Raw genomic sequence first — 56,337 nt, forward strand, 5'->3', positions numbered from 1 at the left:
TGCTGTCCGCGCCGCTGGGCTCCGCCGTGTCGGCTGCTGTCCGCGCCGCTGGGCTCCGCCGTGTCGGCTGCTGTCCGCGCCGCTGGGCTCCGCCGTGTCGGCTGCTGTCCGCGCCGCTGGGCTCCGCCGTGCCGGTAGTTCGCTTCCTATGCCGTCCCAGAGCACGCGGCTACGTGCGTTCCTCTCATGCGCGCATGGCGGCTGACCAGCGCCGTTTCAAGATCATGTCACGAGAAGGTCACGGCAGAGGTGAACCCCCTTGTGGAGTGTCCTACTTGGATGTCTAATAGACATGTCAGCAGGACAGTTACCGAGGAGGCGACGAGGGCCAGGGCACGGCGTCCCTGCGAGTCGATCACCACGGTGTCTTTCCTGACGACAACAACCTTAAGTCCCGTATAGCGCGGGCAGCGGCTTGGGCCGTGCGGACAGCAGCGAATCCGTGCAGAGCAGCGTGAAGAACGACGCGTAGCCAAACGCGCATTTCTAGTCTGGAATGCGTAGTAACTGCGCTTGCAGCTTCGCGACGTAAAGCTCTTGCTATAGAGCGGAGTAGCGCGCATAAATGGCATGCCTGCCACAGGTGTGTCCCCAAGATAAGTCAATGGTGGTCTAGCACCGAAAAACGTCGCAATGTGTAGGCGTTCGGGGTTGTTTTAGGCGGTTGCCGACATTGGGTTTCTCTGGCTTGAGAGCGTCGCTCTCGCCTGCCCATAGCACGCCAAACCCTTACGGGCATGGTTCCTTGCGTTGCGCGCTAGACATAACGGCTTATCCCAACAGTTTCTAGAGATTCAGGGAATGTGCCATCGGAACGCGCAACCCTCGTCCGTGAGTAGTGCCGTATTGCCCGGATACAGGATGTGTCCCCTTTGCGGAGATCTCACAACGTCGAGGGTTGCGCGTTTCGGTGTCAGTTCACAACTGGCCTGAATCGCTGCCAGTCAACCACTTTCGCACACGAAATGGAGTACCGCCATGACTATGACTCTGATCGATTGGTCCGCCCGGATTAACGCCATGGCGGACGCTCTATCAGTTCCGGACGGCGGATTTTCCGTCAACCCGAGCGACGGTTCCGACGTCGGCACGGGCTATGCGGTTGCCGTACACCCGGAACACGAACGCGTTTTCGACGGTCCCGTGACCAGTAACGACCTACACGAGTACATCGCGCAAGCGAAAGACGCTCTTTCGCTGCCCGGTCGCGTTCTCGGCGGGTGGCGCGACCCTGCGACCGGTCGCGTCTACCTGGACGTTTCCGTCGTGACCGTGGACCTGTCTGAGGCAATGACCCTCGCGCGGGAAACCGCGCAGCTCGCAATTTTCGATTTTTCCGCCATGGAATCCATTCCGGTCACGGTTGCGGCGTGAGTCAAGGAGTGAAACCGATGAGTGCAGTCATCGCCATGATTAGCGACGGGCAAGCGCGACGTATCGCGTCCGATTGGCACGGTGGTATGTCGTCTGCTCTGTATTCCCTCGCATCATCGGGCGCTATTGACCTTGACCGTGTGCGGGATGAGATCTCCCGTGAACTGTGGCAATTGGACGTCGGAGAAGCGCGCCGCGAATTGCTCGCCCTGGACAAATACGTACGAACGGCCGACGCGCGTCCCGCGCAATCGGGATGGTCCCGCTTGTGGGACGACTCGCCGGTAAGCGTGAATCACACCTAAGAGGACTGAATTGTCATGCCTGCCCCCAGCGATCACCCTTGGTTCCGGGTGCACCCTGTGAGCCACGAAAACATCGTGTGGCACTGGGAGCAGGCCACACCCGACGAAATCGCGCAAGGAATGCGCTGGTATGCCGATGCTCACCACGTGGCAACCGCAATCGCGAACGGTGACGCCCATCTCGGCGCGGGAATGCTCGCGATCTACTCACCTCAACAAGGATGGATCGGCAACGTCCTTAATGCCGCTCGCGTACTGCGCGCGGGTAAGGGAATCGGCGGGCCCGGTTCCGGAATGTTCGCCACGACTGGCCAGAAACGCGCCGCTGACCGGTTGCTCGCCGGTGAGCGGTATGAGGACATCCTGAACGGTCCCAAGATCCGCGACTTTGCCCACCTGATCGAGTTCGGCGGAGATCAGGACCCGGGCAACCCGCGCGTGGTGATCGACCGGCACGCGCTGTCAGTGGCGCACGGTCGCGCGCTCACCTCCGAGGAGTACGACTCCGCGCCGGTCAACGGGTTCCGTCGCAAGGACGGAACGGTTTCCCGTCGGCAGTACGACCACGTGGTGAGCCTGTACCGCCGTGCCGCGGAGCTGATCTCCGCACGTACGGGAGAACGGGTCTCAGCGCACCAGGTGCAGGCCGTGACCTGGCTCGCCCGTCAACGGCTCAACCAGGAAGCCGAGCAACGGCGTGGCCCCAACCGGCTGGACAAGGGACGCAACCACGCTCGCGCGAATTCCGAACGCGCATGGAACGAATTCCGCACCGTCTACCTGCCTGACCTGGCCACGTGCCCCGGTACGGGCTACCAGCCAGCCGCCTAAAGCATCCCGAGTGAGGTCTCACGATGACTGACACGCAACACCGTTCGATTCCGACAACCGTGATTCGGATCGGTGATCTTATCTTCCTGGACAGTTTCTCCGGACTCGTACCGGCCGAGGTGACCGGGTACACCCCGCGCGGCGAAATCGCCGTATTGGTCACCGCCACGCGTGGCGCCTACCGACGTGGCGAACGCACCACATTCACCCCGAGCGGTTGTGTTCCGCGCGCACACGTCCGCGTGCGTTGTGGACAGTTCCGCATCTTCGGCGCGTGGACCTTTGACGGGCTCCGCGAGGGATTCCAGCCCCGCTGGGCCCGAAACCCGCGCACGTAACCGACCGGATCGGCCAATGCCAAGGGAGGCAACATGTCCACCGACACGGACACAGCCAACGTCGTTGAGCTCCACTTTCAGTACGCCCAGAACGGCGACGTCATGACGGACGACACGTACGGCGAACAGGACGCCGATAGCGCGGTCGCTTTCACTCGTGACGGGTGCGCGTTCGTCGCCTGCAAGCGCGCACCGCGCGGACGTTGGCGCATCGAGTCCACCGACGGGGCGCCCGTTCCGGTGCCGTTGTCCGCGTACCGCTACCGATTTTCGGACCTTGCCGATGCTGCGGAGTACGTCGCCGCAAAGTGCGGCGCCACAGTCCGCCGCGTCGATTCCTGGATCTAGCAACAACGGTCCGGCGCATCACCGGACATTTCATCGATAGTCAGCCGCGTGTCTCGGCGCCCGTTCATGACGGGCGCCGCGCAGCTCTCACCGCGCGCAATGGTTGCAACGGTTCGGTTTCCGTTGCGGATTGTTCGACTCATCCGCGCGCACGTCATCACCGTTTCTCGAATCAGTAAAGGAGTTCAACCATGTTCGTGTACGGCGTGTCCCTCACCGATATTCACTGCGTCGTACGCGACGTGTCCAACGCGCTCTACGACGGAAACATCACCGTGCGCACGGGCGAGGATCGCAGCAACCGCGCCGGCCCCCGCGCGACGTTCACCCTCCGCGCCACCGACACAGCCGGTTGTGGCGCCAAGGGGAGCGCGTCTGCGTTCGGCAAGGGCACCGGCCCGAACGGCAGGCGACGCACCATTTCCGCGTGCTGGCACGCCCATTTCGACGTGTTGGCCGAGTTGTTCGCCCGATTCCCGGCCGCCCGCGTGGTCACCGCGATCGCCACCTACACCGCGCCCACGTTCCGTGACCGCGCACTGGCTACCGCGTCCCGGAACGTCGGAAGCCAGTTGTCCCCGGTGACCGCGCCGGACTGCTGCGAGTGCGACCACACCGACTACGTCGACACCTTCGACCACGCCGACCGCGCCGGCTACGTCGACGACTTCGACTGGATGCCCTCCGGCGACGCGATGCGCCCGAACACCGACGTCGACTACTTCCTTGATCAGCTCGACCGCGTGCTCGCCGAACAGTGACCCCCTTTCCCAGCACCTCAGCACATTCACGCAATTCGACCGACGAAAGCGAGCACCACGATGACCGCTGACTACCCGACCACGCTGGACGCACTGCGCGCGGAACTCGACCGGGAACGCGCACGGGCCGAGTCTCTGGAGACGGTGAACCGCGTGCAGGCCGCGAGCCTCACCAGCCTGGCCAGGCTCGCGGAGGAACTCCGCTGCCAGGTTGCCGACCTGCACGACGACGCGCTGAGCTCGCGCCCAATGCCAGTGCAGGGCCTGTGCAACGTCACCGGCCGCATGGACGGCTTGGCGGACACCTTGAGCCGTGCGGCACGCGGCTACTCCGGCGCCCGGACCACGGACATGATCTACCCGACCGTGGACGACGATCTCCGCGCACACGGGTGGACACCCCGACCGGACCGGGGCCTGGACGGCGTGTTGCCGCCGATCCCGATCACCGAGCTGGGCGACCGGCGCGGCTATGCGCGCGGCTGGCACCGGGGCCCACAGTGGATCACGTTGTGGTTCACCGGGCCGTGCGCACTGGCCTACGCGGACAGCAGCGACCACGGCCGGCTCACCGACGTCGACGCCGTACGCGCTGTGATCACCTCCCGCCGGCCGTTGTCCGCGGGCGCACTGGCCGAGTGGGTCGTGGCTCGGCAGAAGGCGCACACGGTGCCGTTCGATGCCTCGTACGTCCGGGTGTTCGCGCACCTGCGGTCGTCCTGGGGTGGTGGCCTGGTCGTCGATGATCGGTGCGACGAACACGGCGCCCCCGCGCTCGACGGGCCCGGTAAGCGCTCCGTGTGGGCCTGCCCGACCGACCCCGATTTCCGGCTCTACGTCTGGGGCATCGGCGACCAACCGGCCCACGTCCGCTACTGGGCCGGGCCCGTGGTCGACATGGCCCATCTCGTCCAGATCACCGGCCACTGCCGCTGACCTCAGCACGCCACCGCCGGCCGGCCGGCCGTCCCCGTTGACGGTCGGCCGGCGCCTCGCCGTGCCGTCGAGCAACTCGCCGCAACCGTCGCCGCGCACTTGGGCGTGCAGCGCCAAGACCAGGACACCGACTTCCACTTCGGCACGGTCGATGCAGGCGTCCACGGACGCGTCTGCGGGCGGCCTGGCGCGTCCGACTCGGTGTTCACCGTCCGCGTTCCGCACGACCGGGTGGCCGAGTTCGCCCGGCTCCTGGCCACGTTCGGACACCTTCCTTGATCACCTCCGGCCGTTCGGTTCACCCCCAGTGGCCGAACGGCCGGCCTGCGCCCTTGCCGATTCCGCCACCTCCGCCCGAAGGGACCGATACCGCCATGACCACCTCCTCCACCGCCGCCCCCGTGGCGGACGTTCTCGACTGCGGCCACCCGCCCACTCCGGACCCCACCGGGATCGGCACCGGCCGCGCGATCGACCCGACAACCGGCGCCACGACCTGCTACCCGTGCTCGAACGAACGCGAACGCCACGCGATGACCCGCGCGAACACGTTCGTCGCCTACGTGTCCTCGGCCGGCGACGCGCTGACCACCTGGCCCGGCGGCCACCTCGCCACGATCGACCCCGCCGACGCCCACCAGGTCGGCCGGCGCACCTACACCCCGTCCGGCGGACGGTGGACCCGCTACGTCTGGCACGCCACCGACATCGACGGAGGCCGCTGGGCAGGCGTCAACGGCGGACCGGGCCTCGTCATCCGCGTCCACCGGCTGCGCGTGTGCACCTGGCAAACCGAGTTCGGCAACGGCCGCGCGCCGCGCTACTGCCACCGCCGCGCCACCCACGCCGGCCAGGGCGGCGCCTTCGACCTCTACGGCAGGACCACCACCGCCCTGCCACCCCGCGCGCTCGCCAAGACCGGCGCGTGAAACCGCGCCACCACAAGGAAAGGAGCCCCTCGTGTTCGTGAAGTTCTACGACCGCCTCGACGCCTCAACCGCGGGCACCGCGACCGCGGACCAGCCCGCGACAGCGGCGGCGAGGACGGCGAGGACGGTGTAGAGAGTGGTGAATCCGCCGAGGGTGACCAGTGCGCCCCCGATCAGCGGCCCGGCGGCGTAGCCGACGCTCTTGCAGGCGCCGTAGCCGCCGAATGCGCGGCCGTGGCGGTGGGGTGGGGCGGAGGCGGGCGAGGAGGGTCCCGGCGGCCGGGGAAAACGCCGCTGCGGCGGCGCCTTGGCCGAGACGGGCGATGCCGATCAGCGCCGGGTTGCCGGCGAGGACGAATCCGGCGGAGAAGGCCGCGAACGCCACCAGACCGCCCAGGAGGACCGGGCGCGGGCCAATCCGGTCGGCGAGTGCGCCGAACACGGGTTTGAGGACGACCTCGGCGCCGTCGTAGACCGCGAGCAGCACACCGAGGACGAGCAGGGAGGCGTGCTCGTCGCGGGTGTAGAGGCCGAGGTTGGCGGCGATGCTGTGGGCTCCGAAGGCGGTCACGAATCCCGCGGCGTAGAGCGGGGCCAGGCGCCGCCGCGACGCGGCCCCGGCAGTGCCGGGTGAGTTAGCGCTCACCTGGCCGTTTCCTTCCAGGTGCTCGCGCGTGGCTGATCGTTGTAGCGACAGAGGCCCGTGGGCCAGCGGACCTTGGTGACCCAGCCAAGGCACTCGAAGCACCAGATGGGGCCGGGCGGCGCGAGGGCGCCGAGGAAGCCCGGCGGGACGGGCGCCGCCGCCAGCGGCTCACCCCACCCGGTCGGGTTCGCGAGCGGGTGCGGTGACCAGCACCCGTAGCGGGGTCCCGGTGAGCCGCCGGGCGAGCGTGGTGGCGGCGCGGCGCAAGCCCAGGACGATGACTACGCCGATGGCCGCGCCCGCGAGCAGGCCGGCAGCGGTGTCTGCGGGGTAGTGCACGCCGACGTAGACCCGGCTGAACGCCAGCAGCACCGCGATCAGCAGCGCGGGCAGGCCGAGGCGCCAGGTGAGGATCAGCAACCCGGCCACGAACGCGCCGGCGATGATGGTGTGGTCGCTGGGCATGGAGTAGTCGCTGCTGCACGGAAGCAGCACCTGCACGTGCACCAGCGCACGGCACGGGCGTGGTCGGGCGATCAGCCGGGACAGGACGTTCTGGTTGACCAGTACCGCGATCACCGCCGCGACCCCGGTCAGCACCGCCGTCGCCACCGCGCGCGGCGCGTCGCCGTGGTGCCGGGCCGGCCACCACCAGCCGGCGACCAGCAGCAGCGCCAGCGCGGCGAGCCCGGCCCACAGGGCGTACGCGGTCAGCACAGCATGCAGCCATGGCGTGGAGGCCGCGAAAGTGTTGATCAGCTCGAACAGGTGCGTGTCGGTCACGGAAGCCCTTACCTCACAAGAAGGGAGACAGGAGTGTCTGTCACATTTGGTGCAGGGCGGCGAAGACCCGCTCGGTGTAGTCGACGAGCCGTTCGGTGCAGTGCTTGAGCCCCTGCTCGGCCCGGGCCGCGGACGGGGCGCCGAATACGTCGCGGGCCTTCAGATCCCGGTGCCAGCGGCGCAACCGCTCCAGGCTCTGCTCCTCTTCTTCCAACTCGGCCATGGTGAACTTGCCCTTGGCGATCTCTTTGTCGATCTCGGCGTCGAACTTGCCGCAATCGGCCACGAACTCCGCCCACTCGTCCTCGCGCTCCGCGGTGAACAGCGCCGTCAAGCGGGCCGCGTCGTGCTCGGCCCGGCCGGTCGCCTCCAGCACCACCACCTCGCCCTCGCCGCGTTCGGCCAGTTCGATCACCCGGGTGATCCCGTCGGCGAACCCCGCCACGTCCGGCACCGCCCACGTGCCCTGCCCCAGCGACAGGGCACCGATACGGCGCAGCTCCCGCCACACCGCGACCCGGTGCCGGGACGGCGAGGCCGGCACCCGCACCACCAACACCACCCACCGTGAAGCCATCTCCGTCACGTAGGCGAGAGTAACATGTGTTACAAATCTCCGTGAATGTGTGTTCCATGGGACTCGGCGGGTAACCGCTGTACGGGTGGTGATGAATCCCCTGATCAGATACCCCCGGGTGTATGTTCGGCAGCGGTCGGGCAACCAACGAACACGGAGAGGTGATGGGAATGGACTACGGCATCGCGGTCCGGAGTGCGGCGCCGATGGCGGAGACGGTCGAGCGGGTGCGGACAGCGCTCGCGGATCAGGGCTTCGGGGTGCTGACCGAGATCGATGTGCAGGCGACGTTGAAGGCGAAGCTCGGGGAGGACAGCGAGCCGTACCTGATCCTGGGGGCGTGCAATCCGCAGCTGGCGCATCAGGCGCTCGGTGTCGACCACCGGATCGGGCTGTTGCTGCCGTGCAACGTCGTTGTACGTCCGGACGGTGCGTCGACCGTGGTGGAGGCATTGGATCCGCAGGTGATGGTCAACGTGCCGGAGGACTCGCGGCTGCAGCCGATCGCCGACGAGGCCGGACGACGGTTGCGCGCCGCCTTGAAGGCTGTGAGTGACCGGTGATTCGCGTTCGTGCCGGACGCGCTCCGGGCCGGGGTCCGGCCCGTTGGGAGGTGATGCCGCGATGATGGGTGGCGGGTCGATGGGCTGGATGTGGCTCTGGCCTGTACTGATTGTGCTCGGGGTGGCCCTGGTGGCCGCTGCCGGTGTCGTGTGGGCCCGGGGTCGCCGCGCGACCTCGGGGGATCGGTCCGGCGGGAGCGCGCGACAGATCCTGGACGAGCGGTTCGCGCGCGGCGAGATCGACCAGGACGAGTACCGCCGTCGCCGGACCGAGCTGGGATGAGCGGCGACCGGCTCAGCCGTCGCCGGGCGCTCGGCCTGCTGATGGCGGGCTCGGCGAGCGCGGCGGCGGGGATGACCGGCTGGCTGAGCGGAGCCGACGCGCCCGCCAGTGGCACTGCCCCAGCCGTCAGCGGGCTGCTCCTGACCGAGTCGCCGGTACTCGGCGCGCGGCAGGGCGTGCTCGATGCGTCACTGACCGCGGCCTCCGGCGCGGCAGTGGCCGGGCGGGCAGGAGCCGGGCTGGGCTTCAACGGCTCCTCACCCGGGCCGACACTGCAGGTACAGCCCGGTGACGTGCTGCGGGTGCGGCTGGTCAACCAGCTGGATCAGCCGACGAACCTGCACACCCACGGCTTGCACGTCTCACCGGAGGGCCGGGGCGACAACCCGTTCGTGACGGTCGACCCCGGCGCGACTTTCGACTATGCGATCGAAATCCCGGCGAACCATCCTCCGGGAACATTCTGGTATCACCCGCATCGGCACCGTTTCGTCGCCAACCAGCTCTTCGGCGGGCTCTTCGGCGCGATCATCGTGGCCGGCGGCCCGGATTTCGGCGTGGCAGCCGACCGGGTACTGGTCATCGGCGACACCAGCCTGGACGACGCGGGCCGGGTCGCGCCGGTGAGCGCGATGGACCGGATGATGGGCCGCCAAGGATCACTGGTGCTGGTCAACGGCCAGCACCAGCCCGTTGTCGCCGCACGTCCCGGCACCGCCGAGCGGTGGCGGCTGGTCAACGCCTGCACCTCACGGGTGCTCTCGCTGCGCCTGGAAGGCCACCAGCTGACGCACATCGCCAGTGACGGCTACTTTCTGCCGGCCCCGGTCGAGCGGGACCGGGTCGTGCTGGCACCGGGCAACCGCGCCGACGTCCTGATCCATCCGGGTGCGGCAGGCCGGTACGGGCTGATCACCGACCCCTACGACGGCGGCAACCCCGGGATGATGGGCGGGATGGGATCCACTGGTTCGACGGCCGCGAGCGAACCCGTCACGCTCGCTGCGCTCGCGGTGTCCGGACCAAGCGGAACGACCACGCCGACGCCGCGCACCCTGCCGGCGCCGGTGTTGCCCACGAGTCCGCCGACTACACAGCGGACGATCACGTTCGGCATGCAGATGGGAATGGGCGGTAGCGGGATGGGGTTCACCATCGACGGCCGGATGTTCGACCCCCAACGGACCGACCAGACGGCCCGCCTCGGCGCCACCGAGGAATGGCTGGTGTCCAACACCAGCCCGATGGATCATCCGTTCCACCTGCACGTGTGGCCGTTCCACGTGCTAGACACCAGTCAGGACCCGGCGCCCCAAACGACGCTGCGGGATGTGGTCCTTGTGCCCGCGCACGGCTGGGCGCGGCTGCGCGTCCACTTTGACGACTTCCCCGGCCGCAGCGTCTACCACTGCCACATCCTCGACCACGAGGACGCCGGAATGATGGCCACCGTCCAGGTTTCCCCCTGACTGCATCTCCTACGGCACACCGGATCGCCCTGGTGAAGTGAATCCCGGAAGCATGAGGTTCTCCTCCGTGCTCGGCCGCCCGTGGTGCTGGGGGGGGACGATTCCCTCCGCTCGCAGTCCCCTCAGTGCTGGCCAACCGCTGCAACGACACCGGCCGGACCGCGCCCACTGACATGGGTGTGGTGCACGCCGCAACCCACTTTGATACCCCCGGGGGTACCTTGGTGCGAGAGACACCGAATTGAGGAGGTTCGCCGATGTGTCGTCGTGTGACGTGTTCGCGCTGCGGAAAGGCCACCTACGCTGGGTGCGGGCAGCACGTGGAGCAGGTACTGGCCGGAGTGCCGGCCGCGCAGCGGTGCCAGTGCCAGCCCGAACCGGGCGGGGTGACCCGGGCGTTGCGTCGGCTCTTCGGGCGCGGCTGACGTGTACCGCTCCGTATCGCGTGGGCCACAGGCCGGAATGCATACCCCTGGGGGTAGGTTGCACCAGGTGGAGGTGGGCCATGGAGATGACGCCTGAACTGGTCGGTGACGCGCTCGTGCGGTTGCGCCGCGCGCAGGGGCAGCTGGCCGCGGTGATCGGCATGATGGAGACCGGTGAGGACTGCGCGACCGTGCTGACCCAGCTGGCGGCGGTGTCGCGGGCGCTGGACCGGGCCGGGTTCAAGATCGTGGCCAGCGGCATGCGCTACTGCCAGGCCGCCCGGGACCGCGGCGAGGAACCACCGATGACCGAAGCCGACCTGGAGAAACTCTTCCTGGCTCTGGCCTGAGCACCGTTCTCGGGCAACAAGGGCAGACCTGTGTTTGACACATACCCCCCGGGGTACACGCCCTGTGAAGGGTGGGACATGGCAGTACGCGAGGTAACCGCCGAGGAGTTGGAGCGGGCCCTGGACGCGGGGGCGCGGCTGGTGGACGTGCGATCGCCGGGCGAGTACGCCCAGGCGCACGTGCCCGGCGCGGTCAATGTGCCGTTGGAACAGGTACCCACGGCCGGCCCGGCGTGGGCCGGGCAGCAGGTGTGGGTGATCTGCCAGTCCGGCAACCGCAGCCTGCGCGCCGCCCAGGCGTTGGCCGCGATGGGCGTGGACGCGGTATCGGTCGCCGAAGGCACCACGGGCTGGCACCGCAGCGGCCGTCCCGTGCGCACCGCCATGAACTGACAACGGATGACGGGCGAAGGAGACAACAGCATGCTGGACGTAGAAGTGATCGAGACGTCGTCGCTGGGCGACCGCAGCTACCTCGCGCACGACGGCGAGGTGGCGGTCGTGGTGGATCCGCAACGCGACATCGACCGCGTGCTCGCACTGGCCGGACGGCTGGACGTGCGGATCACGTGGGTCCTGGAGACCCACGTACACAACGACTACGTGTCGGGTGGCCTGCAGCTGGCCCGGCTGACCGGGGCCCGCTACGGGATCGCCGCCGACGACGAAGTGCCGTTCGACCGGGCGCCGCTACGCGACGGTGACGTGCTGGAAGTGTCGCAGCGGATGCGGGTCCGGCCGGTCGCGACACCGGGACACACGTTCCACCACCTCTCTTACATTCTCGACGGCCCAGAGGGGCCGGAAGGGGTGTTCACCGGGGGCTCGCTGTTGCTGGGCACGACCGGGCGCACCGACCTGCTGGGTCAGGACCACGCCCATGACCTCGCTCGCCGGCAGCACGCCTCGGCGCACCGGCTGGCGCAGCTGCTGCCCGACGGGGCGCAGGTGTGGCCCACCCACGGCTTCGGCAGCTTCTGCTCGGCAACCCAGGCCACCGGGGACACGTCCACGATCGGGCGGGAACAACGGATCAACCCGGCGCTGACGCTGGCCGAAACCGAGTTCGTCGAGCAGACCCTGGCCGGGCTGGACGACTACCCCGCCTACTACGCGCACATGGGTGTCCGCAACACCGCCGGCCCGGAACCGATCGACCTCACCCCGGTGGCCACCGCCGATCCGGTCGAGCTGCACCAGCGGGTCGAAGCCGGGGAATGGGTGGTGGACCTGCGCTCCCGCAAGGCGTTCGTGCACTCGCACCTCGCCGGAACGGTCAGCCTGGGCCTGGACGGGCCGATGGCCACGTGGCTCGGCTGGCTCATCGACTTGGGCGCCCCGATCACACTGCTCGGCGACACCGCCGACCAGGTCGCCCAGGCACAGCGGGAACTGGTCCGGATCGGGATCGACCGACCCGCCGCCGCGGCCACCGGCGCACCCGCGCTCTGGGCCGGTGACCACGCCGAGCGGCTGGCCGGGCTGGCGACGGCGACGTTCGCCGACCTGGCCACCGCCTTGGCGCACCGGGACACCGACGGGCTGCCGGCGCCCGCCGTGGTGCTGGACGTCCGGCTGCCCCACGAGTGGCGCGAGTCCCACGTGCGCGACGCGGTGCACATTCCACTGCCAGAGCTTCCGCAGCGGTTCGGCGAGCTGCCCGAGGGGCCTGTGTGGGTGCACTGCGGCAGTGGCTACCGTGCCGCCGCCGCGGCGTCACTGCTGGCCCGCGCCGGGCGCACGGCGGTGCTCATCGACGACGCCTTCGACCACGCCGAGACCGCCGGTGTGCCGATGGCGGCCTGACCGATGCTCATCGCCGCCGCCCTGGCCGGACTGCTCATCGGGCTCGCGCTGGGTCTGCTCGGCGCGGGCGGGTCGATCCTCGCCGTCCCCGCCCTCGTCTACGGCGCTGGACAACCCCTCGCATCGGCCATCCTCGCCTCCCTGCTGATCGTCGGCGTGTCCTCCGCCGCGGCAGTGGTACCGCGGCTACGGACCGGGACCGTGCGGTGGCCGGTCGCCTTGGTCTTCGGGGCCGCCGGTGTCCCGGCCGCCTTCGGGGGCGCAGCGCTGGGCCGGTTGCTGCCGCCGCGAGTGCTGTTGCTCGGTTTCGCTGCTTTGATGGGGGTCGTCGCCGTCCGGATGCTCACCGAGCGCACGAGCCGCAGCGGCGCGTGCCGCACCAGCAGCGGGCGCGTGAACTGGCGAGCCTGTCTGCCCAAGGCCCTGGCCGCGGGCGCCGTGGTCGGTGTGCTGACCGGGCTGTTCGGTGTCGGCGGCGGATTTCTCATCGTGCCCGCCCTGACCCTGCTGCTCGGCCTGGACGCCGCCCAGGCCGTCGCCACCTCACTGGTCATCATCGTCATCAACTCCGCCGCCGGACTGGCCGCCCACGCCGGCGCCCCCATGGACTGGACCACCACAGGGATTTTCGGCGGCGCCGCCATCCTCGCCGCGCTCGCCGCCGGGCGCCTGGCCACCCATCTGCCTGAACGCGCGGTCCGCCGCGGGTTCGCCTATCTCGTCCTCGTCATCGCTGCCGCCATCGCCGTGACCGCCATCGTGGCTCCCGCCACCCTGCCCACCCGATGAACCCAGCAGCAGACCCGGGTCCAGAGTGGCCATGACGAGCTGAGTGAATCGTCGCTCAAACTCAACGTTCGTGCCGCCGACATGAGGCGTCTCAGCGCGCTGTCCGGAGTTTGCCCGTGTGGAGCAGGCGGAGGTGTTCGGACTCGCCGAGCAGCTCCAGTCGCCGGTGCAACAGTGGGTTCTCGGCGGACTGACTTTGGTGGCAGCGGATGGCCTGTCGCTGCCGTGCCCGGGATACGGGAAGTACATGATCCACTCCTTCGGGCGGTGTGCCGACCAGGGCTGTGCCGAACTCCGCGTTGAGTTGATCGGTGATCTGGACCGGTAGTGTTCAGCCCAGCACCGGCAGGTCCAGGTCGCCGGCGGCGACCAGGGCCACTTCGGTCGCCTGCACGTGATCGGGGTGGGATGTCACACCGCCGGGATCGAACGCCAGCAGGTAGACCGGATCCACCTCAGCCGCCAGTGAACGGACGCGAGCGGCGAGGTCGCCGACCGGGATGTCGGCCAGGCCCCCGTCGGCATAGTCGAGCAAGACGGTCCGCTGCAGACCCAGCACCTCTGCCGCCGCATCCAGCTCGCGGGCCCGCAGCGCGCCCAGGTCGTCATGGTCACCGCCCAGCGTGGAAGCCTCGCCGTGGGTGAAACACAGCACCGTGACCGTAGTGTCCACACGGGCGACCTGATCAAGCACCGCACCAAGCCCGAACGACTCATCATCAGGATGTGCGACCACCACAAGAACGGCATTCGCAGCGTTCAGCAAGTCGCGGACCAACGCCGGATGGACGTAGGGTGCGCATTCCTCGCCATACCCCACTTATACACCCGGGGGTATCCCGCCGCTGGAGGTTCATGACACCAGGCTCACGCGAACCGCTGAGGAAGATGAGCACCGACCGTGCCCGGCAATACTCCTCGCCCGAGCTGTCAACGGATTCGCCAAGTTCCGAACCACCACGGTCTCGTAGAACTGCGCAGCGCCACTATTTTCACGAGTCAGCGACACGAGCGTTACCCCCGGAGACGGACATGATCTATCCCACACGAAGCTGGCCGTAAAAGAGACACATGGCTGCCCACACCAAGTCCCCCGTGAAACGGTGCCGCGCCCTCCGAACGGGACACGAGCTCAGCTAGACACGACAACTGCGGCGAGAAACTGTCCGTACGCTGGCAACAAATCCGGCTGGCCCGAGCAACTCGCACGATTCGCCGCACTCCCAACCGAAGCGGCACAGCACATCATCGACGAGTACGTCTGCCTGGCGCTCAACCCCCGATCGGGACTGTTCGGGCCCGGCAAGTCACTCATCACGCGACTGCACCGTGACCAGGTGACCGAGCCCATCGCCCTCGCCGTCGCCCGGATGAAGACGATGCCGTGGGCGATCTACCGCGTGCGCCGGCTCTACTACGCGCCGGCCAACGCGACCCGATTCATGGACGGCGTCCTGCTCGGTGGACACCGCACTGTCCACACCGCGCTGACCGACGTCAGCCGGCTCGTCGACATCCCGCTGGCGAAGAACGAGGAGATCACCGGAGCGCCGGTCCGCGGCGGTGATCGAGATACCCACCGCCGGCTGTGGCTCCGCAGACGTTGCGACGGGATCTATCCGACCCAGGAGGAGTTCTACACGGTCGCGCCCGCCCAGGCACAGGACAAGGAGCTCGACAGCTTCGCCGTCGCCTGGACCGACCACACCGACCAGGCGCTGGTCTGCCTGGAACGCCGCGTCGACACGGCCGTCGCCGTCGTGCAGCAAGCGCTCATCGAAAGCCAAGGCCGCAGCAACGCGGCCTGAACCACTTCATCGAAATCTCTGTTCTCTTGAAGGGATACCGCCATGTCTCGGTTCGACCTGCACCCTGCGCACATCGACGGACTCGTCAACGCCGGACTGCAATTCGGCCTGACCGGCGTCTTCGACGATCTCAACCCCGTTGGCCAAGTGCTGCTTCGGCAGCACCAACCTCACCGCGACGTCGAACAGGAGGACGGAGAGCCGCCGGACTACGTCGCGACGGTGACCGACCGCGCGCTGCACCCGATCGCCGTGCTGTGCCTGCTGGAGTGCTACGAGTACCAGACCAGCGGCACGATCGGCTGGCACACCAGCGAGGCGCACGATTGGACGCGCCGCTTGCGCGAGACGGTACTGACCCGGCTGCCCGCCGAGGCCACAGCGACCGTGCGCCATGGAGCCGACTACGTCCCGGCCTACCGGCTTCTGGCTCCCTACACCGAGACGCCGTGGGGCGTCACGGAACTTGACCAGATCCCCGAAGTAGGGGACGGCGTCATCGAGGTTCCGGTTGTCCGGAAAGGACTGCGCGCGGAGATCTTGACCGGTCCGATCCACTGCCCCAACAAGGGCCTGTCGTCCCGCGTCCGCTACGTGACAATCCTCGGCGTCGGGGAAGAGCAGACGCTGCCCGCCTTCGCCCGGATCTCCGAACCCTCCGACGACGCGCCGGGTGTCAACCTGCTGTTCCAGTACGGCCGCTACGTCGCACGCCCGGCAGACGCCCCGTCCGGCAAGTGGTTCATGGCCTCCGGCGCGCACCTCCACACCGGTGATGGGCGCTGGCGCGAGCTGATCGGACACAGCTTGCCCATCCCGCTGCACGACCGCACCGAGCCCTAGGCGCGCCCCGTCAACCGCACCTGCGAAGCCCTACCCATCGAGGAGTTGAACCATGCCTTCACACGACGAATTGCACGCCCGACTGTTTCTCCTGCGCGCGGCCGAACCACCCGCGGCCGCCATTCACCACTACGTCGCCGTCCACGGGACGGTTGACGCCGTCGCGCAGATCCGGCACGGCACCGCCCCCGCCGCCGTGCTCAGCGAGGTCACCCGGCCTGATCCCCGGATCGACGACGACCTGCGGGCCCTCGACAGCGGCACGGCGCGCCTGCTCACGCCCGAAGACCACGACTGGCCGCTCGGCCGGCTGACCGCCCTGGCCGGCCTCGGCGCCCCGCTCGCGCTGTGGGTGCGCGGAAGCGGCTCTATGGCCGAGCTCACCAACCTCGCCGTCACCGTCACGGGCGCCCGCGCGTCGACGGAGCACGGAAACACAGTCGCGGGGAACGTCAGTTACGACCTCGCCCGTGCCGGGGTTACCGTCCTCAGCGGCGGCAGCCTCGGCGTTGACGAAGCAGCGCACCGCGGCGCACTGGCCGCAGACGGCAGGACGATCGTCGTGCTCGCCAACGGGGTCGACCGGACCCATCCGCACCAGCACGCCCAGCTCTACCGGGAGGTGATCGAGCAGGGCGGGTTGCTGGTCAGCGAGTACCCGATCGGCACACGACCGACCCGCATCCGGTTCCACGCGCGGTGCCGGCTGCTGGCTGCTCTCGCCGCGGCGACCCTGATCGTCGAGGCCGGGCAGCGCAGCGGCGCCCTCGCCGTCGCCCGAGCCGCTGGCGAGCTCGGCCGCCGGGTCTACGGCGTACCGGGACCGATCCACTCCGTGACGTCGAAGGGCGTCAACGAACTGCTGCGCACCGCCGCCGCCACCGTGGCCAGCTCAGTCGAGCACATCAACTACCAGGAGGGAGTGCGATGAGCGACCCTGACGCCTTCCGGGCTGCTCTGGCCGCCCTCGACCTGCCGCCCGAGTGGCAGGTCGAGGTGGCCATCCGTCCACGACGGCGCAAGACCGGCATCCAGGTCAATCCGGGAGGAGCTGTCGCCGTGCTGATCCCGCCGACAGCCGCCCCGGAACAGGTCGCGCGGTTTGTCGGCAGCCATCGTCGATGGATCACCGAGAAGGTCGACACCGCCACGCAGCTGGCCCCGGATCACGCGGTCAAGGAATTCGTCGACGGCGAGGAGTTCGACCTGCTCGGCCGGCGCTACCGGCTCAAGCTCGCCGACGCCCCGCCCGCGGGCACCGCACAGCTGCCAGTGATCACGTCCGACGGCGTCCTGTCCACTCGGAGACAACGACCAGAGCTGGTCCGCCGAGCAGTGATAGGGCTGTACCAGCAGGTCGGGCTCGCCTGGTTGCGCCGCGAGGGACGCCAGTACGAACTGGATGGCCACATCACCGGCCTGAACTACGCGGTTCGCGATCTCGGACGGCGCCGCTGGGGCATCTACGAGGGACCGCCGAAGCACACGACGACGCTGCACTGGGCCGTGTTCGGCCTGCCGCTCCGGTCGATCGAGTATGTGCTCGTCCACGAACAGGCCCATGCCACCCAGCCCAGCGGGGCAGCTCATGGCCGCGCCTGGAAGCGGCGGATGTACCTCTGGATGCCCGACTGGCAGCACCGCAAGGCCGAACTCGCGGAGGTCGGCCGGCACGCCTGGCTCGGAGACCCCAAGTCAGGCGTGCCGTCAACCTAGCCCCGAGCAGGCAACCGGCGGGCGACTCCGGGCGGGACCGGAGGTCGCCCGCCGGCCCCAGATGTCCTAGACACAGGAATGATAGACATGTGTGATAGACACGACGAGACGACGAAGGCTCACCGTAAGCAAGACGGTGACCCTCTGCGAGAGAGGCTCCCTGATGAACGACCCCGAGGAAGTCCTTCAGCTTCGCGCCTGCCGAGCCGAGGTCGAGGGGATCAAGAAGGAACTGGACGACGCCCGCACCCAACAAGCCGAACTCGAAGCGAAGATCAACAGCCTCCTCGCCAAGCAACGAGAAGCGCGGAAGAAACGGCGTGAAGCCGTGCTGGCCGCGGACGCCGCAGGAGTGCCCCGGTTGAGGATCTCCAAGGAAGTCGGGATGCAGCGCAGCAACGTGTACAAGCTCCTCGAAGGCGACGCCGCCGACGAATCGTAACAACCTTCAGCAGCCTGACGGCCGAGACTTTGTCTGAGGGGGCGTATGACGTTCGCAAGATTGAGGTCGTCCTAGACGCCCTTGTCGCAGAATGTGTAGCGATCGCGGCCGATCAATGGGGCACCCGGCGGGGGATCAAATTGAGACATACCTTCTAATAGCTGAAAGTTCGCCTGGGCCGAAGGTGCCGATCAGGTCGACCCGGAGGTCGGCGATCGGGCCAAGAGTGCCGGTGGGGTTGATGAGGACGCCACGGCCAGCCGTGGACGCTAAGTCCGAGGTTTGCGGCAGACTGGCCCCATGACCGAGCTCGCGTACATGGTCCGAGAAGATTGGGGACAGCACGGCACCGCGATGCGGCAGCAGAGTGCTGTGATCCAAGACTGGCTCGGAAGTCCGCCATACGTTTTCGCTACGGCCGATCGGAAGACGTACGAGTCGGACCACAGCGCTGACCGTGAGTTCATGACCTTCGTCGCCCACGACGCCGACGAACGGCACGTCATCGACCTGTCAGACCTCAATGAGCTCCGACGCACCGACAGGACGATCAGCCGTCCGCTCATCGTCCTGCATCCCTACAAGGAACGGGATTGCGACTTGCTGCGCGAGATCGTCACGACGGAGTCCGTCGCGAGACTGTTCGTCATCGTTTGGTCGCCGCACGATATGGTCCGCACCTGGCTCGACGGGGTCGGCGCCACGAACCTGCACACCGGGTCCGCACTCGAAGCACCAGACGCCGTGCAACTTGAGGCCGCGAAGTGCTGGGTAGGTGAGCAGTACAACGGGCTGTCGGGTGGCAACGGCAAGGATGCCGTCGTGCAGCTACTGCGCGTGTTTACCGCAGCCGGCTATCCGCTTGACGCTGACACCTGGCTGCGTGCCTTCTTCGCAGCAGGCGGTGAGTTTGACGAAGCCACAAAGGTCGCGAAGCTCATCAAGGAGATGCAGGGGGGCACCCAGCACCGCATCAAGGCGCGCTACCGGCCCGACATTCTGAGCGTGCTACGCGAGCGCGCCACTGAAACTGCATGATCGCCCCGAGTTGAAGCGGAGCCCGACAGGGCAACCGCTGGGCTGTCACCCTGAACGTCCGAAGGAAGAAGGTCAGCCTAGCTACGTCCATTTTAGACGCGAGCATCGCCGGTGGGGCGGCTGGCCGCGAGGTAGTCGTCCCCGTTCCAGCGGTAGTTGCTGACCTGGACCGGCTCGCCGAACGTCGGGGCGTGCACCATCTTGCCGGCGCCAATGTAGAGGCCGACGTGGTGGACGTTGCCGGGTGTGCCGTAGAAGACCAGGTCGCCGGGGAGCAGTGGCTGGCCGACGGGCACCAGTGGTCCCGCGTTGTACTGCGTCTGCGCGGTGCGGGGCAGGTTGATGCCAGCGGCGTTGTAGGCGGCTTTGGTGAGGCCGGAGCAGTCGAAGCCGGCGTGGCCGCCGGCTGGTCCGTTGCCGCCCCAGACGTAGGGCAGGCCGAGTTGGCCGCAGGCGAAGTTGATCGCCATGATCGCGGCTGAGTTGGGTGCCTGGATCTTGCTGCAGTCGCCGGTTCCGACCGTGGTGGTGCCGTACCGTTTTGCTTGTGCCAGAACGCCGTTGACATACTCCTGGGAGTGGTTGTAAGCGAACAGGGCCTTGCGGATGTCCTTCTGCGCTCCGGAATCGCAAAGATAGAACGCGGCGGCGTAGATGGCGTCGTGCCGGTTGTAGCGCGACGGTGGGTTCGAGCCACCGGGCGGGATAGTGTGCCGTGCGATCACGCCGTCGAAGGTGGGTTTCAGGAACTGCATGGGGCCGCCGGCGCCCATGTAATTCTCGCCTTCCTTGATGCCTTCACCGGATCCGCGCCCGTGCTTGGATTCCGCATCACCGATCGCGGCGAGGATAGTCCAGTCCAGCCCTGGGCACACGGAGGCTGCGGCTCGGTAGAGCGAGAGGTAGTCGTGGGGGATCTCGGCGATCGCGGCCTGGCTCGGCTCGGTACTGCCGGTGCCGAACAGCGCGCTCACGATGGCTTTGCTGACACCCCCGATGAGGATGGGGACGGCGATGATGGCCGCGACAGCGGCAACGGCGATCTTCATGGGTTACCTCCGGAAGCGGCTGGTGGGCAGGGGTGGCGGGAGCGGGTCCGGCGCGGTGAGTTCCGCGGGCACCTGCTGGGCCTGGGCCGCGGTCGAGGACGGCGCCATAGTGGGCGGGTCGACGTAGGGCCAGAGCTGTGCGAGCTCGGCGAGGCGCAGCCGGCCCGGCCGCCGCGACGCGGGGCCGGAGATCGGCAGCCAGCGGGCGACGGCGGGGTTGTTCTCGCTGGCCACGCCCGCGACGTCCGCTGCGCTGGTGGCCACCGGCACCCGCCCTGGGCGGTCCAACTGGGACAGGGCGTCGGCGAGCGCCCTGCGTGCGGTGGTTTCGCGGCGGTTGGTGGGCAGCCACACCAGGATCGGTGTGGTGATTCCCGTTGCGCTGGCGAGCTTTTCGTAGCCGTGCAGCTTGCGGGCGAGCTTGCCGAGGTCCTCGGTGCCGAAGTCGAATTCGAGGAAGAACTCGATCTGGTGGCCGTCTTCGCGCCAGCGACCGTAGGCGTCCGGGCGGACCATGTCGCCGAAGATCCGGCCGCAGCGCAGCTCGGACCACCACGCTGTCAGGCGTCCGCGGGCGCCGGGCTGTCGGCTGAGTGCGACGAGGGTGGTGAAGAAGCCGTTGACGCCCACGGTGTGCGCGAGGCGCAGGGAGTGGGCGGTGCCGATGGCGTCTTCGTGGCGGTAGCCGAGTTGCTTGGGGTCGAGACCGTCCTCGTATGCGAGCGCGACCGCTCCGGCGATGTCGAGCACGTAATGCATCGGGGCGGTGCCGGAGCTGACGAACGGCTGGAAGCGGTCGACGACACGCCACTTGAACAGGTCGAGCAGGCGGTGGTTGGCCGCGCGCATGGTCGGGTAGCAGAGCTCGACGATCTGCTGGGTGGTGAAGACCTTGTGCTCGTTCAGCATCCGGGCGAGCCAGCGGTCTCGGAGGGTGAGCCGTCCGGCGAGCTGGGCGTGGTGCTCCCCAGTGGTGGCCGCTCGTGGCGTGGGGCGTTGGGGCATGTGCCCGCGCAATGCCCGCTGAGGCGTGGGATTCGAAATCATGGGTAGGCTCTCCCAGTCGTTGGCCGGAATGGGGGAAGGCGATCCCGCAACACATGCGGGGACCGTCGGAGCGAAACGTGCGCGATAGGTGAGCCCGCATGCGTTGCGGGAGAACGAGTTCGACGGGTCATGCCGCACGGCGCGGGTCCACGGTGGGCTGTCCGGTTCCACCTGCGGCGGTGTCGGCGTCAGTGACGGGCGGGCGTGTGTTGACCCTGGCTGCTTTGCGGATTGCCTTGGCGCGTCCGGGAATCGCGGGCGGTAGCTTCTCGGTGACCGCGGTGAACGGTGGGGCTTCCTCCCCGCCCAGGACGAGCCGGGCGGCGACGTGGTACACGCCGAGATTGGACAGGTCGTGATCGCTCAGCCGCGGCATGGTGTGCCGGGCCAGCCGCTTGGCGTCCTCGGGCGAGGCGTTGAAGAAGATCTTGCTGCGGGCGTTGGTGCTGATGCCCTCTTCGAGTTCCTTCGGTAGCTGTCCGAGGTACTGGTGCGCCAACGCCATGGAGAGCCGGTAGCCACGTGCCTCGGCGAGCATGTCCTCCAACGGATAGGCCAAGTTCAAGAAGTTGTGACACTCGTCGACGTACAGCCCACAGTCGCGACGTTGGCGCTGCGGGACGCGGGCCCGGCGGGTGGCGGCCTGCCAGGTACGGGCCACGACGATCGAGCCGACCAGCCGCGCGGTTTCCATGCCGAGCGCGTCGCGGGCGATGCGCACCAGGCAGATCCCGCCGGTGTTGAGCACCTCGTCCATGTCCACGGTGGACGTGCCGCCTGCGATGGCGGCACGGACGAACGGGCGCAGCAGGAAGCCGCGGATTTTGTTCATCAGCGGCGCGATCACTTGTGCGCGGCTGGCTTCGGACAGGTCGTCGTACCAGGACCAGAAGCCCTTGAGGACCTCGTCGTCGATCTGGTCGCAGGCGCGTTGCCGGAACGCCGGCACGGTCAACAGCTTGGGCAGGTCGACCAGCGTCGGGGTGCCGGGCATCGCGGTCAGGGTGAGCAGCCCGGCACGCAGGATGTCGTCGGTGCGTGGCCCCCACGACGAGGCGTAAATCCGGGAGAAGATCGACACCAGGTTGTCGACGGCGCGGGCTTTGTCTGCACCCTCGAGCGGGTTGAGTATCGGCGGACGGGCGCGGGAGTCGGCGTCGAACAGCACGACCTTCTCGCCGAGCTCCTCGGGCAGGCGCATCAGGATGTCCGACACGAGGTCGCCCTTGGGATCGACCACGACTACGCCGCGGCCGACCTCGGCGTCGGCCAGGATCATCCGGGCCATCAGCTCCGACTTGCCGCTACCGGTGGCGCCGAGGATGTGCAGGTGGTGGCGGGCGTCGGCGACGTGCAGGCCGACCGGGCGGGAGTGCCCGGAGTCCGACAGTCCGAGCGGCTTGATCTGCTCGCCGACCGTGGCGATACCTGGCGGGGGCGGCACGGCCTTCGCGCCAGCCCGCTGCAGGCCGGGTACGGCTTCGTCGATCGGCAGGTGCGCGATCGCGGCCAGCTCCGGGATTGAAAGCAGGTCGCCCTTGCCGAGCCGGCGTTCGGCCAACACGGCGACCGGGTCGCGGCGGATCCGAACTCGGCGGTAGTAGTTGTGCTCGGAGAAGGCGGCTAACGCCGAGGCGATCGCGTGCCCGCGGCCCCGCAGCACCTCCCGCACCGCCTGGACCGTCCCCGAGGTGGCGTCCTCGGGGACGGTGCTGGCGATGGCGTAGCGGATGCGGGTCTCGAACTGGTTCGCCCGCAGCTTCTCCACGACCGCGCGGTCCTGGGCGGCGTACTCGAGGCTGGTCTGACGATCCAGTCCCGGCGTCCGTGTGCTGGTCGACGGCTTCGGGGTCTTGCCCGGTGTGATGGCGTCGAGCAGCCGGCCGAATAGGTGGACCGACCCGCCCGCGTGCACCCGCCGCGCGGCGCGGCGGGCTTTGGTCACTCGGTGACCGGCGACCGGGCGGACAAGGATCTGCACGCAGGCCCGTTCGTGCGGGCCGAGCCCGACCGGTGCGCCGAGCATCGCGCGGATCGGGTCGGCCGGGTGCTCGGTGCGGATCGGCAGCGCCTCCGAGCGCGCCAACCGCATCTCACCACCAACAGCCTCGACCCGCCGACCCGCCGCTGCGGTGGTCGGGATCGGGGGCTTGGCGGGGGTGGTGCGAGTGTGCGCACCGGGCCAGGCGGCCTCGATCGCGCGTTCGACCATGCCCGGCGGCACCAGGCCAGGCACCCACAGGCGGATCTGCACACCGTCGTCGGTGAAGGTCAGCTCGAAGGCCAGGTGCGGCTGCCCGCCGAAGCGGCGCAGCCACCCCGGCCGCAGCAAGCCGACCAGGTTGGACCACACGGTGATCGCCCCGGACGGGTCGACCGTCGGTGGCGCGAGCACGGTGACCATTCGGGCATCGGTGGCCAGGCGCTGGTGGTAGCGGCGGCGCCACCGGCGGCGCGCGATGACCGCGGCGGTGACGGCGACCGCGAGCACCGGCCCGACGATCGGGCCCCACATGAGGGCGAGGGCGCGCAGGTGCGCCAGCACGTTCTGGAACGCGCCGAGCGGGTCACGCAGGTAGTCGCCGACCGGTGAGGCAAGCACGGCCGCGGTCTGCTCGACCCGCAGAGGAACGAGGGCGGATAGGGGTGTGGCAGTGATTGGCCAGGACATCGGGAATCTCCCCACGGAAGCGGTCGGCGAGACGGGCGCGAGTTGCGGTCACGCGGCGCGTGGCTGGTCGGCCTGCGCCGGGCTGGCCTCGGCCGTGGGCTGCCGGCTGTGGTCGAGGCGGGTGTTGTCGACGACGAGCCGCAGGTGCCGCCGGCCTCGGCGGGCGGCGCGTTCGGCGTCGACCTCGGCTTGCCACTCGGAGAACCGGCGCCCGGCCAGCCGCTTGAGGTAGGCGGGAATGCGGTTGGCCGGCACACCGACCAGCCGCGGGCCCAGGACCGCGAGCAGGTCGCTGGCTTCCTGCGAGGCCCAGCCCGCCTCGGCGATCGCGGACTCGTCGGGAAACACATCCGCGATCCGATCGATGGCGGGATTCAGCGCGGCATCCTGCGTCCCGCCATACGAGTAGGCCCACAGGAAATTCGGCGGCGGATCAGGTTCGACAAGCGTCCGGAATCGCGATACCTCTTTGGTGTAGGCGTAGAAATTCGTGTCGGGTCGAGCCCGGCAAATATCCAGCCATGCCTGAAGGTAGGCGTCGGAAAAGAAGTCGCCGCTGTCGTGAATTCTGATCCAGGCGCCGCGGAACTTCGCCGCGCCGAGTTCGGCGAACATCGCGGCCTGCCAGCCGGCCAGGTCGTCGAGGACGTACATGAGGTTCGCCTGGTGCTTGGCGCGCACGACCGGCCAGGTGTAGGTGCCGTGCCGGGCATAGCACGCTCGCGCGCAGATTCCAGCGCTGGGACAGGTGTTGTAGGTACGGCCGTCGGCCAAGCGGCCGGCCCAAGCCGGCAGCGACCAGTTCCACACGCCGATCTGGCGCATCTCGCTGTTTTGCGTCAGCAGTCGAGCGGGTCGGCGGAGGGTGACGGAAATAGGCAATGACGTAGACATGGGTATCCCCTGGGGTGCGATTCGGTATCAACGGAGTGATTCCGGCGATTAGGCAGCGTCGAGCTCGATCTGCGACGCGTCGCCGTCGTCGAACGAGTCCGCGATTCCTGCGGTGTCGTCTGCGCCGAGTTCGACGAAGGAGTTCTCGATTCCCGACGAGGCGTCGGAATATCCGGCGATTTCGGCGGGGTTGGACGTGACCAACTCGTGCTCGACCGGGGAGGCAATGGACTGGAACGCCACCCGCTGCGTCCCGGTCGACAAGAGCCCCTGGCCGCGGTCCGCGGAGAGCAGGAACTGGCGCTCACCCATGGACAGGTCGAAGGTGCGGGTGATCTCGTCGATCGCCTGGGAGGCTTGCCGCAACAGGATCTGCGTCGCTGCGTTGGCTACGACGGCCTTGCCGAGGTCCGAACCCAGCACGTCCGCGGTGTCCTGGGTGGCGACCGTGAGGCCCGCCCACTGCTTGCGGCTCGCCTTGGCCATCCGGAACAAGAACTCCGCGCCCGCGGGCTCCTTCATCAACAGCCACGCCTCGTCGACCACGACCAGCCGGGGCTTGCGGATGGCCGGGTTGGAGACCTGTCGCCAGACCGCGTCGAGCGTGAGCAGCGTGCCGATCGGCTTGAGCTCGTCGGCGAGATCCCGCAGCGAGAACACCACCAGGTGCCCCTCCGGGCGGGTCGAGGTCGGGCCAGAGAACAGCCCCGAGAACGCGCCGGTGACGTACGGGTGCAGCCGGGCCGCGAGCTCGACGCCGGCGGGGTCACCGGTCTCGGCGAGGACCTCGGCGAGGTCGGCCAGCAGCGGCGCCGGACGCGTCCAGGTCCGCGGATCCGAGGTGATCCCCACGCGCTGGTAAGTCGCCGTGATCGCCCGGTCCAGTGCGGCCCGTTCGGTCGCTTCGAGCTCACTGCCCAGCAGCACCGAGATCACGGTGTGCAGGAACAGCGACCGCCGGATCAGCGCGTCGCGCGGTGCGGTGCGGCGCCCGTCCGGGCGGGTGTGGATCGGCAGGTCCATCGGGTTCAACCGGACCTGCTCGGCGCCCAGGTGCACATACGTCCCGCCGACCGCGGCGGCCAGCCGGGCGTACTCGTCCTCGGGGTCGATGACGTGGATCTCGATCCCGCGGTACAGCGACCGCAACAACTCCAGCTTCACCAAGTACGACTTGCCCGCGCCGGACCGGCCGAGGATCACGCTGTTGTGGTTGTCCAGCGAGAACCGGTCGTGGTGGACCAACCCCTGGCTTCCGACGTTGAAGCCGTAAAGCACGCCGCTCGGTGCACCGACCGAGGTCGGGTCCGGTGGCGGCAGGTCGGGCGAGGTGAACGGGAACGCCGCGGACAGCGCGCTGGTGTCGAACGTGCGGCGCATACCGACGAGGTCCAAGCCCATCGGCAGACTGGTGATCCAGCCCTGCAGGCTGCGGTACGTGGTCGGTTTGCAGTCCAGCAGCAGCGACGCCGCCAGCGACCGGATCGCTGCTACTTCGTCGCTGAGGGCTTCCTCGGTGGGGGCGTGCACGGTCAGGTAGAGGCCGAGCCGGTAGAGCTTGCCTTCGCCGCGGGCGACCCGTGCGGACAGGTCGTAGGCGTCCTCGGTGGCGGCTTCGACGTGCGGGTCGATCAACCGTCCTTTCTCGCTCGTGTGCCGCCGGCCGGACTCCAGTTTCGACAGCTGCTTCTTAAGCCTGTTCGCGGCGGTGACCGGGTCGATCGGCTCGATGTGCAGCGAGACGTCGACCCTGCCGGGGTAGGTCAGCAGCGGTTGCAGCCAACCGGGATGGACCTCGCGGGGGTAGCCGACGACGGCGAAGGACGCGACCCATTCGCCGCCGACTTCCAGCGCGCGGGGGCGCACGGAGATGGCGTCCGGGGTGAACGCGCTGGACCGCCCGAGCGGCGGCTGCACGGCCTGGGCCTTCCGGCCGCGGCGCTTGGCTGTGGTCCTCATCAGCGGTTCCTCCTCGCGGAGTTGGCGTAGTCGTCGGGGTCCTCGGCGGTGTCGTCGAAGCCGTCGTCCCAGTCGTCCTCGGCCTCGCCGAACGCGTTGTCGGCGGGGAACGCGGCACGGCCGAACGCGCCTGCGTCCCAGCCCTCGTCCGGAGCGGTGGTGATGACGTCGTCCGAGCCGGCGAGACCGGAGTTCGGCGGGATCACGCTGTCGGGATTGCAGGCCGCGGCGAGCACCGCGGTGGCCTGTCCGGTGTCCAGCGGGATGACCACGATCCCCGACGGGGACAGCAGCTCGACCGCCTCGCCGAGCCGGCGCACCAACCGGGCCTCGGCGGCCCGCCGGGTGACGTCGTCGACCAAGGCGGCCTGCTTGACGGCCCGGCGTTTCGCCGTCAACGCCGCCAGCGGCGAGGCACCGCCGAGCCCGTCGGTCGGTCCTGTCGTGAGCAACGGCTCGCGCAAGATCAGCAGCACCTGGCGGCGCAGCAGGTCAGTGGCGCGGCCGAGCTGGTCGAGGTACTCGGCGTGCTCGCGCGCCGCCCGTTCCAGCGCCGGGTGCGGCAGACCGCCGGCCTGGTCACGGAGCTCGGCAATCTGCCCAGACAGGTCCAGTCGCTCCGCACGCACGAGCACCTGGACCGGCGCGGTCAACGAGTGCAGATACCGCCCGAAGGAGGCGACGAGGGACTCCTGCTCGGCCGGAGTACGCAGCCCAAAGTTGATCGTGGAGCACACCGCGACGACGGCGACGCCGTCCTTGCCGAGGTCGATGACACCGGTGTCAGTGACCGCCTCGGCGGGCAGCCGCAGCGCGGCCGGCGAGACCGCCGACGCCGCGGCGTCCCCGCCGTCCTTCCCCTTGGCGCGGCCCTTGCTGCTGGAGTCCGCGACCTGGCTGCCCAGCCACTCGGGGACGGGCCGGATGCCTTCCGGCGCGGCCACTCGGTGCTGCGGGCTCATCCGCTGCCGCAGCGCCGCCAGCACCAACCGGTCGAGGGGTATGCCGTCGCGCTGGCCGAGCGCGAGGAACGCGGCGGTCACCCCGATCGGGATGGCGACGATGAGGAACGCCACCAGCGGCACGAACTCGCGGGTGAGCGTGTACACGCCGTATAGCACGATCCCGGTGATGGCGAGGATGAGCAGCTGCCGCGCGGTCAGCGGGCCGATCACCCGGTCCTCGCGATCGACGTCGGCGGGGATACGAACCGCATACGACACGTTCGTTCGGGAATCGTGGTAGCTCATTGGTGGTCACCCATCCCTTTCATCCGTTGTGCGCCCGGGAGTTGCCGGTCTTGTTCGAGCGGCGCACGCGGCGCGGGCTGTGGTTCGTGTGCGAGGTCGACGGCCGGTCGCGGGCGACGCTGCGGCAGGAGTGGACCGATCGCGGCGCGCCGGCCGGTGATCAGCGGCTCTCGGCCGACGGGCTGACGGCGTTGCGCGAGGTAGTCGACGCGGTGACGGGTCGCCGTTCAGGCACCACCCAGGTGGGTGAATGATGATCTTGATGGTGCTTGCACTCGACAGCGACGGCTCGGCCGAGCCAGGGATGAGGCGTGGTGGCCGCAGCCTGGTGTGGCGAAGCGGTGATGGCCGTGGCGAACATGGTCGAATCGTTGCTGCGCAAGGACAGTCGCGGCGGTGGTGGCGGTGAACGGCTCGTCGAAGATCACCACGGAACACCGGTCGCGCAGCGCGGTGGTGTATGTGCGGCAGTCGACGCTGATTCAGGTTCGCGAGCACGGCGAGTCGACCGCCCGCCAGTACGGTCTGTCGGGCGTCGCGGTCGAACTCGGCTGGACCGCCGAGCAGGTCCTCGTGGTCGACGCCGACCTCGGCGTGTCCGGCCGCTTCGGGTCGGAACGCGATGGCTTCCGCGAGCTGATCTCGCGGGTCTGTCTGGGCGAGGTCGGTGCGATCTTCGGGCTGGAAGTGTCGCGGCTGGCGCGATCGTCGGCCGAGTTCGCGCGGCTGCTGGAACTCGCGCGGTTGACCGACACGCTGCTCATCGACGGCGACGGTGTCTACGACCTGGGCGACGTCAACGACCGTTTGTTGTTGGGGCTCAAGGGAAGTATGTCGGAGGCCGAGCTCCATCTGCTTGCCGGCCGGTTGCACGGCGCGAAGCTGGCCGCCGCGCATCGCGGCGAGTTGCGGGCCAAGCTGGCCGTCGGGTTCGTCTACGACCTCGACGGCCAGGTCGTGATCGACCCGGATGAGCAGGTCCGCACCGCGGTGGAGGACCTGTTCGCCGAGTTCGCGCGCACCGGGTCGGCGTTCGGGGTGGTCAAGGCGTTCGCCGAGACCGGCAGGCTGTTCCCGCAACGCGCCTACGGCGGCGTCTGGGCGGGGCGGTTGAAGTGGGGCGCGCTCGGCCACTACAGGGTGCTGCAGGCGCTGAAGAACCCCGCTTACGCCGGGGCCTACAGCTACGGCCGCAGCTACGACAAACGCCGTGTTCAGCCGGATGGCACGGTGCGCTCGGCTCGCCGCACACGCGCTCGCGACGAGTGGACGGTGCTGATCCAGGACCACCACGAGGGCTACATCAGCTGGCAGCAGTACCTGGACAACGAGGCGAAGCTCGCCGCGAACCAGACCAACGCCGGTGCCCGTCCGCCGCGGGAGGGCATCGCGTTGTGTCAGGGCATCGTCTACTGCGGCGGCTGCGGTTCGCGGATGGGCACCCGCTACGGGGCCCGGCACTACGTGCACTACGAGTGCGTCAGCTCCCGCGACCAGGCCAAGACCGTGCGCTGTCGCTCGGTGACCGCTTCGACGATGGACGCGGTCGTCTCTGAGTTGCTGCTCAAGGCGGTGACCCCAGAACAGATCACCGCCGCGCTGGCGGTGGCCGATGAGGTCACCGAGCGGCACGTCCGCTCGCATCGGGCCGCCGAACTCGCGGTCGAACGCGCCCGCTACGAGGCCGACCGTGCCGAACGCGCGTTCAGTCAGGTGGAGCCGGAAAATCGTTTGGTGGCAAGGAGCCTGGAGTCCCGCTGGGAGACCAAGCTCGCTACGGTGGCCGAGGCGGAGGCGGCGCTGGAGACCGCGCGGGCAGCCAAACCGCCCCTTCCCGAGCGTTCGACGCTGGAGGCGTTGGCGGCGGATCTGCCTCGGTTGTGGGACGACCCGGACACCAGCCCACGTGACCGCAAACGCCTGCTGCGCACCCTCGTTGCCGACGTCACCCTGCTGCCCACCGCCGATCCCCGCGAGGCGCGGATCGGGGTGCGCTGGCACACCGGCGCCACCGACGAGGTCACCGTCCACCGCAAGGGGCCCGGCCGCACACCGGCCACCGCGCTGGAGATCATCCGCCGGCACGGCGCTACCCGGACCAGCGAGCAACTCGCCGCCCAGCTCAACGCCGCTGGCCTGGCCACCGGCAAGGGACGTCCCTGGGACACCGCCGCCGTTGCCCGGGTCCGCGACACCTACGGCATCCCCGCGCCCCGCACCGCTGCCGTTCGCGAGGGCGAGGTCAGCATCGCCCAGGCCGCCGCGCAGCTGGGCGTCGCCTCCAAAGCGGTTGGCAACTGGATCCGGAAGGGACAGTTGCCCGCCCGCCGCGGTGCTGCCGGACGCTGGTGCATCCCCTGGGACGAGGCCACCCAAGAGCTCTACCGGCAGCAGGTCGCGAACTCGTTCCGCGTCACACGAACCGCCCCAACCATCGAAGGAGAGGCAGTATGAAACGACCGTCGGAATTCTTACCGGCTGACTCATTTCCCTTCACCTCCTGGGGCGGGTTTCGGCGCGCGGAACACCGGCGGCGGAACGGACTGGGTGCGCCGGTAGGCGTCGCCGATGCGCGGCTCGGGGTGCGCCTGCCGGAACACCGGCGCGGCAGGCGCGGACGTCGGCCTGGGTGACGCCGGCAGCTGCAGTGCTGGCGGCGTGGCGGGCCGGCAGCTGCAGTGCTGGCGGCGTGGCGGGCCGGAACTGCAACTGCGGGGGCACCGACGCCGTGCGGATCGGACGAGCCTGTAGCGGGGTGGTGCCGCGTCGGCGCGGCCCTCCAGCGGCTTGGAACGGAGGTGCCGATCCCGGACGCGGCCCCCGCCGCGGCGGTGAGACCGGAGAGGCGGGCGTCGGTGCGGAACTGAACTCGGGCGGCACGGCTGGTCCCTGGTTTGCCGGAGTGACGGCGGGGTCGTGGGTGGTGTCTTGCGGTGAGGGCTGCAAGAACCGCGGTGCCTGCGAGGGCAGCCGCGACCGACGGGCCGCGCGGGCACGCTCGGCGTCATGGGCAGCCTTGAGCCGCTTGTTGACCAATTCCGGGCTCGGCGCGAGGCGCGGCTGAGCGGGCCATGGCGGATTCGCCGACCTGCCCTCGCCGCCACGACCGCCCCCGCGGCCTCCACGGCTCTTGGCTGCACCTGCGGCACCGACCTTGCCGAGCCCGCCGGCCTTTCCGGCGACCATGCCGAAGGTCTTCGCCGCGACGTAGGCACGAATGAGGCCGCCGAGGAACGAGCGACCGGAGCCGACCTTGACCGCCTTCAACAACCAGAACGGGATCTTGAACAGGATGAAGAACAACGCGATCGCGGCCACGAGCGTGCCGAGCGCGGACAGCGTCGAGCCGAACAGATGCACGCCGCCCGACAGGACCGTGCGCACAGCGGTGATCAGCACTAGAGCCTGAGCGACCTGGATCCCTAACGTCGCGGTGATCGCCTTCCACCACCAGCGCGCCAACGGATCGGTATGCGGCAGGGCGTGGAACATCAGGAACAGGGGGCCCGAGATGATCAGGACCAGGGTGACGACGATCCGCACCACGTAGACGACCAGCAGGGCCAAGCTCACCACGACGAGGACCAGACCGACCAGGATGAGGAACAGCCCGCCGGTCTGGACGCCGGCGACGGCGTCCTTGAGGGTGTTGCCCAGCGTGGGTGCGTTGACCCCGTCTCCGAGGATGCCCAGGGTCAGGCCGTTGGCCAGCCGGATGAGCTTGTCGGCGAAGAACAAGCTCAATGCCGAGGCCAGGAACGCGATCGGAATCCGGGGCCCGATCTCCCTGATCGAATAGCGTGCCTGGACGCTCTCGTGACCCAACACCACGATGCCGCCGAGGAGAATGAGCAGCCCGTAGGCGGCGACCACGATCTCCCACGAGTTGTTCCAGAGTTCGCCGATTCCGGGCAGGTCGCTGATCGTCGGAGTGGACAGCGCGGTGTGGCCGATCAGATTCAGGATCGGCGAGAGCGCGGCATCGACGACGCTGCGGAACGCCGAGTTGATGGCCTCGGTGATGCACGCCTCGATGTCGGTGATCCCGCAGTCCGAGTCGCTGTCACCAGTGCCCGTGCCGGGCTGCTGCGGACCGGTGCTCGGCGGCGCTGTGGTCGGCTGCGGAATGCAGTCTTCACCGGTACACGGTTGGCTCGGAGTCGCCGTCGGCTGGCCCGAAGGGGCCGGCGGGAATGTCGGATGCGTCGGTGTGGGAGCCGGTGCGCAGGGGATCGGCCGCGGCCCGGGCCCCGCGCAAGGGTCGGGGCTCGGTTGCGCCGAGGCGACCGTAAGGACACCGATCAGGAGCGCGGCGATGCTCAGCGCCAGCAGCCAGCCCGCGCGCCAGAGCCGCGGCCGACAGGTCGGCGGCCGGTCGGTGCAGACGTCGGAGATTCGGTCCGCGCCAGCATTGGTTGCGACCGGGCCGCCGGACCGGCGGTGCGGGCGAACCGTGGGCAAGGTGCTGGCCATCGGTCAGGCCCCCACGATCCCTTTGAGAATCTCCACGACCAGGGGCGCCAACGCTGCCAAACCATAGCCCCACCCCGCCGATTTGAAGGCCGTCTTGGCCTTCTCGACCTCACCGGGGTCGCCGCCGCCCATCACGTACCGGACGCCGCCGATGGACAGGAACACCGTGGCCAAGCCGGCCAGAATTCCCATGATCCAATTCCTGATGTTGTTCAGGACGTCGGTGACCGAGCCGGCGAGGGCAACGACCATCGTGTCGGCGTAGGCAGTGGAGGCTGACGCCAGCAGCGCGAGGACCGCCAGTTCAACGATCGCGGCGATGAAGAATCGATCGATCAGGCGCATGGGGACACCTCCGGAAGTCGGGCTGAGGGCGAGTGTGTCCCGCAGCCCTGAACTCCGGATTTCGCATCCGTTTTGGACACGCATCCCTGAACTTTCTTCGCTGACTCGACCTCGGAAGCCGACACGGACAGTGACGGCCGCGGATGGTCGTGGTGCGGCGCGACCGGGCGCGTAAGTGCCACCGCTGTGGCCACCTGGTCGGTCAATGGGTCCGTCGGATCGGACTCTGTGGCGCCGTCTCGCAGGTACGCGGCGAGCCGGAGCTCGGCGCGTTTGCGCGCTTTGTAGACCGCCCACTCGCCGATCTGGTGGTGCGCGGCCCAGTCCGCGACCGGTACCTCTTCCAACCGGGTCGCACCGATCAGCGCGGCCTCGGTCTGGGTCAGGACTCCGTCCGCGACCGCGCGAGCGAGGACCAGATCCGGGTGCCCCCACGGAGCATGCGGGGGAGTGGATCGAAAGCCCGGCCCGACCGGAGTCGGACCCGCCAGAGCTTCCGCGAGCGCCTGATAGCCGGACCGGTAGGCATCCCATCGCAGCCGGAGCATGATCCGCGGCGGACGCAGGTCGATGGTCGACAGTGCGGTCAGAAAGCCACGCAGAACCTCGGCGTGAACGTCGGCCGGATCGCCGGCGAACCGGTTCGTCAAGGTGGCCGCGACGGACGTCAGCGCGGGTAGCGCAACCCCGACCGCCGCGACCGTCCAGGTCGCTCCTTCTGTACGGGAGCGCAGCACCAGATGCGCCCACACCGCGTCTCGTGTCGCCTGTGGGCACCGGCGCGCCAGCAGCCGGTCACGGACCTCATCCAGCGGGATGCGCCGATCAGGCAGGCCCGGAAAGAGCCGACCGTTCAGCGACACCGGATGCGGCCCGGTTACCAGCCAGGTAAAGGCGTCCCGCGCGATATCCAACGAGTTCGGAACAGCATTGTCGTGACCGCGACGGAAAACAGTTTGTGCTGCCATGTCGTGTCTCCCACGGCGTCGATGTGAACAACAACGACGTCATGAAGCCATGATCGATACCAGCGAAATACCATGCCATTACTAGCTGTCGACTAGTGAAGCGCTCCAGGGTGTACTAGCCGGCTACTATTTCCGTCGTGCATGCCGTGCCGCAAGATCGACACTGTCGCGCGTCGGACGCCAGGCGCTGATCAACACTGGTAGCTGCTGAGCTGCGCTTATAGTCGCGCACTAGCACGGCACTGGTATGTGCTGACTCCCCGGTGGCCTGAGGGCTCGGGTGTGCACCAAGATCAACAAGGATGTCATGAAAAGATCTTGAGACCTGCTCGAGGTTCGTTCAGAAGGCGGGCTGCGAACGGTGGCACTTTCTGGCCTTTATGGGCAGCTGGGTGGACAGGTTTCTATCGAATTCTGGGCGGGGCCTCGATAGGTCCAAGAAAGTCTATTCGGCGTGTCCAAGACGGGGTCTAAAAGCGGAGTTAAGGGGCGTCAGAAACACGCGGCACCCATCCGTCTGAGGAGACCAGCGATGACCCCGGCACATGGCAACAGCTCCTCGGGAGGCGACTCCCAGGAGCACGGCCACCCCGACCCCCCGACCATTCCGATTCCGTTGCCGTCCGTGCGGCGAACGCCACGACCGCGCGCTCCGCGCATCAAGGTGCGCCACCGTCGCCCGGTCCGGACGAGCACCGTCTGGCCGTGCGCTCAAGGCGACCTGCGCGAGGGCACGGGCCTACTCGCTAATTGGCTGCTGACCGCAGTCATCAAGATCGTGACTACCTACACCTTGCCCGGCCAGCGGGTGCTGTTGCTCGACCCCGCGCCGCCCGCGTCATGGCCGATGGCGTCGATCCGCAACTGGCCCCGGCCAGGCCCGTACGCGGGGTTGCACGAAGCTGGCTGGACCGTGGTCCGACTCGGCCGCGGCATCCAGACTCGGACCGCCGTCACCCACCCCGACCCGATCGGTGAACACGCCGTGCACACGTCGACCGAGTCGGCGTCCGGACCCGGGCCGACCATGGAAGGTCTGACCGTCAACCGCCCGGTCGGACCATCTGCGGATCGCCGTCCCGGGCCGGACTCGGCCGAGACCGGCCACTGTCCGGATCGCTACGACCTGATCATCACCGCGGTCGAACCACACTCGCTCGACTGGTTTCGCCCGACCGACTGGCCTGGTCTTCTCGCTCCGACCGGCACTCTCGCCGTCGTCACTCGTGGTGACCGGAGCAGCGGTTGGCTCGCCGACCCTGCTGGCGCGCTTGTGCGCGCCGCGTACCACGCCGGACTGCGCTACCTCGATCGTATTGCGCTGCTTCGTGTACCCGTCCGCGACGGCGCGCTCGCCGCTGCGATCCCGTCCGCGACTGACCGTTCGCAGGGCCCGTCGGGACGGTCGACGACCGCCATCCGGCAGACCCAGGTGCACGACGACCTCTTGGTGTTCACAGTCCAGCGTGCACCGAGCGGCATGGCCAACGGCGAGGAAGCCTCCAATGACTGACCTTCCCACCTCGCCCCTGCGGTCGGGGGAGGAACCACCCGTTCCACCGCTCTCGGTCTGGCCGACCGGGCAGCGCGACGCAGTTGCGCAGCTGCGCGACAGCGGCTGCGTGCCCGGCACCGACGGCGACACCGACCGGATCCCACCCGCCGTCGCCGCTTACGCGATCGAGACCTACACCCGCCCCGGCGACCTCGTCCTGGACCCTGACTGCGGGGCCGGCACCGTGCTTACCGAGGCGCTACGCTCCGGCCGCCACGCGCTCGGTCTGACCACCTGCCGTCGCTGGTGGGCGTTGGCTCGCGCCAACATCACCGCCGCGAAGGCCGCGGGCGCCTGGCGCGACGGATCAGTCCTCGACGCACGTCCGAAGACGCTCGCTACGGTCCGCGCCGCAGGCTTGGTTGGCCGGGTCGGACTCGTCCTGACCGCCCTGCGCACCGCACTCGACGACCCCAAGGACCGTGCACCGAGTCCGGACCGCGACCCGGACTTCGCCATCACCGAACTCGCCGCAACGCTCACCTACTGCGAGCCTCTGCTGCGCTCCGGTGGGCACCTCGTCATCGTCACGCGACCTCGCCGCCATCCGGACGGTTCGCTGATCGACCTGACCACCCCGCTGCTCTCCGCGGCGACCAACGCCGGCCTGGCACCCGTCGACCGGTGCATCGCGCTGACCGCCGGACTGCGCGGCAACCGACTGGTCACTCGCGCCTCGCTTGCCGAACGCCGCGCCGCTTCCCGAGCGCGTGCCGCCGGTGCGCCGACCGCTCTTACCGCGCACCACGAGGTTCTCGTCTTCCAACTTGTCCACGACGTCGAACTCGCCGCCTCCGCTGCAGCCTGCATCCCGTGGTCGCTCGAGGACGACGTCATCCGGCCCGCCGCAGACAGCGTCGAGTACCCCGGTTGGAGGCGAGCGGCATGAGCGCCCGCCTTTACTGCCGCCAGTGCGGATGGCGCCCCAGGTTCCGTCACAAGCGCGCGGCATTTCGCGCTGCCAGTCGTCACCGCTGCGCTGGCACACCGGTTGCCGAAACCTCTCCATCGTTGTGGTCCCGGCTGTGGTCAAGCCTGTGGACAGGTTGGTCGGATATCGCTAACGCCAGCACCGAGGTCGGGGCTGGTGACGGCGAATCGGTCAATGCCCGGGCCAACCGCATCCAGTCGGCCGCGCTCTCCGCGCACCACGCCGAAACCACCCGCCGCGCCCGCCAGGCGATGGTCGAACTCGTCCGCGCGGGCTACCAGATCGGGCCGCCACCCTACGGCTACCGCGCCCTGCGCATCAGGGTCACCGACCCGAGCGGGCACAGCAAACTCCGCGCCGTTCTCGTCCCGGACTGGCAGACCGCCGCGGTGGTCAAGCAGATCTTCGTCTGGCGTGCTGACCACGGCGTGAAGTTCGCCGTCATCGCCGCACGACTCAACCGAGACCCGCGCCAGTACCCCGCTCCGACGCCTAACGGTCGGTGGACCGCTAAAGCCGTCCGACGGATCGTGACCAACTCCAAGTACACCGGGCGACAGGTCTGGGCCCGCACCGCCTCGGGGCGCCCGGCGCCGATGGAGCAATGGGTCACCTCGGCGCCCAATGCGCACGAGCGGCTGGTCGACGACCGCATGTTCCACCGTGCCCAGCCAAGCCCTACCTCCCCTCCGCGCGCGGCATGAATACCCGCCAGTGGACTCTCGCCGTCGTGGCCATGTTCTCCGGGGACGCGGCGACAATCGCCGGGGCGAGTTGTGCCTCCGCCCTCTGGCCGGCGATTGTGCTCGCGGGCCTGGAGATTCCGGCGGGCGCTCTCGCTGTCTCCGAACACGTCGACCTCGCCGTCTCCCCCTCGCTCCGCCGCCGGAGTCGCATTTCCGCGGTGGGCAGGTCGAACTCGGTCGGGCTGCTCGTCGACAGCCTGCTGTTCCTACCGCTGCGGAGGTGGCTGCCTTATGTGGTGAGCGGTCAGCCGTTCGGTTTCGCTTCGTCGGCGAGCGAGATCTCATGCGGAGGCGCGACTCCGTACAGCTCGTTCGGTGTGCACTTGAGTGCCGTGCAAAGCGCCTGCAGCGTCTTCGTCTTCATCTGGACCGGCTCGTTGTTCATCAAGGCGGAGATCGACGGCGCGGACAAACTGAAGTTTGCCTGCCGGGCAAGTAGCTCGCCCAGCTGCTTACCTGTCCAGATATCGCGAGCGGCCATCACCTGCCTTAGGCGCCACCGAAGCTCCACCGCCACGCCTTCCTGCGGTCATCCGTGTTCGGTGCCCAGGCTGGACACCGGTGGGTGCTCAGTCTGGCTGATCAATGCGGCGAACTTGGTGGACCTAGCGGCGTGTTCGGACATCTCCGACTCGCCCGGGGCGGTAGCGCCTAACTCATCTAGGTTGCGGCTACCTAGATTAGGCACTACCTTAAGTCGATGTCTGGCGTCTCCTTGCTGTTCGCGGCAAGCGGGGTCGAGGCTGCGCACGGCGAGGTCCGCGATCACCGGCTGCGCTTGGCTGGCCTACTGATGAGTGGCGGCCACGATGGTTTTCCCGAACCTGCCGCTGAGCCTGAGATGCGGCTGGAGATCCGTAGAGCAGAGGGAGCTGAAGCTGAAATGCTTCGGCTCGAGCAAGCGCAAGTGCTCATGGAGGTGCTGCAGTGGTTGGCCCAGAGGCGATCCAGGAGTGGCTCAACCAAGAAGGCGGCCTAATCGCAGCCTCGGGTCCATATCGTCCTGGCTGGGACGACTTCGACACCGCCGCGGCCAAGCAGGCCCTGGTTCCAGTTGCGTTCCTGGGACGGACCTCCACCGATGACCAGCAGGATCCTGTCGGGTCCCTACTTCGACAGCTGCGCATTTCGCAGCAGGCATTGCCCGAAGGCTGTGTCATCGTCGCGTACTTCTACGACGTCGAGTCCGGACGTAAGGACCTTGAGGCGCGCGGTCAGGACATCCGTCACGAGCGGCTCGCCATCCCCATCCCGCGCGACGGTGGCATCCAGGATCTTCTCGCCGAAGCCGCCGACTCCAACCGGCGCTTCCAAGCGGTCATCTGCGAGCAGATCGACCGGATCGCGCGCCGGACGTACTACGGCACGCTCGTCGAACACCGGCTCCAATCAGCCAACGTGGCGTTGTGGGCAGCCGATGAGCCCATCCGCCTGGACACTGACATGCTCGTTGACCCGACGACTGTGCTCACTCGGCGGGTTAAGCAGGGTATCGCCGAGTGGTACGCGTTGGACATGATCAAGCGGGCTCGGGACGGCTTCGAGACCCACACTGAGCAGGGCTACAACGTGGGTAAGGCGTGCTACGGCTACCGAACGGTTCAGATCCGGCTCGATGCTCCGGAGCCGGACGGCGATGGCGAGCTCAACGGAGTGGCCGAACCGACGCGGGCACGTGCAAGAAATCGTGGGAAGGGGCGCAGCGGTCCTCGGGTCAAGAACAAGCTCGTCAAAGAGCCGACCGAGGCTGCCGTCGTTCAGCAGATCTTCAACTGGCGCGTCAGCGAACGGCTCAGCTACCAAGCGATCGCGGACAGGTTGAATCTCGACCATGCGACCAACCCGCTGCCGATCCCACCGGATCCAGAGCGGGCGGCTGGCCGCTGGACCAGCAGCACCGTCGGAGAGATGCTGAATCAACCCAAATACACCGGCTACATGGTGTGGAATCGAAAGGCGCGCAAGACTCGCAACGGCAGTCCGAATCCGATCGAGAAGTGGGTGTGGTCGAGTGCGCCCACCCACGAGAAGATCGTCGAGCTGGAGACGTTCATCGCGGCACAGCAAGTCGTGCTACGACGCGAACGTTCCCGGACGAAGCCGGGCGCCAACACGCACCCGCAGACCAAGCGCACCTACAGGTTGCGTTCGTACCTGTTCTGTGAGCTCTGCGGCCGCCGCATGTTCGGCAAGACTCGCCGGGCGTTCTCTTACTACGCATGCGCTCCAAAGAAGGGATATGCCCCAGACGGGCACCCGAGCAGCCTGTGGGTGCGAGAACGTGTGCTCGTGGACGGTCTGAACGAATTTCTCAGTAGCCACGTGTTCGGCCAGTACCGGCGAGAACTCCTTGCCTCGACGCTCAGCGACTTGGACACGCAGGCCCGGGAGCAGCGGCGTCAGCGCTCGACGGCGATCAAGAAGACCATCAGCGACCTTGACGCTCGCAAGAAGCGCTTGATCCGCAGTCTCGAAGTAGCGAGCGGTGACGATGACGAGCCGGACGAGGAGCTCATCCAAGACATCAAGAACCGCCGGGCAGAGATCAAGGTGGAGCGTGCGGAGTTGGTGTCGGAACTTGAGCGGCTTGAGGTTGAGGTGAACGAGCAACCCAACCTGGCCTTGCTTGAGGAGTTGCCCGCCGGGGTCAGTGATCTCGACGCGATGCCGGATGGGCTCGCTCGCAGGCTCTTTGAGGCCCTCCGCCTCGAGATCCACTTCAACAAGGTGAACAACACGGCTGTATGCAGGATCACACTGACCGGGGAGACGCTCCCCGCGCTTCAGCGAACGATCGAGGAAGGTGGCGTGGTGGCAAGGTTTGAGAGAAACGACGTCGCGGGTGGAGGGGCCTGTGTGGCCCCTCCCGTCCCGTTCCCATCTGCGACGTGCCCCCGGCAGGACTTGAACCTGCGACCTAGAGATTAGAAGGCTCTTGCTCTATCCAGCTGAGCTACGAGGGCCGACGTCGGCGACGTTGGGTGTCGCCCAGCATCGGCAGCTTAGCCGTCGCCAACCTGTCGATCGTTCGACACCGCCAGATCGTTTCAGGTCGAGCCCACCCATTTTTGGAACGCCCGTGAGCGCGTCACGACGCGGGGTGACGCGCTCACGGGCCGGGGCCGCTTCGGGGGAGCGGCCCCTGGGTTCGCGCAGGTCGCGAGTCGACTCGTCCGCGAGCGACCGGCACGAACCGCCGGGGTGGTCAGTCCCAGATCTTGAGGGCGCGGATCACGAACGGGCCCTGGGGTACGTAGGTGCCGCCACCCGGATAGGTGATGAAATCTCCTTCGGTCGTGCACTCCTCGCTCTGGTAAATCGTCACGTCACGGCTCAGCCGGTTGACGAACGAATGCCCGTCGAAGCCTTCGGGTAAGGGAATGCATTCGTCGGGATTGGAGGTGCGCAGGTCGAATTTGTGCACCGCGCCGCCGTACGATTCTCCGCCCCATACGCAGAACTCGCCCTTCTGACAGGCGGTTTCCGGCGGCGCGGTGGTGGCGCTCGCGACTCCGGCGCTGGTCAGCAGGCCGACCATGGCCAGCAGGAGGACGTGCGGGAGGCGGGCGCGCAGGTTCGTCAGACGTCGTTGCATGGCTGGGTTCTCCCCCGTGAATCGGCGGCTCGATCGCCGTCGGTGAATGTGTGATTCCACGATGGCGCGCGGAGAAGGGTTTGTCTGCCCGCATTTCTACTTCTGTGGATAAGTAGTTGTGCGCCGCTCGATCGGGGCGAGTTGTCCACATATCGCCGGGGCGCCTTGCGCGTGCCGGAATCGGCTGCTACGCGGGCGCGGTGGAGTCCCGGACGACCAGTTCCGCGGGTACCTCGGCGGGCGCGGGGACCTTCTCCCCGCGCAGCAGGCCCAGCACCAGTTCGCCGGCCGCCCGCCCCTTGGCGGCGAGGTCCTGCCGGACCGTCGTCAGCGGTGGTTCGGACCATCGGGCGGGCGGGACGTCGTCGTAGCCCACGACCGAAAGGTCGTCCGGGACCGACAGGCCGAGCTGTCTGGCTGCCGAAATCGCCGCGAGGGCGAGGAGATCCGACATGCACAGCAGCGCCGTCGGCCGTGGCCGCCGGTCCAGCAGGCCGAAAGCGCTCGGGAGGGCTCCTTCGACCGACAGCCCGGACGCCTCCCAGATCGGCACGTCCGCCGCCGGGATCCCCGCTTCGGCCAGGGTCTCCAGGTAGCCGGCCATCCGTTCCCGGTTGTCGTGGAACCGGCTGTTTCCGGCCTCGGCCACGCTCAGCTCGCCGCCGCGCGGCGCCGAGAGGCACTGGGCCGAGAAGATCCCGATCCGCCGGTGCCCGAGTTCCACCAGGTGCCGGGCCGCGGCGGCCGCCCCCGCCCGGTCCGCGACGCCGATCCTCGCCGAACCGCGGATATGCGGCTGGTCGATCACCACCAACGGCAGGCCCCGGTCCCGGACCGCGGTCAGCGCCGGTGCGCCGTCGGCCAGCGAATACGCCACCGCGATGTCGGCCTGCGCGGTCAGGATCCGCTCCGCGCGCGGGCCACCGCTCTCGCCGTCGCCGGGCAGCAGCAGAAGGGCATGCCCCTCGGGATCGACGACGGTCGAGAGCGCGTCGAGGGTGACCGACAACGCGGGATCCGAGAACGCCGTCGAAAGATTCGTGTCGAGCAGGACGGCGATCGCGCCGGTGCGGCTGGTGGCGAGGCTGCGGGCGGTCGGATTCGGCCCCGCGTACCCGATCCTCTTGGCCGCGCGAAGGACCTCTTCCCGCAGCTGGGCGGACAGCTGATCGGGCCGGTTGTAGGCGTTGGAGACGGTCGCGCGCGACACCCCGACGGCGTCGGCGACATCGTCCAACGTCGGCCTTCGCCGTCGCGTGCTGGTCACCGCCGCAGTCTAGTCCCGGCCGGGGCCGGTGGACTTTCTGAAGCGCTTAAGTCATTCTGGGTGAAGAGGAATCGAAAGGAGACTGGGGTCTATGCGTGACCGTACGGCCGTTTTCGTCGTGTTCGCGCTCAACGGGGCCGCGCTCGGCTCCTGGGCGCCGAGGACTCCGGCGTTGTCGGAAAGGGTGGGCGCCTCTCCGGGTGTCTTCGGGCTCGCCCTGCTGGGCGCCAGCGTCGGCATGCTGATCGCGGCGTCGGTTTCGGGGCGGCTGATCGAGCGCTACGGCGCCCGCGCGGTGGTCGCGGGCAGCACGATCGTCGCCGGTGCGGCGTTGCCGATGATCGGCTTCTCGACGTCGGTCGCCCTGCTCGCCGGGGCGTTGTTCGTCCTCGGGGCGAGCGTCGGCGCGCTCGACGTGGCGATGAACGTCGCCGGAGTCGAGGTGGAGCGCCGGTCCGGGCGCGCGATCATGCCGATACTGCACGCCGGGTTCAGCTTCGGCGCGTTGGCGGGCTCCGTGGCCGCGGGGTTCGCCGCGTCGCACCAGTGGTCGCCGGGGAGGCACCTCACGGTCGCCGCGCTGGCCGCTCTGGTGGTGCTCGCCTTCGTCATCGCCGCCGTGCCCGGCGCGCGGCCCGAACACACCGAACCCGTCGAGAAGCCGCGAGTGGCGCCGATCAAACGTCCCGTCCTCTGGCTGCTCGCCGCCATCGCGCTGTTCTCGGCGATCGCGGAGGGAGCGAGTTCGGACTGGTCCGCGCTGCTGATGACGTCCGTGCACGGGGTCGGCGAGGGTGCCGCCGCCTTCGCGTACTCGGGGTTCGCCCTGGCCATGGCGCTCGCCAGGCTCGCGGGTGCCTGGCTTCAGAACCGTTTCGGTGCGACGCGTGCGCTGGCGGTGGGCGCCGGGATAGCCGCGGCGGGCCTCGTGCTCGCCGCGCTGGCCCACGTTCCGGTGTTCGGGTTCGTCGGCTTCGCGCTGGCGGGTGCCGGGCTCGCCGCGGCCTTCCCGATCGCGTTGAGCCTCGCGGGCGCGTCGGGCAAACGTGCCGACGGGACGGGAGGCGAGCGCGAACTGGCCTTCGTCACGGCGATCGCCTACACCGGTTTCCTCGCCGGGCCGCCGCTGATCGGCGGGATCGCGCAGGTGACGTCGCTTTCGGTGTCGTTCCTGTTCGTCGGGCTGACCGCCGCGCTGATCGTGCCGTCCGCGGTGGCCGCGGCGCGGGCGCGGAAACGGGAGGAGGCGGTCGAACCCGTCGCCCGTTGACATCTCCGCCGGAGCACGGGCAAGCTGACTCCTCGGTAAACTGAAATGAATGCGCTTCGGTCGCTGTTTCAGTACGGCTGATCCGGGGAGGGGTCCTGATGCTCGGGGGTGGCGGAGGTATCCCGGCGCGACTGGTACGGACCACGATGCCCTGGCTGGTCCTGGTCCCGGTGGCGTTCCGGCCGGCGATGCTGGTGCAAGCGCTGTGGGTGGCGGGCCTGGGGTCGTCGGTGCTGTGGACGTTCGTGGCGCTGCATCTGGTACCCAACGTCGTCGCGGCCGTCTGGATCTTCCGCTGGTCCGCGGCCGGGGCGCGGCTGGTTCCGTTGGTGGACAGCGCGTTCGCCGTGCTCTTCGTCCTCGGGGCCGCGCCGTTCGCGCAGGACACCGCGATCACGTCGATCACCTGGACCCATCTGATGGGCACGGTGATGATCTGGGTCCTGCTGCGCGGGGCGACGGCCGGGGCGCTGGCCATCGGGGCCGCGGTGCTGTCGCACACCCTGCTGGACCCGGCTTCCTCGCTCGGTCTCCTGCTCACGCTCGGGACCGCGCTGGTGGTGTCGCTCGCGGTCGCCGGACTCGTCGGCGCGTCGATGCGGTTCGCGGTCGGGTTCGGGGAGCAGCAGGGCCGGGCGGCGGAACGCGAACGGCACCGCCGCGACGTCCACGACACCGTCCTGCAGGTGATGGAGTCGTTCGCGATCCCCGCGCCCGCCGACGAACTCGACCCGGCGGCCAGCCTCGACCGCGTCCGCCGGACCGCGCGCGCCCAGGCGATGCGCATCCGGATCAGCCTCGAACACGAATCCGCCGAAGGGATCGGGCTGCACCAGCGGCTACGGCTGCTCGCCGCCGAAATGGCCGAAGAGGGGCTGCGCGCCGAGGTCGTCATTCAGGACGACGCCGCGCCGGAGCTTTCGGAGGAGGCGGCCATGGCGCTGCACGACTCCGCCAGGGAAGCCCTGCGCAACACGTTGAAGCACTCCGGGACCAGGCGGGCCGTGGTGAGTGTCGAAGAGATCAGCGGCGGGGTTTCCTTGACGGTGCGCGATCACGGCGCCGGTTTCGACGTCGGGGGCCGGCGGCGCGGCTTCGGCCTCGAGAACTCGATCATCGCGCGGATGGCCGAGATCGGCGGATTCGCACGGATCGAATCCAGCCCGGGGCTGGGAACGAGGGTGGTGCTCCTCGCCCCCTCAGTCCTGAGTCTCCCCGTCGGGTGAGTCCCGCCACTGCTGGAACGGGCGGTCCAGCGTCCACTTGCCGCCCACCCGCTCCACGACGCGGTATTCGCAGGTCTTCGGGTTGGACAGGGACTCGAACAGCTCGATGCTCCAGCCGAAGAGCCGTCGGCACAGCAAGCGGATGGTGAGCCCGTGTGAGACGACCAGCACGGTTTCGGGGTGATCTTCGCCGCACGCCGCCAGTTCGCTGAGGAACGCCGCGACCCGGTCGTCGACGTCCGCCCCGGACTCGCCGAACGGGAGCCGGTAGAAGAAGTGCCCGAACTCGTGGCGACGTTGTTTCTGGACCTCTTGCTCCAGCGGATCCTGGAGGTTGCCCCAGTCCTGTTCCCGCAGCCTCGGCTCCGGCACGATCCGTTCGCAGGCGTCCCGGATGTCCAGCAGCCGCAACGTTTCCCGCGTCCGTAGATAGGGGCTGACGTAGACCGCCGTCCGCCGCCCGCCGAGGACCTCCCCGATTTCCGGGCCCGCCAGCTTCGCCTGCTCTCGACCGGCGTCGGTCAGCGGCAGGGCGTGGTCGGGGATCCGGGTGTAGGCGAGCTCGTCGATGTTGCCGAGCGACTCGGCATGCCTCAGCAGGATGATCCGCACGCCGCCATCTTGCCGGTTGCGCGTTCGGCATACCCTCGTGACGTGCCTTCAGACCCCGAGACGAAACCGGCCCCACCCGCACGGAAGGCCGGTGTCCTGCCGCTGGTGTCGATCGGGGCGCTCCTGGCCGCGGTGGTGGCCGTCGGCCTGGTCGCGCTGACCGGTGGCGCCGGCTACGTCATCGCCGGGCTCCCGGACCCTGGCCTGGTGACCCGCTACGGCATCACCGTCGTCCGGGTGCTGGCCGAGGCGGCTTCGGTGCTGTGCGTGGGTTCGCTGCTGCTTGCCGCGTTCCTCGTCCCGCCGCAGAAGTCCGGCACCCTCGCCGCCGACGGTTACGCGGCCATCCGCGTCGCCGGAGCCGCCGCGTGGGTCTGGTTCTTCGCGGCCGCCGCGTCGATCTTCTTCTCCGCGGCCGACGGCGCGGGCCGCCCGTTCACCGAGGTGGTCTCGCCGCAGGTGCTGGTCGACCTCGTCGACGCCATCGAGCAGCCGAAGGCCTGGCTGTTCACCGCGTTGATCGCGTTGCTGGTCGCGCTCGGCTGCCGTCTCGCGCTGACCTGGGGCTGGACGACGGTGGTCTTCTTCCTGTCCGTCGGCGGTCTGGTCCCGGTCGCGGTCACCGGGCATTCCGCGAGCGGCGGCTCGCACGACATGGCGACCAACAGCCTGCTGTACCACCTGGTCGCCGCCGCGTTGTGGGTCGGCGGGCTGGTGGCGCTGCTGGCGCTCGGCTGGCGCCGTGGCGAGAACCTCAAGCTGGCCGCCACGCGGTTCTCCAAGCTCGCGCTGGTCTGCTGGATCGTGATGGCGGTCTCCGGCATCGTCAACGCGCTGGTGCGGATCAGGATCGCCGACCTGTTCACCACCGACTACGGCCTGCTGGTGGTCGCGAAGGTCGTCGCGTTGCTGCTGCTCGGTGTCTTCGGGCATCAGCAACGGCAGAAGGGCGTCGCCGGCCTGGTGAACGGCGCTGGCGGCGGTCAGCTGCTGCGGCTCGCCGCGGTCGAGGTGCTGATCATGTTCGTCACGATCGGCATCGCCACCGGGCTCGCGAAGACCCCGCCGCCACAGGAATCGCTGACCCAGCCGTCGACGACGGAACTGCTGATCGGGTACGACCTCTACGGTCCGCCGACCGTCCTCCGGCTGCTCACGGACTGGCGGTTCGACCTCGTCTACGGCACCCTCGCGCTCGTTCTCGCCGGCCTGTACCTCGCCGGGGTCCGGCGGCTGCGGCGCCGCGGCGACACCTGGGCCACCGGCCGGACGATCGCGTGGCTCGCGGGCTGCTTCGTGCTGCTGATCGCGACGTCGTCCGGTATCGGCCGGTACGCGCCCGCGATGTTCAGCGTGCACATGGGCAACCACATGTTGCTGTCCATGGTGGCTCCGGTGTTGTTCGTGCTCGGCGGGCCCGTGACGCTCGCGCTGCGCGCTCTGCCCGCGGCCGGCAAGGACGCCCCGCCCGGACCGCGTGAATGGCTGCTCGCCTTCGTGCACTCGCCGCTGTCGAGGTTCCTGACGCATCCGATCGTCGCGCTGCTGCTGTTCGTCGGTTCCTTCTACGGCCTGTACTTCTCGGGCCTGTTCGATTCGGCGCTGAACTACCACTGGGCGCATCTGGCGATGAACGCGCACTTCCTGCTCGCCGGGTACGTCTTCTACTGGCCGGTGATCGGCGTCGACCCGGCGCCACGGCGGCTCCCGCCGCTGGGACGGCTGGGGATGATGTTCGCCGCCATGCCGTTCCACGCGTTCTTCGGGATCGCGCTGATGAGCATGCAGACCGTGCTCGGACAGGACTTCTACCGCGGGCTGAAACTGCCATGGGTCACCGACCTCCTGACCGACCAGCGGCTCGGCGGCGGGATCGCGTGGGCGTCCGGTGAGCTGCCGGTGCTGCTGGTGCTCGTCGCGCTGCTGGTGCAGTGGGCGCGGCAGGACGAGCGGGAGGCGCGGCGCCGGGACCGCCGCGAGGAGGCCTCCGGCGACGCGGATCTGAACGCCTACAACGCGATGCTGAAGAAACTCGCCGATCAGGGCCGGGGGCCTGGGCAGGGTTCTTAGGCGTCGGCCTGACGAACGGTGGCCGCACGTCGCGAAAGCCACTTTCGCGACGTGTGATGTCCCGAAAGTGGCTTTCGCGACCTGCCTTCCCTTTGTGCTCCGTGGTAGCCCGAGCCGCCGCCACTACCACAGCCCTCTGACAGCCGGCGCCTTTCCCCGCCGAGTTGTCCACAGGAACCCCACAACGCCCGGAGTTGTCCACAGATCTGCCTTTCGCCCCTTTCCGCCCTTGAGTCCGAGGCAGTCTGTGATCAAGGGAAACGCCGGGAAGGTCCCGGGACGAGGAGAAGGGCGAGTGTGATGGCGATGGGCGAAACGTGGGTGACCATGATCGGCAATCTGACCAGCGAACCGGTCCACCATCCGGAGCGCGTGCACGGGCACGACGTCGTGTCGTTCGGCTTGCGGAGTGTCGAACGACGGTACGACAAGGAAAGAGGGGAGTGGGGTGAGGGCAGGCAGCTCGCGGTCAAGGTCACGTGCTGGCGCAAGCTGGCGATGGCGGCGTTCTCCTGCCTGAGCAAGGGCGACCCGGTGATCGTGGCCGGGCGCCTGCGCGGCGCCGAGACCGCGGAGGAGATCCCGGCACCTCTGGGTCTACCTGAGCTTGAGGCCTTCTCCATCGGGCCCAACCTCGCGCGCTGCTCGGCCGAGATCCACCGGATCGGGCGGGATCGGCCGAGGGCGATCCCGCCGCTGCCGCCGTCCGCCGGGAATCCCATGGTCACCGCACTGGAGGAGGCGCCCGTGGGGTGAGGTTCCGATGCTCGCTCAGTGATATCGGGCTGACTGTCGGTAGCTCGGTGGTGACCGCCGTCAAGGCCGCGATCGCCTCGCTCTACGATCGCTTGTATGGCCGAGTTCATCTACACCATGAAGAAGGTGCGCAAGACCGTCGGGGACAAGGTCATCCTCGACGACGTCAGCACCGCGTTCTACCCCGGCGCCAAGATCGGCGTGGTGGGGCCGAACGGCGCGGGTAAGTCCACCGTTCTGAAGATCATGGCGGGGATCGAGCAGGCCAGCAACGGCGAAGCCTTCCTCCAGCCTGGCGCCAGCGTCGGCATCCTCATGCAGGAGCCGGAGCTCAACGAGGAAAAGACCGTCCGCGAAAACGTCGAAGAAGGCCTTGGCGAGATCAAGGTCAAGCTCAACCGCTTCAACGAGGTCGCCGAGCTCATGGCGACCGACTACAGCGACGAGCTGATGGAGGAGATGGGCAAGCTCCAGGAGGAGCTCGACCACGCCGACGCGTGGGAGATCGACTCCACGGTCGAGCAGGCCATGGACGCGCTTCGCTGCCCGCCGCCGGACGAGCCGGTCACCCACCTCTCCGGTGGTGAGCGCCGCCGGGTCGCGCTGTGCAAGCTGCTCCTGTCCGCGCCCGACCTGCTGCTCCTCGACGAGCCCACCAACCATCTGGACGCCGAAAGCGTGCTGTGGCTGGAACAGTTCCTCGCGAACTACGCCGGCGCCGTCCTGGCCGTCACCCACGACCGGTACTTCCTGGACAATGTCGCCCAGTGGATCATGGAGCTCGACCGCGGCCGCGTCGTCGGCTACGAGGGCAACTACTCGACGTACCTGGAGAAGAAGCGCGAGCGCCTCGAGGTCCAGGGCAAGAAGGACGCCAAGCTCGCCAAGCGGCTGAAGTCCGAACTCGAATGGGTCCGGTCCAACGCCAAGGCGCGCCAGACCAAGTCGCGGTCCCGGCTCGACCGCTACGAGGAGATGGCCGCGGAGGCGGACAAGCACCGCAAGCTCGACTTCGAAGAGATCCAGATCCCGCCGGGGCCCCGGCTGGGCAGCGTGGTCGTCGAGGTCGAGAAGCTGCGCAAGGGTTTCGACGACCGCGTGCTGATCGACGGGCTGTCGTTCGACCTGCCGCGCAACGGCATCGTCGGCGTGATCGGGCCGAACGGTGTCGGCAAGACGACCCTGTTCAAGACGATCGTCGGGCTCGAGGAGCCGGACGACGGCCGGGTCAAGATCGGCGAGACGGTCAAACTGTCCTATGTGGACCAGAACCGCGGCGGGATCGACCCGAAGAAGACGGTATGGGAGGTGGTTTCGGACAAGCTGGACTACATCCACGTCGGGCAGACCGAAATGCCCTCGCGTGCCTACGTCAGCGCGTTCGGTTTCAAGGGGCCGGACCAGCAGAAGCCGGCGGGCGTGCTCTCCGGCGGTGAGCGCAACCGGCTGAACCTGGCGCTGACCCTCAAACAGGGCGGGAACCTGATCCTGCTCGACGAGCCGACGAACGACCTGGACGTCGAGACCCTTGGCTCGCTGGAGAACGCTCTCGAGCAGTTCCCCGGCTGCGCCGTGGTCATCTCGCACGACCGGTGGTTCCTCGACCGGGTCGCGACGCACATCCTCGCCTGGGAAGGCACGGACGAGAACCCCTCGCAATGGTTCTGGTTCGAAGGTAACTTCGAGGGCTACGAGAAGAACAAGGTCGAACGTCTCGGTGCCGAGGCGGCTCGTCCGCACCGCGTCACCCATCGCAAGCTGACCCGCGACTGAGGGCCGGGGGTTCCCCGTGGAAGCCAGCAAGCGCCAACGGCCGGGCTTGCCCACCACCATGGTGGGTGGGCGGACGGCTGCCACCGGGGGAACCCTGTCCGCTGTCGGCAGGTTGATCGAACGCGCGGACGCCCTGCACCTGAGGGCGCCCGAGCTGGCACTGGTCCTCGGGGAGCGTGCGGCCGCGCTCGCCGAGTCCGCCGGTGCCGATGAGCAGTGGATCCGCGCCGAGAGCCTGGTGGTGAGCGCCCGGGTGCGGCTCGGAGGCCGTCCCCGGACGGTCGGCCGGGCCGTGGCCGCCCTGCGCGCCGCGGAACACGCGGGCTACGGCGACATCGCCGCCCGGCTGAGGATCGACCTGGCGGTCTGCGCGCGCAGCGTGGGCGTCCCGCTGACGGGCCTGGCCGTGCTGCGCCCGTTGCTGGCGGATCCGGCGGTTTCGCCGTCGCACCGGGCCGAGGCGCTGTGTCATCTCGTGGGCTGCTTGGCGCAGTTCGGTCGCAAGGCGGAACTGGACCGGGTGCTCGCCGAGGCGGACAAGCTCGTGCTCGGCGATGGCTCGATGGCGGCGGATTCCCAGTTGCTGATCCGCGCGCTGCTGCGGGTCGGGGTGTCGGCGCATCGTCGACGGCACGGTGACCTGACGGCGGCCGCCGACGCCGCGCGGACCGGGCTGGGCATGCTCGAAAAGCTCGGAAACCCCGCCGACGACGGAGGCCTCGTCCGGATCAGGCTGATCCTGCAACTCGTCTGCACGTTGCTCGACCGCGGCGACACGGAGATGGCGCTGGAGGTCGCGCAGCCGATCCTCGACGCGCCCGTCCGTGCCGCCGGGATCGCGCCCGCCGCGTGGCTGCGGCTCGCGGTGGCCACCCGTGTCCTGCTGCCCGCGGGATCAGGCGAAGCCGCGGGGATGCTCGTCCGTGAGGCGGTCGCCGGAGCCGAGGACCACAACCTGCACGCCGTCACGGCACGGCTGTGGCTGGAACTCGCGCAGATCGAGGAACGGCTCGGCCGCGCCGAGGAGGCCATCGGCTGCCTGCACCGTTCGCGTGCCGCGGAACATCTGCACGCCCGCGCGCGCAGGCAGGCGTGCAACGTCCTGGTCGGCGAATTCGGGGCGGCCGAGAACGCCGCCGTCGACCTCGACGACGTCCTGCGGGCAGTCCCCGCGCGGCCGTCCGCGGCCGCGGCGCCGGTTCCCGCGCCGGAACCGGCCGAGGTGACCGCGGTGATCCCGCCGATCCCGCCGATCGACGTGGCACCCCCGAAGCGGGCCGCGGCCGAGCCGCCGGTTCGCCGTGAGCCACCGCAGCCCGCGCGGCAGAGCAGACATGCGGAATCCGCGCCGACGCGGCACACACCGGTCGAGCCTCCGCGCCCCGCCGCGGAGCCGCGCCCGGTGGATTCGCCCGTGGCTCCGGTCGCGGAAAAGAGCGAAGCGCCGGTGTTGAAGCCGCCGTCCCGCCCCGAGCCCGCCCGGGAAGTGGCGGCGTCCGACAGCGACTGGCGTCGTCGGGTCCCGAAGAAGGCCAAGTCGCCGACCAGGTTCGAGACCGAGGCCGAACCCGTCACGCCGAAACTGATGCCGCCGCCGCGCCCCGAACCGGTGTCGCCTCCGGAGCCCGCGCGACGTCGCCGTCAAGAGGAGCCCGCGGCGCGCGAGACCGTCGCGCCCGAACCGGCGATCGTCCGGCCCGAAACCCCGGCTCCGGTCACGCGGCGCCGGGCCGAGGAACCGATGCCTGTCGCGGCGTCGGAGCCCGTCCTGCCGGAACTGCTTCTCGCTCCCGAACCCGCCGCCGAACCACGGCCGCGTGTGGCGGCGGAGACCCGGCCGCCGGGCGCCGCCGCGCCGCTGTGGGAGAGCGACGAGTGGGCGGCCGAAGAGCGGGCGCGCCGGTCTTCGGCGCCGGTCTCGCGCAAGACCCGGCACGACGCCGAACACGGTTCCGTGGCGGCGAAATCGGTGCTGGACCGGCTCGGGATCTCGAGCACGGGCGGGCAGGGCGGTGGCCGCCGTCGCGCGGACGGCATCGCGGATCCCGTGCGCCCCGACCCCGCGACCGAGGAACGCGCCGACACCGGCCGTGCCCGTCGGGAGCAGCCTCCGGCCGAGTACAGCGAACCCGCCGTCCCGCTCGCGCCGCCACCTCGGGAGGACCCGGCGCCGGCGCTAGGAAGCGGGACGGGGGAAAGCCTTCGCCCGGCCGCCAAGGAGGAGGTCGCGGATCCGTGGCTGCCGCGGTTGCGGATGCCGCCGGCGCTGGACCCGCTGACCGACACCGGCTCCTGGCGTCCGGTCACGCCGTTCCCGGAGAGCTACGCCCGCGCGATCGCGGAGGACGAGCCGCCGCCCGACGCCGGTCTCGCCGACCTGCTCGCCCGCGCGCTCGCGGAGCACCAGGCGGGCACCGCCAGTGCCGCCGCCCTCGTGAAGCAGCTCGGTTCCCAGGACTCGGGAAAGCGTCCCGTCAACGGCCACGATCGGCACCGCACCAACGGCAGCGACTGACCCGGGCGGTAGCAAAGGTCCCTTGCTCCCACCTCGGTGGAAGCGGGCGTCGGCTTGAACGATTCAGCCGGCCGGATGGGCTCGCCCGAAGCGGCACGGTGCGGCAATGGGTGCTGGTCACCCCCGGTACGGCGGGTCGCGACAAGGTCCGGACAGACCGCCGATGTGACCCGCGAGTAGCTGAACCGATCACGGCGATTTCCGCACCTGAGCAGGGAAATCTTCGACGGCCGGGAAGGACCCGGCCTTGTGGAGCCGACTGCCGGGAGCTGTAGGTTGGGTCTGGTCCGGTACAGAGTCGTGCCGGTCGCGGTGTCAATCTCGCTACAGTGGAGAGTTGCCTCAAATGAGCTCGACGGGAGTCTCGTCCCCGCCCGGAAAAGATGTCGGCACCGAGGATGGCGCCCGGCGCCGGTCGGCGAACCCGGAGCAGATCCGGGACGACCTGATCGACGCCGCCGCGGCGTACGCCCCGGAGATCGGCGACTTGATCCGCTTGTACTACCGGCACATCCCGGCCGAAGAGATTCTCGGTGACGACCCGGTCGACCTCGTCGGCGCCGTCCGCTCGCATCTGCAGCTCGCGAAGGACCGGATGCCCGGCCGTCCCGCGGTGCGGTTGCTGAACCCGACGGGCCCCGAAGACGGCTGGACGCGGGAAGCCACCGTCGTGCAGGTCGTCACGGACGACATGCCGTACCTGGTGGATTCCGTCGCGGCCGAGTTCGCGCGCGACGGGGTGCAGGTGCAGCGCATCGTGCACCCGATCGTGGTGGTGAGCCGGGATCTGACCGGTGAGCTGTTGGAGGTCCACCCGGACGCCGACCCGGCGGAGCCGCCGGCGAATTCGGCGGCCGAGTCGTGGATGTACATCGAGATCGACCTGGTGACGGATCCGAACCGCGCCCGCGAGCTGGACAACCGGCTGTCGTCGGTGCTGGGTGACGTCCGCGAGGTCGTCGAAGACACCGACAAGATGGCGGAGACGGCGCGCCGTCTCGCCGACGAGCTGGACGGCAACCCGCCGCGGCTGCCGGGGCACGAGGTCGCGGAGGGCGCCCGGCTGCTGCGCTGGCTCGCCGACGGCCACTTCACCTTCCTGGGGTATCGCCGGTACGAGTTGGTCGACAATCCGCACCCGGACAACGACGAGCCCGCCCTGCGCGCGGTGCTCGCCACCGGGCTGGGCGTGCTGCGCCAGGACAGCTTGGCCGCGCGCAGCCTCACCGCCGGTCCGGACACGGCGGCGTCCGCGCTCGCGCCGACGCTGCTGGTGCTGACGCAGGCGAGCGCGCCGTCCACCGTGCACCGTCCGGTGTATCCGTACTACGTCGGCGTGAAAACGTTCGACGACAACGGGAACGTCACCGGAGAACACCGGTTCCTCGGCATGTTCACCACCACCGCCCTGCACGAGAACGTGCTCGACATCCCGGTGGTCTGCAACCGGGTCCGCGAGGTCATCCACCGCGCGGGCTTCCCGATGGAGTCCTTCTCCGGCCAGCGGATGCTCGAAGTGCTGCAGAACTGGCCGCGCGCGGACCTGTTCTCGGCCGACTCCGACTCGCTGTACTCGACGACGACGGGCGCGATCACGCTTTCGGATCGCAGACGGCTGCGCCTGTTCCTGCGCCGTGACCCGTACGGTCGTTTCTACTCGTGCCTCGTGTACCTCCCGCGTGACCGCTACACGACCCGTTCGCGGCTCGCGATGCAGGAGGTCCTGCTCGAAGAACTCGAAGGCACGCAACTGGAGTACAGCGCGCGTATCGGCGAGACCGTGCTCGCGCAGGTGCACTTCATCGTGCACACCGATCCGTCGCAGCGGTCCGAACCGGACACCCTGCGCATCCAGGAACGGCTCAACGAAGCCGTTCGCAGCTGGGACGACCGGATGGTCGAGGCGATCCTCGCCGAACGCCGCGAGCGCGCCGGGGACGGCGGCGTCGCGATCGGCCTGATGGGCGAAGAGTCCGCCGGTGAGCAGGGGCAGCGGTTCGCCGCGGTGTTCCCCGAGGGCTACAAGGAGGACTTCACCGCGCTCGAAGCGCTCGCGGACCTCCGTGCCCTGGAGTCGCTGACCGACGAGGGCGACCTGTCGATGTCGTTCTACCTGCCCGCCGACGCGGAGGCGGGGGAGCGGCGGTTCAAGCTGTACCTGCGCGGCGAGGGCGTCACCCTCTCCCAGGTGCTCCCGGTTCTGCAGCGGATGGGCGTCGAGGTCGTCGACGAACGGCCGTACGAACTGCGCCGCGAGGACGGCGGCCGGTCGTGGATCTACGACTTCGGGTTGCGGATCGACCCGCAGGTCCTCGACCACGCGGACAACGGCCTCCGCACCCGCTTCCAGGACGCCTTCCACGCCGCCTGGCGCGGCGACTGCGAGGTCGACGGCTTCAACGGTCTCGTCCTGCGCGCCGGGCTCACCTGGCGCCAGGCGGCCATCCTGCGGGCCTACTCGCGGTACCTGCGCCAGACGAAGATCCCGTTCTCGCAGGAGTACATCGAGAACACCGTCCTCGCGCACACCGACATCGCCACCGCGCTGGTGCGGCTGTTCGAGACGCGTTTCGACCTCGCGCTCGGCGACGAGGCCCGCGCGGCACAAGCCGAGCAGCTCACCACCGAGATCGGCAGGCTGGTCGACGAGGTGACCAGCCTCGACGAGGACCGGATCCTGCGACGGCTGATGGCGGTCATCCTCGCCACGCTGCGCACGAACTACCACGTCACCGACGAGGACGGGAACTCCCGCCAGTACCTCGCGCTCAAGCTCGACCCGAGCGCGGTGCCCGAACTGCCCGAGCCGCGCCCGAAGTACGAGATCTTCGTGTACTCGCCCCGGATCGAGGGTGTGCACCTGCGCTTCGGCGACGTCGCGCGCGGTGGCCTGCGGTGGTCCGACCGCCGGGAGGACTTCCGCACGGAGATCCTCGGCCTGGTCAAGGCACAGGCGGTCAAGAACTCGGTCATCGTGCCTGTCGGCGCGAAGGGCGGCTTCGTGGTGAAACGCCCGCCGACGGCCACCGGTGACCCGGGCCTGGACCGTGACGCCCAGCTGAACGAGGGCATCGCCTGCTACCGGATGTTCATCTCCGGCCTGCTGGACGTGACCGACAACCGCGTCGAGGGCAAGACCGTCCCGGCGCCGCGGGTGGTCCGCCACGACGGCGACGACAGCTACCTCGTGGTCGCGGCGGACAAGGGGACCGCGAAGTTCTCCGACATCGCGAACGAGGTCTCGGCGAACTACGGGTTCTGGCTCGGCGACGCCTTCGCCTCCGGTGGCTCGGTCGGGTACGACCACAAGGCCATGGGCATCACCGCGAAGGGTGCCTGGGAGAGCGTCAAGCGCAACTTCCGCGAGCTGGGCAAGGACACCCAGACCGAGGACTTCACCGTCGTCGGCATCGGCGACATGATGGGTGACGTCTTCGGCAACGGCATGCTGCTCTCGGAGCACATCCGGCTCGTGGCCGCCTTCAACCACATGCACATCTTCCTCGACCCGAACCCGGATTCGGCGTCCTCGTTCGCCGAGCGGCGCAGGCTGTTCGACCTCCCGCGCTCGTCGTGGGAGGACTACGACCGCTCGCTGATCAGCGAGGGCGGCGGGATCTACTCGCGGTCGGCGAAGACGATCCCGGTCAGCCCGCAGGTCCGCGAGGCGCTCGGTCTCGGTGCGGACGTCACGAAGCTGGCGCCGAACGACCTCATGCAGGCGATCCTGCTGGCCCCGGTCGAGCTGCTGTGGAACGGCGGTATCGGCACCTACGTCAAGGCCGAGAACGAGTCCCACGCGGACGCGGGCGACAAGGCCAACGACGCCCTGCGCGTCAACGGGAACCAGCTCCGCGTCAAGGTCGTCGGCGAGGGCGGGAACCTGGGCCTGACCCAGCTCGGCCGGATCGAGTTCGCCCGCGCGGGCGGCAAGATCAACACCGACGCGCTCGACAACTCGGCGGGCGTCGACTGCTCCGACCACGAGGTCAACATCAAGATCCT

The 56,337-nt window shown here is 69.0% G+C and carries 53 protein-coding genes, 1 tRNA gene and 3 pseudogenes (1 of these 57 only partly in view); 36 read left to right on the forward strand and 21 right to left on the reverse strand.

The window, feature by feature from the left end:
* Positions 1-978: 978 nt before the first annotated feature.
* From ACZ3HL_RS01145 to ACZ3HL_RS01185, 9 genes are all read left to right on the forward strand, one after another.
* Positions 979-1,374 (forward strand): hypothetical protein, encoded by a 396-nt coding sequence (locus ACZ3HL_RS01145; protein WP_465527989.1) that lies wholly within the window; start codon positions 979-981, stop codon positions 1,372-1,374.
* Positions 1,375-1,391: 17 nt separating this feature from the next.
* A complete protein-coding gene (locus tag ACZ3HL_RS01150) occupies positions 1,392-1,679 on the forward strand; it encodes a hypothetical protein (protein ID WP_465527991.1) in 288 nt (95 codons plus the stop codon).
* Between the two features lie 15 nt (positions 1,680-1,694).
* Positions 1,695-2,510 (forward strand): DUF7178 family protein, encoded by an 816-nt coding sequence (locus ACZ3HL_RS01155; protein ID WP_465527992.1) that lies wholly within the window; start codon positions 1,695-1,697, stop codon positions 2,508-2,510.
* Between the two features lie 23 nt (positions 2,511-2,533).
* Positions 2,534-2,848, forward strand: coding sequence for a hypothetical protein (locus ACZ3HL_RS01160; RefSeq protein WP_465527994.1), 315 nt, complete (start codon positions 2,534-2,536; stop codon positions 2,846-2,848).
* Positions 2,849-2,881: 33 nt separating this feature from the next.
* Positions 2,882-3,196: a hypothetical protein gene (locus tag ACZ3HL_RS01165; protein WP_465527996.1), complete on the forward strand. Its 315-nt coding sequence runs from the start codon at positions 2,882-2,884 to the stop codon at positions 3,194-3,196.
* 191 nt (positions 3,197-3,387) lie between these two features.
* A complete protein-coding gene (locus ACZ3HL_RS01170) occupies positions 3,388-3,957 on the forward strand; it encodes a hypothetical protein (RefSeq protein ID WP_465527998.1) in 570 nt (189 codons plus the stop codon).
* 60 nt (positions 3,958-4,017) lie between these two features.
* The gene (locus tag ACZ3HL_RS01175) at positions 4,018-4,893 is read left to right on the forward strand and encodes a hypothetical protein (protein WP_465528000.1); all 876 of its coding nucleotides are present in this window, start codon (positions 4,018-4,020) and stop codon (positions 4,891-4,893) included.
* A 105-nt stretch (positions 4,894-4,998) separates the two neighbouring features.
* A complete protein-coding gene (locus ACZ3HL_RS01180) occupies positions 4,999-5,172 on the forward strand; it encodes a hypothetical protein (RefSeq protein WP_465528002.1) in 174 nt (57 codons plus the stop codon).
* 95 nt (positions 5,173-5,267) lie between these two features.
* A complete protein-coding gene (locus ACZ3HL_RS01185) occupies positions 5,268-5,822 on the forward strand; it encodes a hypothetical protein (RefSeq protein WP_465528004.1) in 555 nt (184 codons plus the stop codon).
* 45 nt (positions 5,823-5,867) lie between these two features.
* Here the strand turns inward: ACZ3HL_RS01185 and ACZ3HL_RS01190 are convergent.
* The 4 genes and pseudogenes from ACZ3HL_RS01190 to ACZ3HL_RS01205 all read right to left on the reverse strand — a co-directional run.
* Positions 5,868-6,008 (reverse strand): annotated as a pseudogene (locus ACZ3HL_RS01190) (MFS transporter); the annotation flags it as partial.
* 121 nt (positions 6,009-6,129) lie between these two features.
* A pseudogene (locus tag ACZ3HL_RS01195) lies at positions 6,130-6,570 on the reverse strand (MFS transporter); the annotation flags it as partial.
* Between the two features lie 66 nt (positions 6,571-6,636).
* Positions 6,637-7,251 carry a phosphatase PAP2 family protein gene (locus ACZ3HL_RS01200; RefSeq protein WP_465528006.1) on the reverse strand — a complete coding sequence of 205 codons (615 nt, stop codon included), beginning with the start codon at positions 7,249-7,251 and terminating at the stop codon, positions 6,637-6,639.
* A gap of 40 nt (positions 7,252-7,291) precedes the next feature.
* Positions 7,292-7,828, reverse strand: a complete 537-nt coding sequence (locus ACZ3HL_RS01205; RefSeq protein WP_465529075.1) for a Chromate resistance protein ChrB — start codon at positions 7,826-7,828, stop codon at positions 7,292-7,294.
* Positions 7,829-7,998: 170 nt separating this feature from the next.
* Between ACZ3HL_RS01205 and ACZ3HL_RS01210 the strand changes: the two genes are divergently transcribed.
* From ACZ3HL_RS01210 to ACZ3HL_RS01245, 8 genes are all read left to right on the forward strand, one after another.
* Positions 7,999-8,391, forward strand: a complete 393-nt coding sequence (locus ACZ3HL_RS01210; protein WP_465528008.1) for a DUF302 domain-containing protein — start codon at positions 7,999-8,001, stop codon at positions 8,389-8,391.
* A gap of 130 nt (positions 8,392-8,521) precedes the next feature.
* The gene (locus ACZ3HL_RS01215; protein WP_465528010.1) at positions 8,522-8,674 is read left to right on the forward strand and encodes an SHOCT domain-containing protein; all 153 of its coding nucleotides are present in this window, start codon (positions 8,522-8,524) and stop codon (positions 8,672-8,674) included.
* Positions 8,671-10,143, forward strand: coding sequence for a multicopper oxidase family protein (locus ACZ3HL_RS01220; protein ID WP_465528012.1), 1,473 nt, complete (start codon positions 8,671-8,673; stop codon positions 10,141-10,143). Before ACZ3HL_RS01215 ends, ACZ3HL_RS01220 begins: the two co-directional genes overlap by 4 nt.
* A gap of 505 nt (positions 10,144-10,648) precedes the next feature.
* The gene (locus tag ACZ3HL_RS01225; RefSeq protein ID WP_465528014.1) at positions 10,649-10,918 is read left to right on the forward strand and encodes a metal-sensitive transcriptional regulator; all 270 of its coding nucleotides are present in this window, start codon (positions 10,649-10,651) and stop codon (positions 10,916-10,918) included.
* A 78-nt stretch (positions 10,919-10,996) separates the two neighbouring features.
* Positions 10,997-11,311, forward strand: a complete 315-nt coding sequence (locus ACZ3HL_RS01230) for a rhodanese-like domain-containing protein (RefSeq protein WP_465528016.1) — start codon at positions 10,997-10,999, stop codon at positions 11,309-11,311.
* A 30-nt stretch (positions 11,312-11,341) separates the two neighbouring features.
* Positions 11,342-12,724, forward strand: a complete 1,383-nt coding sequence (locus tag ACZ3HL_RS01235) for an MBL fold metallo-hydrolase (RefSeq protein WP_465528018.1) — start codon at positions 11,342-11,344, stop codon at positions 12,722-12,724.
* Between the two features lie 3 nt (positions 12,725-12,727).
* Complete coding sequence (locus tag ACZ3HL_RS01240) at positions 12,728-13,513, forward strand: sulfite exporter TauE/SafE family protein (RefSeq protein ID WP_465528020.1); 786 nt, start codon at positions 12,728-12,730, stop codon at positions 13,511-13,513.
* A gap of 118 nt (positions 13,514-13,631) precedes the next feature.
* A complete protein-coding gene (locus tag ACZ3HL_RS01245; protein ID WP_465528022.1) occupies positions 13,632-13,841 on the forward strand; it encodes a hypothetical protein in 210 nt (69 codons plus the stop codon).
* 3 nt (positions 13,842-13,844) lie between these two features.
* Here ACZ3HL_RS01245 and ACZ3HL_RS01250 read toward each other — a convergent pair whose 3' ends face one another.
* Entirely contained in the window at positions 13,845-14,333 is a 489-nt protein-coding gene (locus ACZ3HL_RS01250) for a PIG-L deacetylase family protein (RefSeq protein WP_465528023.1), read from the reverse strand.
* A gap of 517 nt (positions 14,334-14,850) precedes the next feature.
* On the opposite strand from ACZ3HL_RS01250, the gene ACZ3HL_RS01255 reads away from it, so the two are divergent.
* From ACZ3HL_RS01255 to ACZ3HL_RS01280, 6 genes are all read left to right on the forward strand, one after another.
* Entirely contained in the window at positions 14,851-15,321 is a 471-nt protein-coding gene (locus ACZ3HL_RS01255; RefSeq protein ID WP_465528025.1) for a hypothetical protein, read from the forward strand.
* A gap of 42 nt (positions 15,322-15,363) precedes the next feature.
* Positions 15,364-16,164 carry a hypothetical protein gene (locus tag ACZ3HL_RS01260; RefSeq protein ID WP_465528027.1) on the forward strand — a complete coding sequence of 267 codons (801 nt, stop codon included), beginning with the start codon at positions 15,364-15,366 and terminating at the stop codon, positions 16,162-16,164.
* A gap of 52 nt (positions 16,165-16,216) precedes the next feature.
* Positions 16,217-17,095, forward strand: a complete 879-nt coding sequence (locus ACZ3HL_RS01265) for a DNA-processing protein DprA (RefSeq protein ID WP_465528029.1) — start codon at positions 16,217-16,219, stop codon at positions 17,093-17,095.
* Positions 17,092-17,880 carry a M48 family metallopeptidase gene (locus ACZ3HL_RS01270; protein ID WP_465528031.1) on the forward strand — a complete coding sequence of 263 codons (789 nt, stop codon included), beginning with the start codon at positions 17,092-17,094 and terminating at the stop codon, positions 17,878-17,880. Before ACZ3HL_RS01265 ends, ACZ3HL_RS01270 begins: the two co-directional genes overlap by 4 nt.
* 163 nt (positions 17,881-18,043) lie before the next feature.
* Positions 18,044-18,322 carry a hypothetical protein gene (locus tag ACZ3HL_RS01275; RefSeq protein WP_465528033.1) on the forward strand — a complete coding sequence of 93 codons (279 nt, stop codon included), beginning with the start codon at positions 18,044-18,046 and terminating at the stop codon, positions 18,320-18,322.
* 300 nt (positions 18,323-18,622) lie between these two features.
* Positions 18,623-19,360 (forward strand): hypothetical protein, encoded by a 738-nt coding sequence (locus ACZ3HL_RS01280; RefSeq protein ID WP_465528035.1) that lies wholly within the window; start codon positions 18,623-18,625, stop codon positions 19,358-19,360.
* Positions 19,361-19,452: 92 nt separating this feature from the next.
* Here ACZ3HL_RS01280 and ACZ3HL_RS01285 read toward each other — a convergent pair whose 3' ends face one another.
* The 6 genes from ACZ3HL_RS01285 to ACZ3HL_RS01310 form a co-directional block, all read right to left on the reverse strand.
* Entirely contained in the window at positions 19,453-20,409 is a 957-nt protein-coding gene (locus ACZ3HL_RS01285) for a C40 family peptidase (protein ID WP_465528037.1), read from the reverse strand.
* A 3-nt stretch (positions 20,410-20,412) separates the two neighbouring features.
* Positions 20,413-21,456 carry a replication-relaxation family protein gene (locus ACZ3HL_RS01290; protein ID WP_465528039.1) on the reverse strand — a complete coding sequence of 348 codons (1,044 nt, stop codon included), beginning with the start codon at positions 21,454-21,456 and terminating at the stop codon, positions 20,413-20,415.
* Positions 21,457-21,583: 127 nt separating this feature from the next.
* Positions 21,584-24,127: a DUF8128 domain-containing protein gene (locus tag ACZ3HL_RS01295; RefSeq protein WP_465528041.1), complete on the reverse strand. Its 2,544-nt coding sequence runs from the start codon at positions 24,125-24,127 to the stop codon at positions 21,584-21,586.
* Positions 24,128-24,175: 48 nt separating this feature from the next.
* Complete coding sequence (locus tag ACZ3HL_RS01300; protein WP_465528043.1) at positions 24,176-25,021, reverse strand: GP88 family protein; 846 nt, start codon at positions 25,019-25,021, stop codon at positions 24,176-24,178.
* Positions 25,022-25,069: 48 nt separating this feature from the next.
* The gene (locus ACZ3HL_RS01305) at positions 25,070-26,980 is read right to left on the reverse strand and encodes a VirB4 family type IV secretion system protein (protein WP_465528045.1); all 1,911 of its coding nucleotides are present in this window, start codon (positions 26,978-26,980) and stop codon (positions 25,070-25,072) included.
* Positions 26,980-28,203: a PrgI family protein gene (locus ACZ3HL_RS01310; RefSeq protein WP_465529077.1), complete on the reverse strand. Its 1,224-nt coding sequence runs from the start codon at positions 28,201-28,203 to the stop codon at positions 26,980-26,982. Before ACZ3HL_RS01310 ends, ACZ3HL_RS01305 begins: the two co-directional genes overlap by 1 nt.
* Positions 28,204-28,232: 29 nt before the next feature.
* Here ACZ3HL_RS01310 and ACZ3HL_RS01315 point away from each other — a divergent pair, with 29 nt between their 5' ends.
* Together ACZ3HL_RS01315 and ACZ3HL_RS01320 are read left to right on the forward strand one after the other, a co-directional pair.
* On the forward strand, positions 28,233-28,484 hold the full coding sequence (locus tag ACZ3HL_RS01315; protein WP_465528047.1) for a DUF5372 family protein: 252 nt from the start codon (positions 28,233-28,235) through the stop codon (positions 28,482-28,484).
* Between the two features lie 142 nt (positions 28,485-28,626).
* Positions 28,627-30,684, forward strand: a complete 2,058-nt coding sequence (locus tag ACZ3HL_RS01320) for a recombinase family protein (protein WP_465528049.1) — start codon at positions 28,627-28,629, stop codon at positions 30,682-30,684.
* A 39-nt stretch (positions 30,685-30,723) separates the two neighbouring features.
* Here ACZ3HL_RS01320 and ACZ3HL_RS01325 read toward each other — a convergent pair whose 3' ends face one another.
* Genes ACZ3HL_RS01325 through ACZ3HL_RS01335 form a run of 3 tightly spaced genes read right to left on the reverse strand, consistent with a single transcriptional unit; the run spans position 30,724 to position 33,911 of the window.
* Positions 30,724-32,703, reverse strand: coding sequence for a hypothetical protein (locus ACZ3HL_RS01325; protein ID WP_465528051.1), 1,980 nt, complete (start codon positions 32,701-32,703; stop codon positions 30,724-30,726).
* Positions 32,704-32,706: 3 nt separating this feature from the next.
* Complete coding sequence (locus tag ACZ3HL_RS01330; protein WP_465528053.1) at positions 32,707-33,048, reverse strand: pilin; 342 nt, start codon at positions 33,046-33,048, stop codon at positions 32,707-32,709.
* A complete protein-coding gene (locus ACZ3HL_RS01335) occupies positions 33,039-33,911 on the reverse strand; it encodes a hypothetical protein (RefSeq protein ID WP_465528055.1) in 873 nt (290 codons plus the stop codon). The genes ACZ3HL_RS01330 and ACZ3HL_RS01335 overlap by 10 nt, the downstream gene beginning before the upstream one ends.
* A 637-nt stretch (positions 33,912-34,548) precedes the next feature.
* Between ACZ3HL_RS01335 and ACZ3HL_RS01340 the strand changes: the two genes are divergently transcribed.
* From ACZ3HL_RS01340 to ACZ3HL_RS01350, 3 genes are read left to right on the forward strand one after another with little or no spacing between them, the layout of a single operon-like run.
* A complete protein-coding gene (locus tag ACZ3HL_RS01340; RefSeq protein WP_465528057.1) occupies positions 34,549-35,529 on the forward strand; it encodes a hypothetical protein in 981 nt (326 codons plus the stop codon).
* Positions 35,522-36,460, forward strand: a complete 939-nt coding sequence (locus ACZ3HL_RS01345; protein ID WP_465528059.1) for a DNA methyltransferase — start codon at positions 35,522-35,524, stop codon at positions 36,458-36,460. Before ACZ3HL_RS01340 ends, ACZ3HL_RS01345 begins: the two co-directional genes overlap by 8 nt.
* Positions 36,457-37,206: a recombinase family protein gene (locus ACZ3HL_RS01350; protein WP_465528061.1), complete on the forward strand. Its 750-nt coding sequence runs from the start codon at positions 36,457-36,459 to the stop codon at positions 37,204-37,206. Before ACZ3HL_RS01345 ends, ACZ3HL_RS01350 begins: the two co-directional genes overlap by 4 nt.
* A gap of 286 nt (positions 37,207-37,492) precedes the next feature.
* On the opposite strand, the gene ACZ3HL_RS01355 is transcribed toward ACZ3HL_RS01350, so the two are convergent.
* Positions 37,493-37,765: a helix-turn-helix domain-containing protein gene (locus tag ACZ3HL_RS01355; protein WP_465528063.1), complete on the reverse strand. Its 273-nt coding sequence runs from the start codon at positions 37,763-37,765 to the stop codon at positions 37,493-37,495.
* A gap of 590 nt (positions 37,766-38,355) precedes the next feature.
* Positions 38,356-38,637, reverse strand: coding sequence for a hypothetical protein (locus ACZ3HL_RS01360; RefSeq protein WP_465528065.1), 282 nt, complete (start codon positions 38,635-38,637; stop codon positions 38,356-38,358).
* Between ACZ3HL_RS01360 and ACZ3HL_RS01365 the strand changes: the two are divergent.
* Positions 38,569-39,309, forward strand: a pseudogene (locus ACZ3HL_RS01365) (recombinase family protein); the annotation flags it as partial. The gene ACZ3HL_RS01360 and the pseudogene ACZ3HL_RS01365 sit on opposite strands and share 69 nt — an antisense overlap.
* Positions 39,310-39,321: 12 nt before the next feature.
* Here ACZ3HL_RS01365 and ACZ3HL_RS01370 read toward each other — a convergent pair.
* From ACZ3HL_RS01370 to ACZ3HL_RS01385, 4 genes are all read right to left on the reverse strand, one after another.
* The gene (locus tag ACZ3HL_RS01370) at positions 39,322-39,966 is read right to left on the reverse strand and encodes a hypothetical protein (RefSeq protein WP_465528067.1); all 645 of its coding nucleotides are present in this window, start codon (positions 39,964-39,966) and stop codon (positions 39,322-39,324) included.
* A 171-nt stretch (positions 39,967-40,137) separates the two neighbouring features.
* Positions 40,138-40,211: transfer RNA gene (locus ACZ3HL_RS01375), tRNA-Arg, on the reverse strand.
* Positions 40,212-40,453: 242 nt separating this feature from the next.
* On the reverse strand, positions 40,454-40,843 hold the full coding sequence (locus ACZ3HL_RS01380; protein WP_465416563.1) for a peptidase inhibitor family I36 protein: 390 nt from the start codon (positions 40,841-40,843) through the stop codon (positions 40,454-40,456).
* A 187-nt stretch (positions 40,844-41,030) separates the two neighbouring features.
* Positions 41,031-42,080: a LacI family DNA-binding transcriptional regulator gene (locus ACZ3HL_RS01385; protein ID WP_465529079.1), complete on the reverse strand. Its 1,050-nt coding sequence runs from the start codon at positions 42,078-42,080 to the stop codon at positions 41,031-41,033.
* A 121-nt stretch (positions 42,081-42,201) separates the two neighbouring features.
* On the opposite strand from ACZ3HL_RS01385, the gene ACZ3HL_RS01390 reads away from it, so the two are divergent.
* Both ACZ3HL_RS01390 and ACZ3HL_RS01395 read left to right on the forward strand, forming a co-directional pair.
* On the forward strand, positions 42,202-43,380 hold the full coding sequence (locus ACZ3HL_RS01390; RefSeq protein WP_465528069.1) for an MFS transporter: 1,179 nt from the start codon (positions 42,202-42,204) through the stop codon (positions 43,378-43,380).
* Positions 43,381-43,526: 146 nt separating this feature from the next.
* On the forward strand, positions 43,527-44,606 hold the full coding sequence (locus ACZ3HL_RS01395) for a sensor histidine kinase (protein WP_465416559.1): 1,080 nt from the start codon (positions 43,527-43,529) through the stop codon (positions 44,604-44,606).
* On the opposite strand, the gene ACZ3HL_RS01400 is transcribed toward ACZ3HL_RS01395, so the two are convergent.
* The gene (locus ACZ3HL_RS01400) at positions 44,580-45,218 is read right to left on the reverse strand and encodes a histidine phosphatase family protein (protein ID WP_465528071.1); all 639 of its coding nucleotides are present in this window, start codon (positions 45,216-45,218) and stop codon (positions 44,580-44,582) included. The genes ACZ3HL_RS01395 and ACZ3HL_RS01400 overlap by 27 nt on opposite strands.
* A 42-nt stretch (positions 45,219-45,260) precedes the next feature.
* Here ACZ3HL_RS01400 and ACZ3HL_RS01405 point away from each other — a divergent pair, with 42 nt between their 5' ends.
* The 5 genes from ACZ3HL_RS01405 to ACZ3HL_RS01425 all read left to right on the forward strand — a co-directional run.
* Positions 45,261-47,288, forward strand: a complete 2,028-nt coding sequence (locus ACZ3HL_RS01405; protein ID WP_465528073.1) for a bifunctional copper resistance protein CopD/cytochrome c oxidase assembly protein — start codon at positions 45,261-45,263, stop codon at positions 47,286-47,288.
* Positions 47,289-47,594: 306 nt separating this feature from the next.
* Complete coding sequence (locus tag ACZ3HL_RS01410) at positions 47,595-48,044, forward strand: single-stranded DNA-binding protein (protein ID WP_321182994.1); 450 nt, start codon at positions 47,595-47,597, stop codon at positions 48,042-48,044.
* Between the two features lie 96 nt (positions 48,045-48,140).
* Positions 48,141-49,817 carry an energy-dependent translational throttle protein EttA gene (gene ettA / locus ACZ3HL_RS01415; protein WP_465416552.1) on the forward strand — a complete coding sequence of 559 codons (1,677 nt, stop codon included), beginning with the start codon at positions 48,141-48,143 and terminating at the stop codon, positions 49,815-49,817.
* A gap of 16 nt (positions 49,818-49,833) precedes the next feature.
* Entirely contained in the window at positions 49,834-52,332 is a 2,499-nt protein-coding gene (locus ACZ3HL_RS01420) for a hypothetical protein (RefSeq protein WP_465528074.1), read from the forward strand.
* 346 nt (positions 52,333-52,678) lie between these two features.
* Positions 52,679-56,337 carry the 5' portion of an NAD-glutamate dehydrogenase gene (locus tag ACZ3HL_RS01425; protein ID WP_465416548.1) on the forward strand. The gene runs 1,315 nt beyond the window's last position, so 3,659 of the gene's 4,974 nt are visible here — the first part of the coding sequence; its start codon is at positions 52,679-52,681; its stop codon lies off the right edge, out of view.

The sequence above is a fragment of the Amycolatopsis sp. NPDC000009 genome (genome assembly GCF_055563465.1).

What these genes read in the sequence shown, in the direction of transcription:
- ACZ3HL_RS01145 (WP_465527989.1), top strand. Translation starts at nt 979, where the DNA reads ATGACTATGACTCTGATCGATTGGTCCGCCCGGATTAACGCCATGGCG.
- ACZ3HL_RS01150 (WP_465527991.1), top strand. Translation starts at nt 1,392, where the DNA reads ATGAGTGCAGTCATCGCCATGATTAGCGACGGGCAAGCGCGACGTATC.
- ACZ3HL_RS01155 (WP_465527992.1), top strand. Translation starts at nt 1,695, where the DNA reads ATGCCTGCCCCCAGCGATCACCCTTGGTTCCGGGTGCACCCTGTGAGC.
- ACZ3HL_RS01160 (WP_465527994.1), top strand. Translation starts at nt 2,534, where the DNA reads ATGACTGACACGCAACACCGTTCGATTCCGACAACCGTGATTCGGATC.
- ACZ3HL_RS01165 (WP_465527996.1), top strand. Translation starts at nt 2,882, where the DNA reads ATGTCCACCGACACGGACACAGCCAACGTCGTTGAGCTCCACTTTCAG.
- ACZ3HL_RS01170 (WP_465527998.1), top strand. Translation starts at nt 3,388, where the DNA reads ATGTTCGTGTACGGCGTGTCCCTCACCGATATTCACTGCGTCGTACGC.
- ACZ3HL_RS01175 (WP_465528000.1), top strand. Translation starts at nt 4,018, where the DNA reads ATGACCGCTGACTACCCGACCACGCTGGACGCACTGCGCGCGGAACTC.
- ACZ3HL_RS01185 (WP_465528004.1), top strand. Translation starts at nt 5,268, where the DNA reads ATGACCACCTCCTCCACCGCCGCCCCCGTGGCGGACGTTCTCGACTGC.
- ACZ3HL_RS01205 (WP_465529075.1), bottom strand. Translation starts at nt 7,828, where the DNA reads ATGGCTTCACGGTGGGTGGTGTTGGTGGTGCGGGTGCCGGCCTCGCCG.
- ACZ3HL_RS01210 (WP_465528008.1), top strand. Translation starts at nt 7,999, where the DNA reads ATGGACTACGGCATCGCGGTCCGGAGTGCGGCGCCGATGGCGGAGACG.
- ACZ3HL_RS01220 (WP_465528012.1), top strand. Translation starts at nt 8,671, where the DNA reads ATGAGCGGCGACCGGCTCAGCCGTCGCCGGGCGCTCGGCCTGCTGATG.
- ACZ3HL_RS01225 (WP_465528014.1), top strand. Translation starts at nt 10,649, where the DNA reads ATGGAGATGACGCCTGAACTGGTCGGTGACGCGCTCGTGCGGTTGCGC.
- ACZ3HL_RS01230 (WP_465528016.1), top strand. Translation starts at nt 10,997, where the DNA reads ATGGCAGTACGCGAGGTAACCGCCGAGGAGTTGGAGCGGGCCCTGGAC.
- ACZ3HL_RS01235 (WP_465528018.1), top strand. Translation starts at nt 11,342, where the DNA reads ATGCTGGACGTAGAAGTGATCGAGACGTCGTCGCTGGGCGACCGCAGC.
- ACZ3HL_RS01240 (WP_465528020.1), top strand. Translation starts at nt 12,728, where the DNA reads ATGCTCATCGCCGCCGCCCTGGCCGGACTGCTCATCGGGCTCGCGCTG.
- ACZ3HL_RS01260 (WP_465528027.1), top strand. Translation starts at nt 15,364, where the DNA reads ATGTCTCGGTTCGACCTGCACCCTGCGCACATCGACGGACTCGTCAAC.
- ACZ3HL_RS01265 (WP_465528029.1), top strand. Translation starts at nt 16,217, where the DNA reads ATGCCTTCACACGACGAATTGCACGCCCGACTGTTTCTCCTGCGCGCG.
- ACZ3HL_RS01270 (WP_465528031.1), top strand. Translation starts at nt 17,092, where the DNA reads ATGAGCGACCCTGACGCCTTCCGGGCTGCTCTGGCCGCCCTCGACCTG.
- ACZ3HL_RS01275 (WP_465528033.1), top strand. Translation starts at nt 18,044, where the DNA reads ATGAACGACCCCGAGGAAGTCCTTCAGCTTCGCGCCTGCCGAGCCGAG.
- ACZ3HL_RS01280 (WP_465528035.1), top strand. Translation starts at nt 18,623, where the DNA reads ATGACCGAGCTCGCGTACATGGTCCGAGAAGATTGGGGACAGCACGGC.
- ACZ3HL_RS01285 (WP_465528037.1), bottom strand. Translation starts at nt 20,409, where the DNA reads ATGAAGATCGCCGTTGCCGCTGTCGCGGCCATCATCGCCGTCCCCATC.
- ACZ3HL_RS01290 (WP_465528039.1), bottom strand. Translation starts at nt 21,456, where the DNA reads ATGATTTCGAATCCCACGCCTCAGCGGGCATTGCGCGGGCACATGCCC.
- ACZ3HL_RS01295 (WP_465528041.1), bottom strand. Translation starts at nt 24,127, where the DNA reads ATGTCCTGGCCAATCACTGCCACACCCCTATCCGCCCTCGTTCCTCTG.
- ACZ3HL_RS01300 (WP_465528043.1), bottom strand. Translation starts at nt 25,021, where the DNA reads ATGTCTACGTCATTGCCTATTTCCGTCACCCTCCGCCGACCCGCTCGA.
- ACZ3HL_RS01305 (WP_465528045.1), bottom strand. Translation starts at nt 26,980, where the DNA reads ATGAGGACCACAGCCAAGCGCCGCGGCCGGAAGGCCCAGGCCGTGCAG.
- ACZ3HL_RS01325 (WP_465528051.1), bottom strand. Translation starts at nt 32,703, where the DNA reads ATGGCCAGCACCTTGCCCACGGTTCGCCCGCACCGCCGGTCCGGCGGC.
- ACZ3HL_RS01330 (WP_465528053.1), bottom strand. Translation starts at nt 33,048, where the DNA reads ATGCGCCTGATCGATCGATTCTTCATCGCCGCGATCGTTGAACTGGCG.
- ACZ3HL_RS01340 (WP_465528057.1), top strand. Translation starts at nt 34,549, where the DNA reads ATGACCCCGGCACATGGCAACAGCTCCTCGGGAGGCGACTCCCAGGAG.
- ACZ3HL_RS01345 (WP_465528059.1), top strand. Translation starts at nt 35,522, where the DNA reads ATGACTGACCTTCCCACCTCGCCCCTGCGGTCGGGGGAGGAACCACCC.
- ACZ3HL_RS01350 (WP_465528061.1), top strand. Translation starts at nt 36,457, where the DNA reads ATGAGCGCCCGCCTTTACTGCCGCCAGTGCGGATGGCGCCCCAGGTTC.
- ACZ3HL_RS01380 (WP_465416563.1), bottom strand. Translation starts at nt 40,843, where the DNA reads ATGCAACGACGTCTGACGAACCTGCGCGCCCGCCTCCCGCACGTCCTC.
- ACZ3HL_RS01390 (WP_465528069.1), top strand. Translation starts at nt 42,202, where the DNA reads ATGCGTGACCGTACGGCCGTTTTCGTCGTGTTCGCGCTCAACGGGGCC.
- ACZ3HL_RS01395 (WP_465416559.1), top strand. Translation starts at nt 43,527, where the DNA reads ATGCCCTGGCTGGTCCTGGTCCCGGTGGCGTTCCGGCCGGCGATGCTG.
- ACZ3HL_RS01410 (WP_321182994.1), top strand. Translation starts at nt 47,595, where the DNA reads ATGGGCGAAACGTGGGTGACCATGATCGGCAATCTGACCAGCGAACCG.
- ettA (WP_465416552.1), top strand. Translation starts at nt 48,141, where the DNA reads ATGGCCGAGTTCATCTACACCATGAAGAAGGTGCGCAAGACCGTCGGG.